This is a genomic window from Specibacter cremeus, from assembly GCF_003946885.1.
GTDB lineage: Bacteria > Actinomycetota > Actinomycetes > Actinomycetales > Micrococcaceae > Specibacter > Specibacter cremeus.
Map to the genome: position 1 here is coordinate 1 of NZ_RWKQ01000046.1, position 40,385 is coordinate 40,385.

At 65.9% G+C, this 40,385-nt stretch carries 35 protein-coding genes; 10 read left to right on the forward strand and 25 right to left on the reverse strand.

Features of this window, described 5'->3' with window-relative positions; all coding sequences use genetic code 11:
* Positions 1–163 precede the first annotated feature (163 nt).
* Positions 164–1,087 carry an Lrp/AsnC family transcriptional regulator gene (locus tag EJC77_RS16030; RefSeq protein ID WP_125614866.1) on the reverse strand — a complete coding sequence of 308 codons (924 nt, stop codon included), beginning with the start codon at positions 1,085–1,087 and terminating at the stop codon, positions 164–166.
* Between the two features lie 153 nt (positions 1,088–1,240).
* Between EJC77_RS16030 and EJC77_RS16035 the strand changes: the two genes are divergently transcribed.
* Both EJC77_RS16035 and EJC77_RS16040 read left to right on the forward strand, forming a co-directional pair.
* On the forward strand, positions 1,241–2,221 hold the full coding sequence (locus EJC77_RS16035) for a C-terminal binding protein (RefSeq protein ID WP_125614869.1): 981 nt from the start codon (positions 1,241–1,243) through the stop codon (positions 2,219–2,221).
* Positions 2,222–2,244: 23 nt separating this feature from the next.
* Positions 2,245–3,855 carry a thiamine pyrophosphate-binding protein gene (locus EJC77_RS16040; protein ID WP_125614872.1) on the forward strand — a complete coding sequence of 537 codons (1,611 nt, stop codon included), beginning with the start codon at positions 2,245–2,247 and terminating at the stop codon, positions 3,853–3,855.
* Between the two features lie 146 nt (positions 3,856–4,001).
* Here the strand turns inward: EJC77_RS16040 and EJC77_RS16045 are convergent, their stop codons facing one another.
* Complete coding sequence (locus tag EJC77_RS16045; RefSeq protein WP_125614875.1) at positions 4,002–5,678, reverse strand: amidohydrolase; 1,677 nt, start codon at positions 5,676–5,678, stop codon at positions 4,002–4,004.
* 221 nt (positions 5,679–5,899) lie between these two features.
* Positions 5,900–6,829 carry an Lrp/AsnC family transcriptional regulator gene (locus tag EJC77_RS16050; RefSeq protein ID WP_125614878.1) on the reverse strand — a complete coding sequence of 310 codons (930 nt, stop codon included), beginning with the start codon at positions 6,827–6,829 and terminating at the stop codon, positions 5,900–5,902.
* Between the two features lie 239 nt (positions 6,830–7,068).
* Between EJC77_RS16050 and EJC77_RS16055 the strand changes: the two genes are divergently transcribed.
* The 4 genes from EJC77_RS16055 to EJC77_RS16070 all read left to right on the forward strand — a co-directional run bounded on the left by EJC77_RS16055 (position 7,069) and on the right by EJC77_RS16070 (position 11,270).
* Entirely contained in the window at positions 7,069–7,920 is an 852-nt protein-coding gene (locus EJC77_RS16055) for a transporter substrate-binding domain-containing protein (RefSeq protein WP_125614881.1), read from the forward strand.
* A 63-nt stretch (positions 7,921–7,983) separates the two neighbouring features.
* Entirely contained in the window at positions 7,984–8,721 is a 738-nt protein-coding gene (locus tag EJC77_RS16060; protein WP_125614884.1) for an amino acid ABC transporter permease, read from the forward strand.
* Positions 8,722–8,753: 32 nt separating this feature from the next.
* A complete protein-coding gene (locus EJC77_RS16065) occupies positions 8,754–9,566 on the forward strand; it encodes an amino acid ABC transporter ATP-binding protein (protein ID WP_276309087.1) in 813 nt (270 codons plus the stop codon).
* 69 nt (positions 9,567–9,635) lie between these two features.
* A complete protein-coding gene (locus tag EJC77_RS16070; RefSeq protein ID WP_125614890.1) occupies positions 9,636–11,270 on the forward strand; it encodes a zinc-binding metallopeptidase family protein in 1,635 nt (544 codons plus the stop codon).
* A gap of 32 nt (positions 11,271–11,302) precedes the next feature.
* Here the strand turns inward: EJC77_RS16070 and EJC77_RS16075 are convergent, their stop codons facing one another.
* The 6 genes from EJC77_RS16075 to EJC77_RS16100 form a co-directional block, all read right to left on the reverse strand.
* On the reverse strand, positions 11,303–12,727 hold the full coding sequence (locus EJC77_RS16075) for an aspartate ammonia-lyase (protein ID WP_125614893.1): 1,425 nt from the start codon (positions 12,725–12,727) through the stop codon (positions 11,303–11,305).
* Positions 12,717–13,931, reverse strand: a complete 1,215-nt coding sequence (locus tag EJC77_RS16080; RefSeq protein ID WP_125614956.1) for a M20 family metallopeptidase — start codon at positions 13,929–13,931, stop codon at positions 12,717–12,719. Before EJC77_RS16080 ends, EJC77_RS16075 begins: the two co-directional genes overlap by 11 nt.
* A 5-nt stretch (positions 13,932–13,936) precedes the next feature.
* Complete coding sequence (locus EJC77_RS16085; RefSeq protein WP_125614896.1) at positions 13,937–14,611, reverse strand: DUF1028 domain-containing protein; 675 nt, start codon at positions 14,609–14,611, stop codon at positions 13,937–13,939.
* Between the two features lie 8 nt (positions 14,612–14,619).
* The gene (locus tag EJC77_RS16090) at positions 14,620–16,116 is read right to left on the reverse strand and encodes a 4-hydroxyphenylacetate 3-hydroxylase family protein (protein WP_125614899.1); all 1,497 of its coding nucleotides are present in this window, start codon (positions 16,114–16,116) and stop codon (positions 14,620–14,622) included.
* Entirely contained in the window at positions 16,113–16,733 is a 621-nt protein-coding gene (locus tag EJC77_RS16095) for a flavin reductase family protein (RefSeq protein ID WP_125614902.1), read from the reverse strand. The genes EJC77_RS16090 and EJC77_RS16095 overlap by 4 nt, the downstream gene beginning before the upstream one ends.
* 172 nt (positions 16,734–16,905) lie before the next feature.
* Complete coding sequence (locus EJC77_RS16100; RefSeq protein WP_125614905.1) at positions 16,906–17,823, reverse strand: LysR family transcriptional regulator; 918 nt, start codon at positions 17,821–17,823, stop codon at positions 16,906–16,908.
* Positions 17,824–17,930: 107 nt separating this feature from the next.
* Between EJC77_RS16100 and EJC77_RS16105 the strand changes: the two genes are divergently transcribed.
* The 3 genes from EJC77_RS16105 to EJC77_RS21625 are packed head-to-tail and all read left to right on the forward strand — an operon-like array spanning position 17,931 to position 21,531.
* Positions 17,931–19,076, forward strand: a complete 1,146-nt coding sequence (locus tag EJC77_RS16105; protein ID WP_125614907.1) for a M20 family metallopeptidase — start codon at positions 17,931–17,933, stop codon at positions 19,074–19,076.
* 29 nt (positions 19,077–19,105) lie between these two features.
* On the forward strand, positions 19,106–19,969 hold the full coding sequence (locus EJC77_RS16110; protein ID WP_125614910.1) for an ABC transporter substrate-binding protein: 864 nt from the start codon (positions 19,106–19,108) through the stop codon (positions 19,967–19,969).
* Positions 19,970–19,971: 2 nt separating this feature from the next.
* Positions 19,972–21,531: an amino acid ABC transporter permease/ATP-binding protein gene (locus tag EJC77_RS21625; RefSeq protein WP_125614913.1), complete on the forward strand. Its 1,560-nt coding sequence runs from the start codon at positions 19,972–19,974 to the stop codon at positions 21,529–21,531.
* 714 nt (positions 21,532–22,245) lie between these two features.
* On the opposite strand, the gene EJC77_RS16120 is transcribed toward EJC77_RS21625, so the two are convergent.
* The 16 genes from EJC77_RS16120 to EJC77_RS16195 form a co-directional block, all read right to left on the reverse strand.
* Positions 22,246–23,904 carry an FAD-dependent oxidoreductase gene (locus EJC77_RS16120; RefSeq protein WP_125614916.1) on the reverse strand — a complete coding sequence of 553 codons (1,659 nt, stop codon included), beginning with the start codon at positions 23,902–23,904 and terminating at the stop codon, positions 22,246–22,248.
* Positions 23,905–23,940: 36 nt separating this feature from the next.
* Positions 23,941–25,005 carry a flavin reductase gene (locus EJC77_RS16125; RefSeq protein WP_240630302.1) on the reverse strand — a complete coding sequence of 355 codons (1,065 nt, stop codon included), beginning with the start codon at positions 25,003–25,005 and terminating at the stop codon, positions 23,941–23,943.
* A complete protein-coding gene (locus EJC77_RS16130; protein WP_125614921.1) occupies positions 24,941–25,615 on the reverse strand; it encodes an RraA family protein in 675 nt (224 codons plus the stop codon). Before EJC77_RS16130 ends, EJC77_RS16125 begins: the two co-directional genes overlap by 65 nt.
* Positions 25,612–26,268 (reverse strand): RraA family protein, encoded by a 657-nt coding sequence (locus EJC77_RS16135; protein ID WP_125614924.1) that lies wholly within the window; start codon positions 26,266–26,268, stop codon positions 25,612–25,614. The genes EJC77_RS16130 and EJC77_RS16135 overlap by 4 nt, the downstream gene beginning before the upstream one ends.
* A 3-nt stretch (positions 26,269–26,271) precedes the next feature.
* On the reverse strand, positions 26,272–26,940 hold the full coding sequence (locus EJC77_RS16140) for an RraA family protein (protein ID WP_125614927.1): 669 nt from the start codon (positions 26,938–26,940) through the stop codon (positions 26,272–26,274).
* Between the two features lie 2 nt (positions 26,941–26,942).
* Positions 26,943–27,959 carry a DODA-type extradiol aromatic ring-opening family dioxygenase gene (locus EJC77_RS16145; protein WP_125614930.1) on the reverse strand — a complete coding sequence of 339 codons (1,017 nt, stop codon included), beginning with the start codon at positions 27,957–27,959 and terminating at the stop codon, positions 26,943–26,945.
* A gap of 24 nt (positions 27,960–27,983) precedes the next feature.
* Positions 27,984–28,985 (reverse strand): amidohydrolase family protein, encoded by a 1,002-nt coding sequence (locus EJC77_RS16150; protein WP_125614933.1) that lies wholly within the window; start codon positions 28,983–28,985, stop codon positions 27,984–27,986.
* A gap of 33 nt (positions 28,986–29,018) precedes the next feature.
* Positions 29,019–30,494: a 4-hydroxyphenylacetate 3-hydroxylase family protein gene (locus EJC77_RS16155; protein ID WP_125614936.1), complete on the reverse strand. Its 1,476-nt coding sequence runs from the start codon at positions 30,492–30,494 to the stop codon at positions 29,019–29,021.
* A gap of 253 nt (positions 30,495–30,747) precedes the next feature.
* A complete protein-coding gene (locus tag EJC77_RS16160; RefSeq protein WP_125614938.1) occupies positions 30,748–32,196 on the reverse strand; it encodes an aldehyde dehydrogenase family protein in 1,449 nt (482 codons plus the stop codon).
* Positions 32,197–32,266: 70 nt separating this feature from the next.
* Positions 32,267–32,650, reverse strand: coding sequence for a Rieske (2Fe-2S) protein (locus EJC77_RS16165; RefSeq protein WP_125614941.1), 384 nt, complete (start codon positions 32,648–32,650; stop codon positions 32,267–32,269).
* Positions 32,647–32,955: a hypothetical protein gene (locus EJC77_RS16170; RefSeq protein WP_125614944.1), complete on the reverse strand. Its 309-nt coding sequence runs from the start codon at positions 32,953–32,955 to the stop codon at positions 32,647–32,649. The genes EJC77_RS16165 and EJC77_RS16170 overlap by 4 nt, the downstream gene beginning before the upstream one ends.
* A gap of 1 nt (position 32,956) precedes the next feature.
* A complete protein-coding gene (locus EJC77_RS16175) occupies positions 32,957–34,222 on the reverse strand; it encodes an amidohydrolase family protein (protein WP_205787412.1) in 1,266 nt (421 codons plus the stop codon).
* A gap of 31 nt (positions 34,223–34,253) precedes the next feature.
* Positions 34,254–35,420, reverse strand: a complete 1,167-nt coding sequence (locus EJC77_RS16180; protein WP_125614947.1) for an ABC transporter ATP-binding protein — start codon at positions 35,418–35,420, stop codon at positions 34,254–34,256.
* A gap of 20 nt (positions 35,421–35,440) precedes the next feature.
* A complete protein-coding gene (locus EJC77_RS16185) occupies positions 35,441–36,565 on the reverse strand; it encodes an ABC transporter substrate-binding protein (protein ID WP_240630303.1) in 1,125 nt (374 codons plus the stop codon).
* Positions 36,566–36,586: 21 nt separating this feature from the next.
* Positions 36,587–38,350: an ABC transporter permease gene (locus EJC77_RS16190; protein ID WP_125614965.1), complete on the reverse strand. Its 1,764-nt coding sequence runs from the start codon at positions 38,348–38,350 to the stop codon at positions 36,587–36,589.
* Between the two features lie 171 nt (positions 38,351–38,521).
* On the reverse strand, positions 38,522–39,571 hold the full coding sequence (locus tag EJC77_RS16195) for an aminotransferase class I/II-fold pyridoxal phosphate-dependent enzyme (protein WP_125614950.1): 1,050 nt from the start codon (positions 39,569–39,571) through the stop codon (positions 38,522–38,524).
* A 332-nt stretch (positions 39,572–39,903) separates the two neighbouring features.
* Here EJC77_RS16195 and EJC77_RS21630 point away from each other — a divergent pair, with 332 nt between their 5' ends.
* Positions 39,904–40,329, forward strand: coding sequence for a transposase family protein (locus tag EJC77_RS21630; protein WP_125614953.1), 426 nt, complete (start codon positions 39,904–39,906; stop codon positions 40,327–40,329).
* Positions 40,330–40,385 lie beyond the last annotated feature (56 nt).

A 40,385-nucleotide genomic window follows, 5' to 3' on the forward strand; every position in this document is an offset into this window, starting at 1 on the left:
GGGGCAATGCGGGGGCGTGATTCGACATGACCCAAGCTTAACCCTCAAAACATGAACTATTTTGGAGACACGCCACTAGAATCGGACCGTTGACTGCCACACACCATGAAGCATCATTCGATCGTCTGTTACGATAGAAGTTATCGATTGTTCAATTGGCAGTTCAATCGGCGGGGTTCAGTGGACCGCTGTAGTTCTCCTTCACCACGGCATAGTGGATCCAGCTGTGAACACACCCCACCCCGGGCAGGGCCCGCAATTGGTCGGTGACGCGGGAGACGTGATGGAAGTCCGGCGCCTCGATGGTGCCGAACAGGTCCGCCCAGCCCAGCGCACTGGCCACGAAGCTGATCTCTGGCAAGTCCAGCACCCGCGCCACGTCAAAAAGCTCCTGGTCGGCGACGATCACGGCAAAGCCGCCCATCCTGGCCGTGGCGCGGATCCCCGGCGTGAGGGTGCGCACCGCGCAGGCCCCGCTGTCGATGAGCTTGAGCGTGCGGGCGCGCACGGCCGCAGGGGAGAGGCCCACGCCCTCGGCGAGCTCGGCGAAGGAAAGGCGGCCGTCACTCTGCAGGCGGGACATGATGGCCCGGTCATGGCGGTCGATGTCCACGGCCTCCAGGGGCTGCCAGCGGGAGTTCGGATCCCGGTGCACGCGCGAGTAGAGCGCCGTTCTGGCCCCCCGCACACCGGGCACCGCACGCAGCGCCCAGATGGCCTTCTCCAGGTCGCCGGGCGAACCGCAGCGCAGTTCCGCCACCACGGGAAACTCCCCCGTGGAGAGGGTGACGTAGACGGCCGCGCCGATCGTGGCGGCTATCCGCTCGGCCACCGGCCATGCCGGCCCATCAGTGTCGACGGACAACCTGGCCGCATGCGTCATGCCGAGCAGTTCCGGATGGACCACCCCGACGATCTTGATGATGCCCGCCTCGCTGAGCCGGCGCACGCGTGAACGGGCGGTGCTCTTGGAGATCCCCAGCTCGACGCCCAGGTGCTGGTAGGACGCCCTGCCATCCAGCTTCAGGAGTGCGATGATCCGCTCATCCACGTGGTCCGGCAGGTCACTGCCAACGCTCTCAGTCATGCACCGATCCTAGGCGCTGCACCGCGGCTCCCGGCCGGCCGAGCGACCGACATCACAGTAACAAGCGAAAGTGCAGTAATATAGCGCTCTAGACAATCATTCGATTGCATGGTTTTGTTGTTGTAGCCAAATGTGCTGAATCGAGGAGAATCCATGCTGGAAGACAAGCCGCGGGTCGTCATCACGGACGCCGATGACCTGGACTACACGATCGCCCTGGAGTTGCTGGCCGCCGCCGGCATCGAGGCGGCCTACCTGGACACCCGGGACCGGCAGGTCATTCTTGACGCCGGACGCCACTGCGACGGGATCATCGTCGGCTACGCCGCGCTGGATGCGGACATGATCGACCGGATGCCGAAGCTGCGCGCCATTGCCACCATGTCCGCCGGGTTCGACATGGTGGACGTGGCCGCGGCCGCGGCCCGCGACATCCCCGTGTGCACCGTGCCGTCGGTGGCCACGAAGGACGTCGCCACCCATGCGTTCGCCGGCCTGCTCTCGCTCATTCGTGAACTGCCGCGCAGCCACGCGGCCACGCTGCGCGGGGACTGGACCGGCGAGGGCCTGCCCGTGCCGCCGCGCGTGAGTGAACTGACCCTGGGCATCGTCGGGTTCGGGCGCATCGCCCAGTACCTGGCCGAAATCGCCCGGCCCGTGTTCGGTTCCGTCATCGCTTGCGACCCCTTCGTGGCGCCGGAAAACTGGCCGGACTGGGTCCGGCGCGGGGACCTGCCCGACGTCCTCGCCGCCGCCAACGTGCTGAGCCTGCACACGCCGCTGACTGACCAGACCCGGCACATCCTCGACGCCGAGGCGCTCGCGCTGCTGCCCGCCGGCGCCTACGTGGCGAACGTGGCCCGCGGCGCCCTCATCGACGAGGACGCGCTGCTCGACGCCCTGGCCACCGGCCGCGTCGCCGGAGCCATGCTGGATGTCCTCGAACAGGAGCCCGCCCCGGCCGACCATCCCCTGGTGAGCCACCCCCGCGTCATCGTCACACCGCACGCCGCCTACCGCAGCAATGTCTCGCTGCGCGAATACGTGGCCCTCCCGGCCCGCAACATCATCGCCTGCCTGCAGGGCCGTGAACCCGAAACCCCGCTCCGCCAGGCCCTGGCGGCCGCGAAGTGACCACCACCGACCAGGAAAGCGCCATGACCACCCACATCCCCACCGACAACGCCGGCCTGGCCGTCATGACGACGCTGCGCAACTACGGCATCGACGCCATCTTCGGCATTCCCGGCACGCACAACCTCGAGTTCTACCGGCATCTTGAACCGCTGGGCATCCGCGCCGTCACCACCCGGCACGAGCAGGGCGCCGGCTACGGAGCCGATGGCTGGGCACAGCAGACCGGCCTGCCCGGGGTCGTCATCACCACCTCCGGCCCCGGACTGCTCAACGCGCTCTCCGCCGCCGGGACCGCGTATTGCGAATCCCGCCCGCTGCTCATCCTCTCCCCGGGCGTGGCCCGCGGCATGGAGGGCACCGACATCGGCACGCTGCACGAGACGAAGGACCCCACCGGCGCCGTCGGCGCCATCGTCGAATGGAGCCGGCGCGCCACCTCCGCCGCGGACGCGGTAGAGCTGGTCCACGAGGCGTTTGAGCTCTTCCGCTACGGCCGGCCGCGCCCGGTCCACATCGAGGTGCCGCTGGACATCCTGGAGGCGGAGTCGGGCGTGGCGCCCGAGCTGCTGCAGGCACGGCCACGGCGCGCGCCGCAAAAGGCCGACGACGGCGCCCTCGACGCCGCCGTCAAGGTGCTCCTGGGTGCCACTCGCCCCGTGATCCTCGCCGGCGGCGGCTCGCTTCGACCCGGGACGCGGCTGCATGAACTCGCCGAGGCGTTGCAGGCCCCGGTGGTCACCACGATCAACGGCAAGGGGGCCATCCCGGAGAGCCACCCCCTGTCCGTCGGATCGGAGATCCGGCTGGCGCCGGCCCAGGAGCTGTGCAACAGCGCCGACGCGCTGCTGGTCATCGGCTCCAAGGTGGGCGAGTGCGAGCTCTGGGGCGGCACCATCGCCCCGACCGGTTCCTGCATCCGGATCGACATCACGGCCGCGCAGCTCAACACCAACGTCACGGCCGACATCGGGCTGGTAGGCGACGCATCCGCCGTCGTCCCCCAACTCCTGGACGCGCTGGCCGGGCACGCGACACCGGCGGCCCCTCACGTTGACATTGCCGCGCTGCGGCGGGCGTTGCGGGACGAGGCGCGGCGGTTCGCCCCGGATCTCGCGGCGATCTGCGAATCCATCGCCGGGGTGCTGCCGTCCGACACGATCGTCGGCGGGGATTCGTCCCAGGTCACCTACCTCGGGACCACCACGTTCATCCCGTCGGAACGGCCGCACCGCCTGCTGTACACGCCCGCCTACGCCACGCTCGGCTACGGGCTTCCCGCGTCCATCGGGGCCAAGATTGCCGCGCCGGACCAGCCCGTGGTCTGCGTCGTGGGCGACGGGGCGCTGATGTTCGCCATCCAGGAGCTGATCACGGCCGTGGAGCAGGGCGTCACCCTGGTGGTGGTGTGCGTGGACAATGGCGGTTACGGCGAGATCCGGCAGAACATGCGCGACCGCGACCTGGCCCCGGTGGGCGTCAACCTGACCCAGCCGGACTGGGTGCGCCTCGCCGAGGGGTTCGGCGCCACGGGACTGGCCGCGACGGAGGCGACCCTGCCGGCCGCGCTCGAGAAGGCGCTCTCCCTCTCCGGCCTGACCCTGGTGCACCTGAAACTCGGCGCCACCGCCTGACCTTGCGTTTGCCCCATAAAGCGTTTGCCCCGTAAGGCGACTGCCCCGTAAAGCGGCCCGGGGCCGGCCACCGGTACTTCCGGCGGCCGGCCCCGGGCTTTCATGTCCGGTCTGCTCTTTGGTTGGTCACCCGCGCGCCGCAAACACTATGCTGCGGCGTGGCGGCGCTCGCCACCGACCCAGGTCTCCACCACGTTCACCGCGGCGATGTCTTCGGGGGCCACGGTGAACGGGTCGGCGTCGAGGACGGCGAAGTCGGCGAACTTGCCCACGGACAGGCTGCCCAGTTCATCCTCGCGGCCCAGCACCCGCGCGCCGTTGATGGTGTGCGCGGCCAGCGCCTGCTCCACCGTCAGGCGCAGGTTGTCCGCCCCCAGCCGGTGGCCGTTGCGCGTCACCCGGGTGACGGCCGCCTGGATGGCCTCCAACGGCTTCGGCTCCGCGACCGGGGCGTCGGAGCTGATGGTGATGGGCAGCCCGGCCTCATGGAACTCGCCGAGCGGGTTGAAGCGCTCCCCCGGCGTTCCAATCGCGGCGGTGACGCCCTCACCCCAGTTGTAGTAGTGCTGTGGCTGGTTGACCGGGTAGACGCCCAGCCGGATCATCCGCTGGATCTGCTCCGCGGTGGGCAGGCCGCAGTGTTCGATCCTGTGCCGGGCATCCGTGTCCGGCCGTTCCGACTGGGCGGCCTCGATGGCGTCCAGGACCATGTCGATGGCGGTGGGCGATTGTGCGTGGGTGGCGGTCTGGAGCCCGACGGCGTGTGCCTTGCGGATGAGCGCGGCGTATTCGGCCGGCTCGTGGTAGAGCTGGCCGGTGCGGCAGGGATCCCCCACATACCCGTCGGGGAAGTAGGCCGTCCAGCCGCCCAAGGTGCCGTCGGCGTAGAGCTTGATGCCGCCGAAGGAGAGGTATGCGTTGCCGAACGCGCCCTGCATGCCGATCTCGATCGCCTGGTCGAGCAGGTGCGAGAGCAGGTACATGCTCACCCGCAAGCCCAGCCCGTCCTCGGCGGCCAGGCGCAGGTACATGTCGAATTCGCGGCGGGACACCTGGGCGTCGCCGATGCTCGTGACCCCGCCGGCCAGGAAGTTTTGTTGGGCCGCGCGCAGCTGGCGCAGATGTTCCTCCGGGGCGTCCTCCAGGTGGAAGTTGGGCCCGTGGTGGCCGATCTTCACGCCGTGCACGCCGGTGAGAATGTTGCAGGCGGCGTCGGAGAGCTCACCGGTCAGCTTGCCGTCGGCGTCGTGGAAGAACTCCCCACCCTCGGGGTTGGGGGTGTCGCGGGTGATGCCGTTGATTTCCAGCGTGTGGCTGTTCACCACACCGCCGTGGCCGCTGGCGTTCATCAGGTAGACCTCGCGCCCGGTCCCCACCTGGTCCAGCTCCTGGCGCATCGGGTGCCGGCCCTCGGCCAGGTTCTTGTGCTCGTAGCCGAAGCCGCGCACGGGGACGCCGGCGGGCAGCTGCGCGGCCGCCTGCTGCAGCAGCGTCACGATTTCGGGGATGCTCTTGGCCTTGTCAGGGCCGCAATCAACCCACGACATCATCTGCCCGTACATGAGCGGGTGGGCGTGCGCGTCGATGAACCCGGGGACGATCGTCTTGCCGGCCAGGTCGAGGACGGCGGGCTCGCCGGGCACCAGCGTTGCGGCCACCGTCCGGCACTGTGCCTCGGTGCCGAGCGCCGCGATCCGGGTCCCATGGACCAGGAACGCTTCCGGGCGTGCCTGGTCCGCATCAAGGCTGTGGATGGTGGCGCCGGTGACAACGGTGCAGGTGGCCCGAAGTGGCGAGGAGTCGAAGTGGTTGAGTTTGCGCATGGCAGGTCCTTACGGCGTGGGGGGCTCGGAAACGTCGCCTGGCAACGGCGTCCTCCGAGCGTACGATCCACCGCGCCTCCAGTCAACAGCAGTTTATTCTTCCTTGATACGATGGACAAACGATTTGTGGCAGATGGATCATTTTCCGTACATATCAGCGGCTGTTATGTCCACCAGACCGATGATGTGTCTCGCCAGGGGTTGACCGCGGTCGGAGGCGGTCAGGATCCGCTGGCGGCCGCCAGGTGTGCGGGCACCAGCTTGTCCAAGGTGTCCTCATAGCGCTCCAGCAGCACGCTGGTGTGCAGCCAGGTGTCGACCCGGAGCACGGAGGGCAGGGCCCGGATCGAGTGCACGATCCGGTTGTAGGCCGATTGGGAATCCACCCCGATGGTCACCACAAGCGAGTACCGGCCCACGGTGCGCGCCACGAATTCGACGCCGTCCACTCGCGAGAGCAGGTCCAGGATCTCCTCCGTGTCCCCACTGAGCGTCACCCCGGCCCCGAACACCACGGCCCCGTTCTGTTCACCGCGCCGGACAATCGCGCCGACCTGCATGACATTGGCGTCCACGAGCCGCAGCACGCGGGCCCGGCACGCGCTCATGGACAGGCCCACCGACGCGCCCAGCTCGGCGAATCCCACCCGGCCGTCGCGTTGCAGGATGGTCATGATGTCTATGTCCGTCCGATCCAGCACCATCCCCTCAAGGGCAGGCTCCTCGCCGAGGAACCAGCTGCGGATGACGTGTTCGTAGACCAGGACTTCGACCTCCAGGACTTCCGGCAGGGACCGGATGTGAGCCATCACGTCGTACAGCTCGCCCATCGTGGCCAGGTGTACCTCGAGGACGAGCTGGTAAGGCCCGGTGGTTTCGGCGATGTACACGGCCGCGTCCAGGTCCGCGATGCCCCGGAAGGCAGCCGAGCCGTCGTTGGCCACCTTGACGGCCATATGCGCCAAGACGAAGCGCCCCAAGACGCGCGGGTGGACCGCGGCGACCACCCGGACCTCCCCGGAACCCAGGAGCTGGTTCACGCGCGCCGCGACCGCCGTCCTGTTGCTGCCGACGGCTTTGGCCAGGTCGCTGAAGGACGCTCGGCCGTCCTTCTGGAGCTGGTGCACCAAGGACTTGTCCAACTCGTTCATTCGACCTTTATACCAGTCGAGCGGGATGAACCCGCCGATCCGATCGCGCACCGCCACAAGTTCCTTGAGGCCCAACGTTGACTGAAAATATGACTTCAGATTGCTTCAGGATCGTCCGTTTTTTGCTTCTAGTGAGGTTTCTACAGAAATTCTGTTGACAATGAGTGAACCGTGTCACACCATGGATTGAACCACCACGGCCAACCCGGGCCAGACACCCGTTTCGCAGGAGACCCCCCATGAAGACGTTCCTCAAGTTCGCAGCCATTGCATCCCTCGGCGCCCTGGCCCTTGCCGGTTGCTCGGCGGGCGGATCCTCCGGCGACAATGCCGCCCACGGCAACAGCAAGACGCCCAAGGATCTGGTCAACGCCGGCCAGGTGACTCTGTGCATCGACCCGGAGTACCCGCCGCTCGAGTACTACGCCAACGGCTCCGGCGGCGACATCATCGGCTTCGACGCGGATGCCGGCCGGGCCCTGGCCGACTACTGGGGTGTCAAGGTCAAATACGAGGTCACGTCCTTCGACGGGCTGATGCCCGGCCTGCAGAGCGGACGCTGCGACATGATCCTCGGCGGCCTGTACACCAGTCCGGCCCGCCTCCAGGTGGCCGATGCGGCACCCATCATGAACGCCGGCCCGGCCGCGATCGCCGCACCCGCACTGGCCCCGGACCTCAAGACGAAGCTTGACCTGTGCGGGCGCAAGGTGGTGGCGCAGGCGGCCTCCAGCAACGCCGCCTCGGTCAAGGCGCTGGGAGCGGAATGCGCCAAGGCGGGCAAGGCCGCGCCCATCCTCTCGGAGTACCCCAAGACCTCGGACACCGTCCTTGCGGTCCTCAACGGCAAGGCGGATGTCCTGGTGGAGACCAACGTCGCCGCCGCCTACATGGTTGCGCAAAACAAGGGCCGGCTGGCGGTCGCGAGCCAGGTCTTCGACCCGAACACCACGTTCGGCGTGTTCAGCAAGAAGGGCGGCCCCCTGACCCCGGCCATCGCCACGGCGTTCAAGGCCCTGCACGCCGACGGAACGCTCGGCAAGATCGCCTCCAAGAACAACCTGGACCCCGCCATCCTGGACGTTCGCTGATCCCATGCGACCCGTTGACACCCGTGGGCCGGTGCCCACCCCCGTTCCGAGAGTAGTGAGCTAATGCTTTTCGATCCGAATGTCTTCCTCCAACAACTCGTCAGCACCGACTACATGTTGGGTGCGGCACTCTCCGTTGCCGTCGCGGTCCTGTCGCTGGTCCTGGCCACCGTCATCGGGTTCTTCATGGCGATCGGCCGTACCGCCCGCCAGCCGTACTTGCAGGCGCCGGCCCACTTCTACGTGTGGTTCTTCCGCGCCATCCCGGCCCTGCTGGTCCTGCTGATCATGTGGAACGCCCTGCCCCAGCTCATCCCGGCATTGCGCGCCGACTGGTTCTCCCCCTTCCTGGCAGCCTCCGTGGGGCTCGGCCTGGTGGAGGCCGCGTTCATGTCCGAGATCATCCGCTCGGCCCTGTTGAGCGTTGACGACGGCCAGGCGCTTGCTGGCCGGGCGCTGGGCATGTCGCCCACCAAGGTCATGGTCAAGGTGGTGCTTCCGCAGGCGATCCGCATCGCCCTGCCGCCCACCGGCAACGAACTGATCGGCCTGGTCAAGTACTCGTCGCTCGCCTCGGTCATCTCCCTGCGCGAATTGCTCACGACCGCCCAGGTCGGCGTCAACATCACGTTCCGTTACGCCGAGTACTACGCCGCGGCGATCGTCTACTACCTGGTGATCGTCTCCGTGTTGTCCTTCCTGCAAAGCCGCGTCGAGAAGAGGTTCGCCTGGACCTCGCGCACCAAGACCACCAAGAATCTCACGGCCGCCATGGAGGCCAACACCGTGGGGATCTCATGAAAACCGCCGTCGAACCCGCCCAGGAGTCCACCGTGACCGACCCTTCCCCCAGGGAGCAGACCCTCCCCGCCCACGCGATCCCGGCCCAGCCCGTTCTCCAGGTCCGTGACCTGCACAAGACCTACAACGGCAACGCCGTCCTGAAAGGCGTCGAGTTTGATATCGCCCGGGGACAGGTGAAGGCGGTGTTGGGACCGTCCGGATCCGGGAAATCGACCATGCTGCGGCTCATGGCCCTCCTGGAAACGGCCGATGCCGGCGAAATCCTGCTCAACGGGACCCGCATCGGCGGCCGGACCCATCGGGGGCACAGCGTGCACCTGCCGGAGCGGCAACTGGCCATGCAACGCCAGGACATCGGCATGGTCTTCCAGCGCTTCAACCTGTTTCCACACCTGACCGCGGTCCGCAATGTGATGCTTGGGCTGACCAGCGTCAAGGGCATCTCGCACCATGATGCGCGGTCCCAGGCCATGGACATGCTGGCCAAGGTGGGCTTGGGAAACCGGGCCGACCACTTCCCGTCCGAACTCTCCGGCGGGCAGCAACAACGCGTCGCCATCGCCCGCGCACTGGTCCTGAACCCGTCCGTCATGCTTTTCGACGAGCCCACCTCCGCGCTGGATCCCGAGTTGGTCGGCGAGGTACTGGAGGTCATGGAGCGCCTGGCCGAAACCGGCATGACCATGATCGTGGTCACGCACGAGGTGCGCTTCGCCCGACGCGTGGCCAACGAAGTGACCCTGTTCGACGGCGGCGTGATCGTCGAACAGGCGGAGCCGGAACAATTCTTCACCAACCCCCAACATGAGCGCACCAGGAAATTCCTCAGCCACGTCCACTGAGGCTGCCATCGCGGCAGGCCCGCCCGGGCAGCCTTCGCACTCCAACCCGCACACGAACAAGGACAGCACATGAGCATCAGCACACCCGGGGCCACCCATGCGGTTCCCCCGGCCGGGGCCGCCTTGACGGCCGCCGCGAAGGCGACCGCGCAGGCGTGGATCGATGAGAACATGGACCGGCTCTCGGCCTGGCACCGGCACATCTGGGAACTGGCCGAGCCGGCGTGGCGCGAGTACCAATCGGCCAAATGGTATGTCAACCTGCTCCGGTCCGAGGGCTTCACCGTCGAGGCCGGCAGCGCCGGGATGCCCACCGCGTTCAGCGCCGAATGGTCGCTGGGCGCCGGCGGGCCGGTGCTGCTGACGTACGCCGAGTACGACGCCGTCCCGGGCAACTGCCAGGCCGCCGGCACGGCCCCGGCTCCCCGCGACGGGCTCAGTTCCCACGCCCCGGGCCACACGGATCCGCATTCGGCGCTGGGCGTCTCCACGCTGGCCGGGCTGTTGGGCACCAAGCATGCCATGAGCGTCCACGGCATCGCCGGTACGCTGAGGTACACGGGCGAGCCGGCCGAGAAGGTCCAGGGCTCCAAGGTCGTCCATGGACTGCGCGGCTACTACGACGGCGTGGACGCGATCGTCAGCTTCCACCCCTTCTACATGCTGCCGCTGTGCAACACGGCGCGGTGGGACACCCAGTGCGGCAGCTACTACTCCAAGGTGTACACGTTCACCTGCGACGAACCGGAAACCTGGCAGCTGGGTGCCAACCCGAACTCCCCCATCCCGGCGTCCCATTCGGCAGCCCGCGCCCCGGGCGCCAACGTGGCGTTGATGTCCATGTACACCGCGTCCCGGGTCATGCAGGACGCCATGCTGCCCAGCTTCGGCGGCTGGAGCCTCTCCGACGCCCTGTTCACCTACGGCCAGGCGACGGCGGACAACCTGCCGGCCCGGGTGGCGCAGATCCAGTATTCCTGGCGCTGCCCCACGCTGGAGATGGCGGAGCATGTGCTGGCCGTGCTGGATCGCAACGCCGAACACGCCGCCGCCGTCGCGCACTGCAAGGTCGAATCGACCTGGGTGGCCCGGAACCGGCCCGGCCGCACCAACCATGTGCTCGCCGCTGCGCTGTATGCGAATCTTGAATCCGTGGGGGCGCCGCGGTACGGGCCCCCGGCGATCGCGGCCGCACAGCACATCCAGCGGACGCTGGGCATGACGCCGATGGACCAACCATTCCTGGACGAATGCGAACGGTTGATCAGCCCGCAGGACGCCGAGGCCGCCCTGCGCGAGCACCTGGCCCCGTGGCAGAAGAACTGGACCAGCGACGACTACGTCGAGATGACGCACTACGCCCCCACCGTGCGCTTCTACATCTCCCGCCCCGCCCTCAAGCACGCCCCCGGCCAGGGCGCCTACCCGGGCTGGGTCATGAATGCCCTCGGCGGCATCGCCGAAACCATCGACCCCACCATCGAGGTGGCTGGCAAGACCATCGCCGGCACGTTCGTGGACCTGCTGACCACCCCCGAGATCCTGGCAGCGGCGAAGGCCGAGTTCGACTGCCGCGTCGCCGCAGACCCCATGCCCGCCCTCCTGCCGGCCGACTTCACCCCGCCCACCGAATTCGCCTGGCCCGACTACGCCACCACGGCCGACGGCGACCGCGCCTGGTACCCGAAGGACGGGGTGGGCTGACCTTGTCCCCGGGCCACTTGCCCTGACGGTAGTCAAGGTTGGTATGGTTTGGCCTGGTGTCCCGGCGCGGTGAGCAGCCGAGGCGAGCCCAGCACGTCGGCCAGCTCAGCCTCGCTCATCAGACCCTTTTCGCGGACCACGTCCACCACGCTGGAACCCGTGGCCATGGCCTGTTGGGCCACTTCCGTCGAGGTCTTGTAGCCCAGGTAGGGAACCAGGGCGGTGACCAGGCCGATGGACCACTCCACACTAGTCTGAAGCGCCACGGGGTCGGCGGTGATGCCGTCAACGCAGCGTTCGGCCAGCACTTTGCAGGCCGAGCGCAGCTCGCCCAGTGACGAGAACAGCGCGCGGGCCATCACCGGCTCAAAGGCGTTGAGCTGCAGCTGGCCTGATTCGGCCGCCATGGTAACAGTGACATCGTTGCCAACCACCGAGTAGGCCACCTGGTTCACCACCTCGGGGATCACCGGATTCACCTTGCCGGGCATGATCGAGGATCCCGCTTGGACGGCCGGTAGCTGGATTTCGCCAAGACCGGCGCGCGGGCCTGAGGAGAGCAGGCGCAAATCGTTGGCCACCTTGGACAGCTTCACGGCGATCCGCTTGAGGACGCTGTGCAGCTGGACCAGCCCTCCCACATCCTGTGTCGCCTCGATCAGATCCCCGGCCGGGACCACGCGCACGCCGCTGATCTCCGCCAGATGCCCGCAGGCCAGCCGGGCATAGTCGACGTGCGAGTTGAGCCCGGTGCCGATCGCAGTGCCGCCGAGGTTGACCTCTCGGATCAGGTCCATGGCCTCGCGCAGCCGCTGCTCGTCCTCCGACATCATCACGGCGAACGTGCGGAATTCCTGCCCCAGCGTCATGGGCACCGCGTCCTGGAGTTGGGTGCGCCCCATCTTCAGGTAGCCGGCAAATTCCTCCGCCTTGGCCTCGATGGATCGGCGAAGTCCGGCCATGGCGACCAGCAGGTCCTCGGCCGCGCGATGCAGCCCCACACGCAGCGCCGTCGGGTAGACGTCGTTGGTGCTCTGGCCCAGGTTGACGTGGTCCAGCGGATGCAGCAGCTCGTACTGGCCGCGTTCTGCGCCCATCAGTTCCAGCGCCCGGTTGGCGATCACCTCGTTCGCGTTCATGTTGGTGGAGGTCCCGGCCCCGCCCTGGACAACGTCGACAATGAACTGGTCGTGCAATTTGCCTGCGCGGATCTCGCGGCAGGCGGCCACAATCGCGTCGGTACGCGTCCCGTCCAGCAGCCCAAGGTCACGGTTGGTGGTGGCGGCCGCCTCCTTGACGGCGGCCAGCGCCACGACCAGATGCGTGTAAAGTCCGATCGAGACACCGGAAATGGGGAAGTTGAGGCTGGCCCGCACCGTGTGGACGCCGTAGTAGGCCTCCTGCGGCACGTCCAACCGGCCGATCAGGTCGTGTTCGGACCGGGTTTTAGCGGACATCGGCGGTCTCCATTTCAAGCGGCAGTCCGGTGCTCTCCGGCAGAATCCATGCGGCCCCGAGGCTGACCAGCCGTTCGCGTATTCGGGCGTCGACAGCCAAGTCGATGCAGGTGTGGGCCATGGCCTTGGCCGCATCGATGACGGCGCGGTCCGCGGCGGCCGTAATGCACGCGGCGGCGAATTCCATTTGGTGGTTGACCGCAGGCAAAGATCCAATGCCGATGTAGGGATGGATGGCCGGCAGCACCTGGGACACGTTGCCCATGTCCGTGGACGCGCGGTTCATCCGCATGTCGGGACCCGTGCTGGTGAACTCGCGGCCCAGCGCCGTGGCGTTGGCGACGTAGAGGTCCAGCATCACCTCGTCTGTGGAAAATTCGGCGTAGGGCTTGCTTTCCGCCTCGATCTCAAGCTCGCAACCGGTGGACAGTGCCCCGGCCTCGAAGCAACGGCGCACCTTGTCCTCCAGCACCGCCAACTCGGCCAGCGAGCCGGCCCGGACGTACCAGCGGCCCTCCGTCACCTCGGGGATGGCGTTGGGGGCTTCTCCCCCGCCGGTCACCACGCCATGGACCCGCACCCCGGATTCGAGCTGCTGGCGCAACAGCCCGATGGCCACCTGGGCGACAGTGAAGGCGTCCGCCGCGTTCACCCCACGCTCGGGGTAAGCCGCGGCGTGGCTCGCCTTGCCGCGGTAGCGGATCTTGCTGTGCGAGACGGCGTACGGCTCGGCCCGGGCAACATCCAGGGGACCGGGGTGGACCAGCATGGCCGCGTGCACGCCGTCGAACGCGCCGCCCTCCAGCAACTCAATCTTGCCGCCCCCGCCCTCCTCCGCCGGCGTGCCGAAGACGGTGAGCGTAATGCCCAGCGCGTCCACCACCGGGGCCAGCGCCGCCGCCGCGCCCACGGCGGACGCGGCAATGATGTTGTGCCCGCACGCGTGACCCAGGCCCGGCAGGGCGTCGTATTCGGCGCATATTCCCAGATGAAGGCTGCCACTGCCGATCGTGGCGGCAAACGCCGTCGGCAGTCCGCACAGGCCTTCCTGCACGCTGAAGCCCACGCCGGCAAGCTCGGCCGCCACCCAGGCGGAGGAGTTGACCTCCTCCCAGGCCACCTCCGGATGGGCGTGGATGCGGTGCGAGAGCGCCAAGAGCCGTCCCTCCAGGGCGTCTACCCGGGCGGCGACGATATCCTTCATCTTGTTCACAGGTCCCCCGGGACTCCGTAGCTTGGCGCGGTGTCTGGGCGGACGGCCCGGGTGTAATAGTCCAGCTTTTGCGGCTCCCACAGCTGCCAGATCTCCGCAAGCTTGGCAATCGGATCTTCGTCGTCCCAGTCCACGCGCAGGTCCGTCACCGGCCACGTAGCCTGGTCGACGACGACGAGACCTGCCGAGTGCTGTGGGCCCTCCTCGCCGCCGGCGTCGCGGCCGGCGGCCAGACCGGCAAGCAGCCGATCCTCAAAAGCCCCGGCCGTCGAGGTGTAGGCCGCCATGATCGCATCCACCACGTCCGGGGACGAGAGCAGATTTCCCGCGGCCACGGCGCCGTCGCCCTCCACCGTCCGATGCGTGCCCAGCGTCCCGGATCCGCTGAAGGCGGCGGTGCCGCCGCGGGCGTCGACCAGGCTCAGCTGGCGATAGTCGATGTTCGGCGTGCCAGCCACCAGCTTGGCCATCGCCTCGTCCGCCGGCGCACCGGACTCGAGCAGGTCCAGCAACTCCGCGCCCAACCCCGGATCGGTGATGTTCTGCGAGGAGGCGCCGCCCACGCCCTGGCGCAGGTGCACGCAGCGGGCGGCAACGGCGGGCGACGACGAGGTGACCACCATACCGAACGCGCCGGTCTCCGGATCGCGGGCCACAAGGGAAAACGTCATGGGAACTCCTATTTGTTGATGAGGGCGGCAGGGATGCCGGTGCTCGGGCGTTGCCCGCCGGTGACCTTGTCGGAGAGGTCCGCGGCCTGGCGGACCAGGTCCAGCGGGCCGTCGAAGTCGAAGTTGCGGTACACGGCGCCGAGCTGGGCGAAGGGCGGGGACTGGGCGAACAGCTGGAATGTCAGGCGGTGCCCGGCGTAGTCGGAGTTGAGCAGGTCGCGGGCGAAGGCCAGCAGCTTGCGCCGGTCATCGGCGACCCAGTTCTCGTTGACGTTGTAGTACTTCTCCAGCCAGGACTTCGTTTCCGGGTCCTCGAACGCGGCCGCGTCCGGGGTGATGCAGATCTGCCCGCCGCACAGCTCGCGGGCGGTGTGCATCATGGCCGGCAGCTGCGAGAGCGCGGTGACCCGGCCCGTGTACAGCAGCGACTGGTTCGGCATAAGCAGCCCGCCCGGGCTGGGCTCGGCCAGCGCGATCGAGGCGGTCAGGTGGGCGTTGATGGTTTCCCGGTAGACGGCCAGTTGGGCCAGTTTCTCCTGCACGGCCTGCTGCTTCTCCAGGCCGGTCTGCTTGACGTTCCACAGCGCCGCGCCGATCATCAGGTCGGCCAGGTGCTGGGTGCGCTGGACGAAAGGGAACGCCGAGTAGCGGTGCAGGGTGGAGCGGATGAACGCGGCGGCCCGGGTGTGCCGGTAGAACAGCACGTCCTGCCACGGGATCTCGACGTCGTCGAAGATCACCAGCGACTCCACCTCGTCCACGTGGTTGGAGAGCGGGTAGTCGCGTTCCGGGGCGCGGCCGGCGAACCCGGTGCGGGAGATGAACTTCAACCCCGGGCTGGAGAGGTCCGCGACGAATCCGACCGCGTAGTCGGAGAGTTCGCTGTTGCCCCAGTTGGCGATGGTCGGCTTCGTGAACGCCTGGTTGGCGTAGGCGGCCGCCGTCTCGTACTTGGCGCCGCGCACCACGATGCCGTTGTCGGTTTCGCGGACCACGTGCAGCAGCATGTCCGGGTCCTGGTCCTGCGGGGCCTTGGACCTATCGCCCTTGGGGTCGGTGTTCGCGGAGATGTGGAACGGGTCCATCTTGACGGCTTGGTCCAGATGGCGGCGGATGTTCGCGGCGAAGCGCGGGTCCACCTCGTTGAGCACGTCCTGGCCGTCGAACAGGCTCCACATCTCACCGATCGTCTCATCACCGACCCGGGTGATGACACCGCCGGCCTCACGCTGGACCAGGTCCACGGCGCGGCGCTTGTCCCACCAGTCCTCCTGCGTGCGCGGCAGCCGGTTGCCGATCGAGTTCAGCTCCCCGGTCTCCGGATCCGTGTACGTCATGGCGGCCTGCGTCGACTCCTCGTGCGCCAGGTCGTAGATCCGGGCCCGGCGGTCCACGATCGGCTTGAACATCGGGTGCGTGGTCACATCCGTGACCGTTTCGCCGTTGACATAGACCTTGCGGCCGTCGCGGATGGACTCGCGGTACTCATCGCCTGTGCGGATCATTTGGCGTTCTCCTTGGTGTTGGTGCCGTCAGTGTTCTTGCGGTATGTGGGGCCCGAGCCAGGGTAGTCATCGAAGACTGACGGCGGGACGGGGAGGGGCTTGGCGTAGGTTTGGGCGCTGTAGATCAGGGGCTCCCCGCCGTGTGTTTCAACGCTGGTGACAAGGCCGATATGGATCTGGTGGGTGCCGGCCTCCACCACTTGGTGGATGCTGCAGTCGAAGCTGGCCACGGCGTCGCGGATGCGTGGCGATCCGGAGGGGGCCTGTTCCCATTCCCCACAGGAGAAGTCCCACGGGTCCTTGCCGGGCCAGGGTCGTCCGGCGAACGTGTCGGCGACGTGGTCGTGCTGGCTTCCCAAGACATTCACGGTGAAGACCCCGTTGGTGCGGATGGCCTCGTTGATGGGGCTGCGGCTGTTGATGCAGACGAGGACCAGGCGGGGGTCGGCGGAGACGGAGCACATGGCGCTCACCGTCTGGGCAAACCGGCCTGTTTCACCATCCGTCGCCACCACTGTGACGCCGGTGGCCACCGCGCCCATTGCGGCAATGAACGGGTCGTACGGATGTGCGGCCGGCGGTGCGTCCGCAGAGGTCGTTTCGGCTGAAACAGTCATCGTGTGCTCCTTTTGTCCTGTTGCGGAGTTGGTCTGCAATCAGTATTGGGAGCGGCGTCGATATGTGTCCAACATAACTTTCAGACCATTGCCTTCGGTTTTTTAGAAACCATGGGGCGGGCGTGGATACGTTGGCGCATGGAAACCAAGGCTGGTTCTGAGCCGATGCCTGCTATCCGCCGGTGCGCAGCGATATCCGGCACTGGTCGATGAAGGCGGTGGCCCGCCGGGTCAGCCGGACGCCACTGAGGTGCACGGCGCCCACATTGAGCCCAGGCAGGGCACCGGTCAGGGGCCGGGTGACGAATCCCCGTCCCTCGTAACTCATGTTGATGTTGGTCCGCTGGCTCAGGATGGAGTAGCCCAGGCCCCGCGCGACCAGGGCGCGGACCATCTCAAAGCTGGTGGTGCGGTAACGGATGTTGGGGGTCAGGTTCTCGTCCGCAAAGAAGGACAGGAAATAGTCGCCTCCCGGGGGCAGGTCGAACAGGATTAGCGGCCGTGCTGCCAGCTCCGTGAGCGAAAGTCTCTCACGGTTGGCCAGCTCATCGTGCTCCGGCAGGATGACGTATGGAGGCGTGGAGACCACCACGTTGACCGCCAGGTCCTTGGGCAATTGGCTCCTGCCGATGTCGTATTCGTACATGATGGCCAGGTCCAGCGAGCCGTCGCGCAGCCGCTCCTCCATCTGGGTGTGCGATCCCTCGATGAAGCTCAGGTCCACCGCCGGATGGTTTTCGGTGAAGTCCGCGATGATGCCCGGGAGCAGGATGGGCGCCAGCGTGCTGTAACAGCCCACCACCAGCTTTCCGGAGAGGGACTCACTGGATTCCCGGGCAGAGTTGCGCAGATCCTCGACGCCGGCCACCAGCCTGCGGGCATCCGTCAGCACCTGCTGGCCCACATTGGTCAGCGAGAGTCCGCGGGGATGCCGGATGAAAATCTGCACGCCAAGCGCCTCTTCCAGGTCCGTCAATGCCGTCGACACGGCCGATTGGGAAAGGTAGACGCGTGCGGCGGCGGCCGTTACACTTCCGGTTTCTGCCGCCGCGATCAGGTACTCGAGTTGGCGCAAGCTGACGTTAGACATCGATTTAACCGAAACCCTTCTTCGAATACATCTGTTTTACACGGTGTGTGATCCGCTGCATAGTCGTTCTCAGCACCGACGTAGGCGCCAGACCCAAGGAGAAGACCATGACCGATCCAGATCTTCAGCTGTTGCTCGACACCCTCGCCATCGATTCGACGTGGGGGCGCGAACGTGAGCTGGCCGAGTTCATGGCTGAGCAGCTGCGCGGTTGGGGTGTGGACGACGTCGAACTTGTCGAGTCCATGCCCGGCCGGCCCAGTGTTGGCGGCCGGATCCGTGGCACGGGAGGCGGAAAATCGCTGATTCTCAACGGGCACCTGGACATCTACGAGACGTCGCCGGACTGGACCAAGGATCCGTTTGGCCCCGTGGTGGAGAACGGCCGGGTCTATGGGGCCGGCATTGCAGACATGAAAGCGGCGACGACGGCGGCGCTGGCCGTCATGCGGCGCATCGCCACCTCCGGCGAGCGCCCGCGCGGCGACGTCATATTCCAGGGCGTGTCATGTCATTTTGAGGGCGGCGTGGGAACCCGCTCACTGCTCGAGGCCGGTTTCAACGCCGACGCCGCCATCTGCGGCGAGCCCACCGACAACACCATCGGCACCGTGCACAGGGGCGCCGCGTACCTGAAGATCACCACCTTCGGCAGGCAGGCACACACCTCCGCCAAGGAGCTGGGCCTGAACGCCATCGAAACCATGGAACCGATCCTCGCCGCCATGCGGGAGTTGGAAGGCGTCATGCCCTACACCCCCCACCCGGACCTCCCGGGCGGCCCCAACCTGAACATCGGCACCATCCACGGCGGCACCAAGCACAACCAGGTGCCGGACCGCTGCGAAATGACCTGCGACATCCGCCTGCTCCCGTCACAGGACCCCTACGACGTCAAACTCCAGGTGGAACAGATGATCAGCAACCTCAAGGCCACCGATCCCCGCATCCAAGCGACGGTGGAATTCAGCGACCACTGGCTCAGCGGACCCCGCCTCCCCTATGAAATCGACCGCTCCTCCGACATTTCCACCACCGTCGCGGCCGCCGTCGCCGCCACGGACACAGACCCCGTATATCAGGGCATCCAGTTCTGGACCGACATGGTGCCGCTGAAACAGTTCGGCGTCCCCGCCGTCAACATCGGCCCCGGCACCCCGCCATACAGCTGGGCCGACGAATGGGTCGAACTCGGCAAGTACCGGCAGATCATTGACGTCTACGCCAACGCCGTCGGCCTCTGGTGCAAGTAAGCGCCCTCCGCGAAAGGAACATTGCTCCCATGAAAAACCTCAACAGAATCGCCGCCCTCATAGGCGCGGCCATGGCGGCCACGCTCGCCCTCTCCGCCTGCGGGGGTGCGGCACCCGCCGCCGACGCCGGCAAGTCCCCCACCGTGACCACCAAAACCTCCGGCATCCTGAGCATCGGCAGCGACCTCACCTACCCGCCGTACGACATGCTGACCAACGGCAAGCCCGCCGGATTCGACGTCGACGTCATGAGCGCCATTTCAGCCGACCTTGGGCTCAAGCCACAGTTTGCCGACACCCGGTTTGCCCAGATCGTCGCCGGCATCAAGGCCGACCGCTACGACGTCATCGCCTCCACCCTGTACGTCTCCGCCGCGCGAAGCAAGGAAGTGGACTTCGTCCCCTACTTCCAGACCGGCAACTCGATCGTGGTCCCCAAGGACGCCACACCACTGACCAATGCCCAGGACCTGTGCGGCAAGAAGGTCTCGGTAGTCACCGCCACGGTGATCGCCAAGCTCCTGCCCACCACGGAGAGCGAGAAGTGCAAGGCCAACGGCAAACAGCCCATCACCGTCCAGGAATTTCCCACCGATCCTGAGGCCACCCAGGCCCTGCTCTCCGGACAGGTGGACGCGCAGATGACCGACGCCGCGGTCGCCAAGACCGTCGTGGACAAGTCGAACGGACGCGTGAAGATCAGCTCCGATGCCCTGATCTACCCGGTCGCCGTCGGCCTGGCCGTGAAGAAGGGCAATGCGGCCCTTCAGGACGCCCTGACCAAGAGCATCGATAACTTGAAGACCTCCGGCGCGTATACAAAGCTCCTGAAGCAGTACAACCTGGAGCCCGTCAACCCCGCCGTCCTGGCCGAATCTCTGAAGCAGGGCTAGCCATGACCTTCGACTGGGCTTACATGTTCTCCCTCTTCGGAGATCCCGACCTCTGGAAGGCCGCCGGCGTCGTCGTCGCACTTAGTGTTCTCGCCTGGGTCATTGCGAACATCGCGGGAATCCTTCTGGCCCTGATGAAGGAATCGCGGTCCAAGCTGCTCTCCAGGGTTGCCGGCGTCTACGTCTGGCTCTTCCGGTCGCTGCCGCTACTGGTGCTGCTGGTCTTCGCGTACAACATTCCGCAGGTCTTCCCGGCCACCCAGGTGATCCTGGGCTCCTCGTTCAACGCCGCGCTCATTGCACTGGTCCTCAGCGAGGCCGCCTACATGGCCGAAATCCACCGCGGCGGCCTGCTCGCCGTCTCCATCGACCAGCGCGAGGCGGCACGCGCACTGGGCTTGCCGTACGGACACGTCCAGCGCCACGTGGTCATTCCCCAGGCCTTCCGGATTGCGCTCCCCGCACTGGGCAACGAGTTCATCTCCATCCTGAAGCTGACGTCGCTGGCCAGCGTGATCTCACTGCAGGAGATCCTGTTGGTGGGCCAGCGCCTGTACACGCAGAACTTCCTGGTACTGGAAACGCTGCTGGCCGTCGCCGTCTTCTACGTCCTGCTGGTGACGGTGTTCGACCAACTCCGTGCCCTGTTGGAGCGCAAGCTCGACGTCAACAGACGGCGCCCGGCCCTGCAGACCGAGCCGGACTGCGCCGCCGATTGCCGGGTGGCCCGCGGCCGCGAACGCCGCACCCATGACGGCGAGAAGCTGGTCCATGCGCGGGGCGTGACCAAGTCCTTCCACGGCAACCAGGTGCTCAAGGGCGTCGACGTCGATGTCCATGCCGGCGAGGTGGTGGTGGTGATCGGCCCGTCAGGCTCCGGCAAGACCACGCTGGTGCGCACGCTGAACCATCTGGAACCGGCCGACGGCGGCGTGATCGAGGTCAACGGCCAGCTGCTTGGCAACAAGCGTGGCCCGCAGGGGCGGATTGTTGCCCTGTCCGACAAGGACATCGCGCTCCAGCGGCGCAATGTGGGCATGGTGTTCCAACGGTTCAACCTCTTCCCGCACAAGACCGTGCTGGAAAACGTGACACTGGCACCCGTCCAGCTACGGCAAATGTCCGGAGCCGAGGCCGAGGCCTTCGGCATGGAGCTGCTCGGCAAGGTGGGCATGGCCGCCCATGCCAAGAAGTACCCGCACCAGCTCTCCGGTGGCCAGCAGCAGCGCGTGGCCATCGCCCGGGCGTTGGCGATGAAGCCGTCCGTCATGCTCTTCGACGAACCCACGTCAGCGCTGGATCCGGAGCTCGTCCAGGAGGTGCTCGCGGTCATCGCCGACCTGGCGCAGGAGGGCATCACCATGGTGATCGTCACCCACGAAATGAAGCTGGCCCGCGACGTGGCGGACTGGGTGGTCTTCATGGAGGACGGGGCCGTGGGTCAACAGGGTCCGCCGGAATCGGTCTTTGGACCCAACGCCGACCCGCGCATCAAGCGGTTTGTGCAGACCGTCTCCGATGTCCCCCTGACCGCAGCGTCCCCCGTCGTCGCAGCACTGTAGACGAAAGAATCCCCGCCATGGCGGGGATTCTTTCGTCTTTGCAGGGCGTGGCTTCTGGATATTTGCCTTCGAGGAAGGTGGCATCGTCTCCACACAGGCCGGGAACGGACGACCGCATACCAGGCGTCGTACACGCTCGGCTCCGGATCCGCGTGAATGGACCTCTACTACCTTCGAAGGTCAGGGCGACCACCTTCGACAAAGATTCGACAAAGAATGGAGTCTGTCCATGCCACATAGCGGTAGCGGGCGTGGATGCGGATTGCAGGCTTCAGGCGTGTAAGCAGAAGGCCTCACAAGAGATCCGTGCACCAGGCGGAGAGGTAAGATCCGGCGGGCGCTGGACGGACCCGGCATGCCGAACGACGACGACGCTGAGCTGATTGCCTACCTCAAGTTCGTCTCCGTGCGGGATCACCTCCTCGCCGACATCCCCGGTCTCGACGAGCCTATGTCCGACCTGCTCCGGGGCCAGACGAAGTCACCACGCTGGGCCCGCGTCGATCGGGTCGAGCAAGTGCTCCCCCCCTCTACGCTCGAACCGACCGGCAGGACCTCGAAGCCGACCCGGCCTACCGCCTGGCCCAACTCACGGACCGGCTCGTTGGCGCCGGCCTCGTCTCCGACTGGGCCATGAACAAGCAGACCTCCCACCAGCCGCGGTACACGCGCAGACCGGGAATCGCAGGGATGGACCCGGTGCGATAGTCCCCCTTACTTCGCCATGACGCGGTGGGCCCCACGCAGGCAGGCCAAGAGCGTCGTCGCGTCGGCAGGCACCTCGGTGCCGCGCCAGACAACGTGCTGGTCCTGCCGCACGAGCGTGAGCGGATAGCGGTATTCCTCGGGCAGCAGCTCGGGAGCCACCTCGATGACGGTGAACGGCACGCCGTTGGCATGTGCCTCTTCGACGAGCTGAGAGGTATCGCTCCCGCGCACCGCAATGAGGCTGTACCCCTGCGAGAAGTGGTCATACAGGGAGCTGCCGTCCTCGAGCCAGAAGTGCGGCGCCCGGCAACCCGGCACCGTCGAGGCGGTGAAGCTGCCCATCGTGTAGTCTGGGGCGCTCTCGTCGTCGTACGAGATGATCGGCGAACCGTCGTAGACATAGCCGTAGTTCAACCCTGCGGCGGCGAACTGCTGTGTATTGAGTTCGGTGACGGCCTGGCCGAACCGCCGGCGCGAGGCCTCCCCCTCGGGGCCGTCCTCCTCGAGGTCCACCGGCATGTTCGGCCGCGCCAGCTTCTGCTGGTGGCTCATCGCAAAGCGCGAGACCTGGTCTGTAATCGGCTGGCGCTCGGCCTCGTAGGCATCGAGGATTCCCTCTTCCGCCCAGCCGTTCAGGTGTGCGCCGAGCAACCAGGTGAGGTTCAGGACGTCGGCGATGCCGGCGTTCATCCCGAATCCGGCGAACGGCACCCACAGGTGGCTCGCATCCCCGGCAATGAAGACCCGCCCATCGCGGAAGCTGTCAGCGAGCAGCCGGCGCGCGATCCAGTCCTCCTCCGAGATGACATCGTATTCGAAGTCAGCATCCACGCCCAGGATCGCGCGGATGGCCGACTCCCGGTCGACCGACCTGTCCGCCACCTCCTCCGCCGTCAGGTAGGTGTGCACGAGGAACGTCTCATGCCCGTCGATGGAGTACACGTGCCCGGAGCGCCGGTTGTTGAACGTGTAGTAGCCCCAGGCCCGCGGTTCCTCGGCGCCCATCAGCCCGTAGAGCTTATCGGTGCGGATGCAGGTGGACTGCACGTGCGCCAGCACCGGGTCGCCACCCAATGTCAGCCCCAGCTGCTTGCGCACCTTGGAGCTTCCGCCGTCGGCACCTATCACGTAGCCTCCGCGCAGGGTGCGCGGGTTGCCCCCGTCCAGGTCAGTGATCTCGACCGAAACCGAGGCCTCGTCCTGCGCCAGCGAGACGAACAGCGTGCTGTTAAGCAGTGTCACGCCCGGGGCCTGGGCAACGTGCTGGGTGAGGATCGGCTCGAGGAAGGTCTGATTGATGCGGTGTGGCGGTTCGGGTGTGCGCCACGAGGTGTCCGGCCCGGTGGTGGAGGTGTACCGATCCCCGCTCGCGGGAATCGGAATCCGCCCGAACTCGAGGCCGGTCAGGGACGTGCGGAACGCGACGTCCTGCGGGTGGTCGGTCGGCAGGCCCGAACGGCGCACTTCCGCGGCGATGCCGAGCCTGCGGAAGCTCTCCATCGTGCGTGAGGCTACGTGGTTGCACTTCACGTTCGGTGGCTCGAGAAACTCGCGCTTCTCGACAACGATGCTGCTGATCCCGCGGGAACTCAGGTCGAGTGCCGCGACGAGCCCCACGGGGCCCGCCCCGATGATGATGACTTCTGCATCCAGTGATTCTGACATTTCACTCCATGTGTCTCTGAGGCGGTGCCTCGTGATTCAGTGCAGGATGCCCACGGCGACTGTGCCCAGGTGCTCCGACATCAGGCGGCGGGCGGCGTCCTCGTCACGGGCCTCGATCGCCTCGAGGATCCACCGGTGGGCACCTGCTGCACGGCTGGCCCGCTCCGAGGTGGTGTCCGCCGCGTAACGGCTCTCGCGCGGGCGGTTAAGTGCCGAAACGGCGGCAGCGATCGCAGGGTTTCCGCTCAACAGCCCGAGCCGGTCGTGAAATTCCAGCGACAGCGGGTTGAAGCATGCAGCATCGCCGGTGTGCAGCTCGGCCTCCTCGACCAGGGCACGCAACTGGGCGATCTGCTCGTCGTTCGCATCGCGTGCGGCAAGGGCGGCGGCCTCCGGTTCGACGGCTTGCTGGGCCTCGATCAGCTGGGCGGTGCTCATCCCATGCATGTGCAGCTGCACCGAGAGGGAATCGGCGATCCGGTGGATGTCATCGGTGAGCGCGTTTTCCTCGGCCGCGTTCTGCTCTTCCTGCCCGAGCTCGCGGTAGTTCCCCGACCAGTACAGCAGCGGCTCGCCCGTGCCGCCGCCGGCGGCCTTCACCTCTCCCACCAAGATCGTGTGGTCCCCGCCGTCGAGCATGGTGTGCACCGTGCAGTCGAACCAGCTGAGCGCGCCGGTGACCACCGGGGCACCTGTCGTCTCGACGTGCGCCTCGACCTCGTCGAAGGCGCCCTTGCTCCGGCCGCGGCCGCGGCGGGCGAAGTACGAGGAAACGTGCTGTTGGTCGTTGGCGAGCACGTTGATCGCGAACACCCCACTGCCGCGGATCTCGTCGAGCATCGGGCTGTTCACGTTGATCGACACCGTCACCAGCAACGGGTTCAGTGACAACGACACGAATGACGTTGCAGTGATGCCGTAGACGTGGTCGTCGTAGGCCGTTGTCACGACGGTGACGCCCGAGGCGAACCTGCCTGCCGCCTGGCGGAAGCTGTCGAGTCGGTGCTGCTGTTCTTCATCGGTGGACATGGCTACCTCACAGGTGGTTTGGTGCTGTTTGTTTGGTATCTGAAACGGGTGATCCCAGGGGGCGGAGGCCATACAGGTCAAGCGTCGTCTCCCCCGCACGCAGGCGTTCCATGATGCGCTCCTCCTTGGCCGCGCGGCCCCGGGCCGCGTCGAGGATCGCTACGTAGCGCCCGGCGGGAAGGATGGCCACCCCGTCGCGGTCTGCCACCACCACGTCGCCTCGGCGGATAACACGCCCACGCAGCGTCACAGGTGAACCGAGCACGCCCGGCCACTGCTTGATCGTTCCACGGATGGAGATCGAGGTGCTGAAGGCCGGGAAGCCCAACTGCGCAAGCCGCGCCGTGTCGCGGACGCCTCCGTCGATCACTAGCCCGCGGATGCCGCGGTTCAGCGCAGCAACTGCCATGACCTCGCCCCAGTAGCCGAACCGTGCCCCGCCGCCATCGACGACGAGCACGTCCCCGTCCCCGGCCTCCTCGATGCCGTGGTGCAGGGCGAGGTTGTCCCCAGCCTGCGCGCTCAGCGGCAGCGCCCGGCCGACGAACTCGGCCCCGTCCCAGGCCGGCCGGAAGTCGGCATCCAGGAAGCAGTCGCTGCCCGATGCCTCATACAGGGTCGCCGACCCGAGCCGCAGCAATTCGGCGCTGTCGGCATCGAGGTCGGCCTCGAACTCGCTCATGATGCGCCCTTCCGCTGCAGGTTGTGGTAGCCGAACCGGGCACGGGCCTCGGCAATAGTGGCCCCGGCCAGCGCCGCGGCCAGGATCGACTCCTCGCGCTCCCCGATCGACTCGGCGATCTCCAGGACCTCTTCCTCGCAGTCACGGGGAATCGCGACGACGCCGTCCGAGTCGCCCAGCAGGATGTCACCGGGGCGGACTGTGACGCCGCCGATGGTGACCGGGCCCTGTTCCTCAGCCACCTCGACCCGGTCCTTGCCGGTGCGCATGAAGCGGCCGCGGCTGAAGATCGGGTAGTTGATCGACAGGGCCCGGTACGTGTCGCGGCAGACCCCCTCGATCACAGTGCCGGAGATGCCGCGGTGGCTGGCGACTGCTGTGAGGATGTCCCCCCAGACTGTGCAGTCAACGCGCCCGTCGTTATCCAGCACCACGACCTGGCCCGGCTCGACCTGGTCGATGAAATCGCCAACCGTGCCGGCCGGGGTCTGTGCGCTGACATACCGCACTGTGAAGGCGCGACCGATCATGTGCTGGTTATCTGCCAGCGGCGCCATGCCCAGCATGCTGCCGGGCCGGCCTAGCTTGTCCAGCGCGTCAGAGACGGTGGCGGTGCCGAGCTTGGCGAAACGGGTGATGATTGGTTCTGTCATGGTTTACTCCGCTGTGACAGTGGGGAACTGGGAATCATGCATGACCTCGCTGACGTCGCGGCCGGCGCGTACCGCCTCGGCCATGCGGGCCTCGCGCTCGACGATCCGCTGGGCGAGCCCGACGACGCGCTCAGCGTGCTCAGCAGCGACGAATACGACGCCGTTGACATCGGCAATGACGTAGTCATGCGGGGCGACTGCGACGCCGGCGACCTGGATGCGCTCGTCCATGGCCTGCTGGACGATGCGGCCGCGGGCGCTGACCGATACGGCGTTCCGGGCGTAGAGGCCCAGTCCGAGCGCAGCGCTTTCCTGGACGTCGCGGCAGGCGCCGTCAACGATGACCCCGGCGATGCCGCGCTGCACAGCCGCCTCGGCGAGCAGTCCTCCCCAGCAGGAAACGTCTCTCCGGCCATGGTTATCGATCACCACTACGTCATCGGGATCGGCGCCGGCCACGAGCGAGGTGGCAATGTGGGTTGCTGGCCCCGCACTGGACTTGGGCGCCGCGCTCACTGTACGCACACGTCCGGCAGTCACGCTGCCCGAGGGCCACATCGGTGCAAGGCCCATCACGGCACCGGGCAGCCCGAGGGTGTCGAGCGCATCCGAGACGGCACAGCTGTCGAGCCCGCGCAGTGCGGCAATGGTTTCAGCAGGTGTCTGTCCCATTCCTAGCCACGCTCCCAGACGACGAAGCCCATGGCGTTGCCGGTGCCCGCCTCGGTGCGGTAGGCCGGCTCGTAGTCGACCTTGGTGACGGAGAGGCCCACCTCGTCGGTGATGCCGGCCACGGCGATCCAGTTGCGCAGTTCAGAGGCACCGGACATCATCTCGGAGGCCGGAACGCTGGAGAGGTACTCCGCGTCGTGGTTCCGCATTGCCTCGCAGAACTCGTTGTCGAGCTTCTCATCGATGACGAAGTGGCTGAGCCCACCGGAGGCGACGACGCCGACGCGCAGGTCACCCGGGAAGGACTGGATCGCCCGTCCCAGCGCACGGCCGAAGTCGTAGCAGCGTTTGGCCGTCGGCGGGTTCGGCTCCCAGAAGGTGTTGATGAACACCGGGACCATCGGGACCATCGAGTCCTCCCCCATGAACCGCTGATAGATGAAGCCGAAGCCATGCGGAATGGTGTGGTTCCCGTAGCGCCCAGCCGGTAGCACCTCGGACGCCGAGACGTCGAAGTCCTCCTGCTGCACGGACTGGATCAGGTGCCGTCCCAGGGCCCGGTGCGTGGGGCGTTCGATCGGGTGGTCCGGAACGTCGCCCGTGGCCGCCTCGGCCAGGCCCGGCGCCATCGCGTCGAGCTGTTCCTGCGTGTAAGGCACGTGCTGCACCGAGTCGCCCCAATAGATGGCGAAGGGTGAGAGCAGCTCGTCGCCGTACGTTTCCTTGTGGTCGCTCGAGACGATCACCAGGACGTCGACGTCCTGTTCCTTGATGAATGCGGACAATTTGTCCATCGAACCCTGGCAGCTGTCCCAGCGGCGCTGCATCACCTCGTGGGTGATCTCGTGCGAGAAGTCCTCACGTATTTCGCGCAGTTCTTCGTAGGAGTAGGTGCCTCCGCGGAATTTCAGGTTCTTGCTCTTGCGGTCCGCGACACCACGAGTCTCCCAGGCCGCGGGCGGTGCTGCCTTGAGTTGTGGGCCGTGCGAGGTGCCGATGCCGGCAACGATCTCGGTCATGGATGATCCTTTCTGGTCTCTGGGCTACAGTCGGAACAGCTTGCGGGCGTTACCTTCGAAGACGGCCTCGCGGCCCTCCGTCTCAAGCCAGTCGATGTCGTTGATGAGCAGGTGGATGTCGTCGAACCAGCGGCCGGTCTCGGGATCGATCTGCGAACCGGTGCCCGGCTTCTCCGAGCCGAACAGCACGCGGTCGGTGCCGACGACCTTCATCAGCAGTTCGAGGCTGTCCTGGGTGTACAGGCAGGAGTCGAAGTACAGGCTGCGCAGCTTGTCGAGGTAGGAGACGCCGGTGCGCACCACAGAGGGGAGGAAGCGGCCGACCTGATACGGGATGGCACCGCCGCCGTGCGAGACGATGACCTTCAGGTCCGGGAAGTCCTTGAGCACGTTTGAGTTGATCAGGCTCCAGATGCCGACAGTCTCCTCCTGGATGAAATGCAGGCTGTACGGTTCGCGTGCCGGTGGCTTGCATCCGGCGGCGTGGATCAGCACCGGGACGTCCAGTGCACAGAGTTCCTCGTACACCGGGTACCAGTACTCGTCGCCGAGCGCCGGCGGGGCCTGCATACCCTCGTGCGGGTCCGGGTTCAGCATGGCGCCGACAAAACCCAGCTCGGTGACGGTGCGGCGCAGTTCCCTGGTCCACTGTGCCGGGGTGAAGTCCGGGCTCTGCGGCAGTCCGGCGACGCCCTTGAAGCGGCCCGGGAAGAGTTCGGTGGTGCGGTAGATCAGGTTGTTCGTCTCTTCGGTGAACCAGTCAACAAGCTTGGCCGGGCGCTCGCTGTGCATCATCTGGAACGGGCGCGGCGAGATCAGCTGCAGGTCGATGCCGGCCTTGTCGATGTGCTCCATGTGCGAGATGTTCCCGAAGCTGGGGTGCGGCTCATGGTACGAGGCGATGAGCGCATCGTCGCTGATGACCGGCGGCTTTCCGCCGTGGGCGCCGCGGTGCGAGAGCAGCGAGGCCTTCCAGGCGTAGTAGTCGTTCGGGGCTGACATGTGTCCGTGGACGTCGATGATCATGAGTTCCTAATCCTTCTGTGGTTTCGGGGATGCTCAGGCGCCGGCGAGGGCCGGGTCATTCAGCGGGGCGCTGATCAGCTTCTCAACGCGAGCGTCGATGGCCGACGTGTCGTAGGTGCGCAGCAGTCGAGTGCGGCCGGCTCCCGGATCCCCTCGGTGCAGGTATTCGTAGAGTTCCTGGCGCATGCCGAAACCGGAACCGGCGAGTTCCCAGCCGAGTCGGAACAGGCGGGCCTTCTCGGCGGCACCGATGTCGTGTCCGCGCATGTAGAGGTCGAGGAATGGGCGCAGCTCGGGGCTGGCCAGGTCCGCCTCGGTCGGCTGCATGATCAGGCCCGAGGCGGCGATCTGGCGCATGATCTGGACCATGCGCGCTGAAATGTCGGCTGACCAGAAGCCCAGTCCGTTGCTGTGCGCGGGGACCAGGTGTCCCGCCGGGCTGAAGCCGGAGTCTGCCTCCGCGCCCTTGATGCCGAGCTCGAGCGTCTGGGCGTAGGAGACGAGCTCGCCGAGCTGCTCCTGAATGCCGCGGAAGGTGTCAACGCCGATGGCGTGGGCGAGCTTCTTGGCGACCGAGGTGAAGAACTTCATGCGGGCCAGGAAGCGGATGTGGGTGCTTTGCAGGCTCCAGGCGTTGATCCGGCCCAGGCCTTTGAGGGCGCGCAGGCTGTCCCCGAGCAGGAAGATGCGTTCGCGCGGCAGAAAGACGTCGTCGAAGAACAGCATTGCGTCCTGCTCGTCGTACTTGTTGCTCAGCGGGTGGCTGTGGCCGCTTTCCGGGTTCCCGAGCGGTTCGCGCAACAGGATCTTCAGTCCGGGTGCGTTCATCGGCAGCGCGAACCAGATGACGAAGTCCTCGGCGCCGCGGGCGGCCGTCACCCCGTTGAGGTAGACGAGCACCTCGTTGGAGAACGGGGCAAGAGTCGCCAGCTGCTTCGCGCCGCGCAGCACCACGCCGTCCTCGCGTTCCTCGACGACGCGCAGCGCCAGGTCGGGATCGTCGAGCGGGCTGGCGCCGCGATCGATCTGCGGGTCACCGAGCGCGTGCGTGAGCACGAGGTCGTTCTCCATCGCATAGCGGTGGTAGTTGCGTGCGTTCCGACCGAAACCCGGGCGGTTCCCCTCGAGCTCGTCCGCGTAGTCGACGAGGCCGGCGACGACGTTGGACATGAAGTCGGGCGAGCGGCCGAGCTGGCCGAGGCTCTCGTTCATCCACCACTCCGAGGCGGCGAACTTCGCGCGCAGCTCCTGCTTCGTCTTCGGAAGCGAGAATGCGCAGCTGACCTGGTTGCCGGTCTCCGCCGACTCGAAGAGCGTGGTGGCCCGCGTTTCGGCCGTCTCGAAACGCAGGTCCAGCAGGCGGGCGAATTCGTCGACTGTTGGCTTGAGGGCGGGATGTTCGGCAACGTTGTCGATGCGCTTCCCATCCAGCCACACATCGCGGCCGTCGTTCAGGCTCCGTTTGAATTGTTCGCCGGTCATAGCACCCGTCGAGCCGGAAATATCCATCGTCTGACTCCTTACTTCTGCCGCTCGACTCCCGCGTCGGGCAGACCAATAATCTGTAATTCGACAGTATGTGAACCCGTCTTGCAGAAGATCAGCTGGCTGCGGGAATCTCGCGCTGCCCGTTCCGACACGGTGTCGGAACGGGCAGCGCTCACCTGTTTTCGGGCCCTCCCTGGCACGCAAAAGGCGGGGCCGGGCTGCCAAAACAGCCCGCCTCCGCCTCCCCCGTGCGGGCCCTCGAGCGCGGGGCGAATCACCCCGCGCTCGAGGGCACCGTCACCCACTGCCAGAACGTGAACTCGTCAAGGTTCCAGTGCCCGCCGTGCCGGCCGCCGTTGCCCGAAGCCCCCAGGCCGCCCATCGGGATGTGGGCCGCGTCGTAGATCGTCTGGCCGTTGAGCGCGACCATGCCAGCGCGCAGCCTGGAAGCGAACCCCAGTGCCCGGGAGATGTCCCGGCTGTGGATCGACGCCGAGAGCCCGTATGCGCTCTCGTGTGCGAGCTCGAGCGCCTCTTCTTCCGTGGCAAAGCGGGTCACCGGTGCCACCGGGCCAAAGATCTCCTGCTGGAATGCCACATTGCCGGCGTCGACGCCTTCGAGCACGGTTGGCTGGTAGAACGCGCCATCGTGCGTGCCGCCCTGCACGATCCGCGCCCCGCCGGCCACCGCGTCATCGACAATGCGTTGCACACGCTCCGCCTGCGTCTGGTTGATAAGCGGGCCAAGGGTGACGCCCTCGCCGAGCGGGTCGCCGACACGCATCTTAGCGGCGGCCGCACCGAGTCGCGCCACGTACTCATCGGCGACGCTCTCGTGCACAAGGTGGCGGCCGGTGGCCATGCAGATCTGCCCCTGGTGCCGGAAGCTGCCGGCAACCCCGTTCGCCACAGCAACGTCTAGGTCTGCATCACGCATCACGATCGCCGCGTTGTTGCCGCCGAGTTCCAGGATCACGCGTTTCATCAGGCCTCCGGCGACCTCACCCACGCGCTTGCCGGCCACAGTGGAGCCAGTGAAGGCGATGACGCTCGTGTGCGGGGAGCTGACAAGCGCTTCCCCCGTGTCCGGCCCGCCCGGAAGGATGTGCAGGAGGTCCCGCGGAAGTCCTGCCCGCTCGAAAATTTCCGCGATGACGGCGCCGCCGGAGAATGCCGTTTTCACATCCGGTTTCACGATTACCGCGTTGCCCAGGGCAATGGCCGGGGCCACCGAGCGCATGGCGAGCATGAGCGGTGCATTCCATGGGGCAATGACACCGACGACGCCCACCGGGACGCGACGGGCCAGGCCCAGCACGCTCGGGTCCTCCACCGGGAGGATGTCGCCCTGCGACAGGGTGACAAGGCTCGCCGCCGCGATGAGTTCGTCGATGGCCTTGTCCACCTCGTGGGCTGCCTTGGTCGGGAGCGAACCGCTTTCGCGCACGAGCACGAGCTCGAGATCGGCCCGCGTCTCGCGCAGGACAGCAGCGGCTCGGGTCAGCACATCGGCGCGTTCGCGGTACGGGGCCCTGCCCCAAACCACTTGTGCCTCGGCGGCGAGAGCACCGGCACGTTCCACATCATGCCCATCGGCGATGCCGATCCGTCCGATGGTGCCGCCGTCGCCCGGCGAGGTCACCTCAAGCACTCCGCCGCCGCCCTCGCGCCAGCCGCCCGAGTAGATGCGGCCCTCGGCTTCGCCCAGATCCCAACGATTCATGATTGTCCTTCACGCTTATAAAAGGATGCGGGCGACTGTTTGTCGCCCGCATCGCCTTGGAGGGGTGTTGCTAGATGGAAATGATGACTTCGCCGTCCTCCACGCGAACGGGAACCGACCGAAGCCCCACCCGCTGGTCCGCCGGATGCTTGCCGGTGAGCACGTCGAACTCAAATCCGTGCCACGGGCAAACGATGTTGCGGTCGGTGGGGTGGAAACCCGGGCCGCCGCTCTTGCGGTCGCCCACCACCAGCTGCACGGTGCGTGGCATCATCTTGCCCTGGCATACCGGTCCGCCCGAGTGCGGGCAGACGTTGGACCAGGCGCGGACCTTGTCGGCGTAGAAGTACAGGCCGACCTCGGTGCCGTCCGCGTCAACGACGATGCGCTCGCGCTCCTTGAGATCCTCAAGCTGCGCGACGACGAAGTCGCGCTTCTGTTTGGTCGCGCTCATTCCGCCCTCCTGAACCAGATCGCCATGTCAAAGAGATTGATGTCGGCCGCGTCGAGCAGGGCCGTCACCAGGACAACCGTCTCGGTGGCGTTCAGGGCGTCCGGCGTGATCGGCCAGGCGAGCTTGCCCACGCGGTCGGTCTTGGCGGAGAAGAGCCGCGCCGCTGCGTAGAGCACGTCGGCAATCTGCTTATCCGACACGTCGGCGGCGAGCTGCTGCTCGGTGACCTGGCGTGTCAGTTCGGTCAGTCGCTCAACCGTCTCGGAGAGTTCGGTCAAGGTGTCTTTGGTGGTCACAGTAGTCATGTCAGGAGATCCCGGGTCGTTCCTGGAGCACTTGCTCCGCTGATGGCTTCATTCGGTCGGTGGGGAGGTTGAACACCCGTGCGGCATTGAGCCCCAGGATGTTGCGCTTGGCCTGTTCGGAGAGGAACGGCAGGTCCGTAATGGTTGACGGGGAATCCCAGTCCCAGTGCGGCCAGTCGGAGGAGTAAAGCAGCTGGGTCTCGGCATTGAAGGCCTTCATCGTCGCCTCGAGCAGCTCCATGTTGTTGCGCTCCATCGGCTGGGTCGAGTAGTACATTTCCTTCATGTACTCGCTCGGAAGCTTGGTGAGCCCCGGCGCCTCACTCGGACGCATCAGCACCTCGTGGTCCAGGCGCTGCATCAGGAACGGAATCCAGGCAAGGCCGCTCTCAACCCAGATCATCTTGATCTTCGGGAAGCGTTCGGGCATTGCGTTGATGATCCAGTTGGTCACGTGGATCTGGTTGTAGTGCGTGAAGGAAAGCGCGTGCATCGACAGGAACCGGTTCAGCTGCGCGAACGACGGGTCGCCCCAGTGGTATCCCGAGTGGAATGCCAAGGGCTTGCCGCTCTCCTCTATCAGCGAGTACAGGCGGGTGTAGACATCGGAGTGCACGGGGTTGTTGCGCGTGGAGCACACGGTGTACCCGATGATTCCGGGGTGGTCCGCGTACTTCTCGACGAGCTCTTCACAAACCTCGGGGGTGTTGTACGGCAGGTACAGCATGCCCTTCAGCCGCGGGTTCTTCGGCAGGATGACCTCGGTAAGCCAACGGTTGAAGGCGCGTCCCAGGACAACTTCGATCTCCTCCTGGGGGTGCATGCCCAGCAGCAGCATCGCGCTGGGGAAGACCACCTGGTAGTCAAGGCCCATGGCGTCCATGCCGCGCTTGGCGGCGGTGACGAACGGGTGGCCTTCGGTGCCCTCGACGGGTTCCTTGCGGCCCTGGTGCCCGATACGGCCGCCTACACTCTGGTGGGACAAACCCGGGGAGATGTTCAGCAGGGCGTTGTTGCCTGCGAACTTGTCAAATTGGTCCATGCCGATTTGCTTCCACACATCGTTGTCAATGAGCTCGAGCACCTCGCCCCAGAACTGGTCTTCTGAGACGTGGGCGTCAATGTCGACAATGAAGTAGTCGTCGAACTTCTCCTTCGCCTGCTTTGTCGCGTGCGCCAGGACATCTCGCGTGTCCGTGCGCCCACTGATTTCCGCAAGCTCGCGAACGAGGCCCTCGTCGGACTTGAGGCCGGTCATTTGACTCATGTGGTTTCCTTTCTATGAATCTTGGTGCGCGTCAGCGGGGTGCAACAAGTGCACTGGTCTTCGTTGTCAGGAATTCGTCGCTCTGCGGCTCTTCACGCTGGATCACATCAATCACCACGGCGCGTGCCGGATTCACCGAGAAGCCGAGTCGGTCGCCGACGGCCGGCATTTCGTCGATGCGTAGATCTGACGTTTCAAGTCGTACGCGCAGCGGAAGTCCATCCGCGCGGATCAGCAGGTTCGTGGCGTTGCCCAAGTACGTGGTGCGCTCGACGATGCCTTCGAATCGGCCGGGGTCGCTCGTCGCATCCGCATGCACGCGAATGTGCGCGGCGCGGAAAGCGACGTTGACCCGGTCCCCGAGGGTCGCCCGGGTGGTTGTCGTGCCGCTGACTACCAGTGACGTCTCGTCGATCTTGACATCTGCAATGCCGTTGTCCACGCCAACGACTTCTCCGGGGAGAATGTTTTGGAATCCCATGAAGTCGGCCACGTAGGCCGAGTTCGGTCTGTCGAACAGTTCGGCAGGCGAGCCGTCTTGCATGATCTCGCCCTCGTTCATCACGACGATCCGGTCCGAAAGCGTGATCGCTTCCTCCTGGTCATGGGTGACGTATACGGAAGTCGTCTCGAATTGGTCGTGCAACGAGCGGACCTGCTGGCCCAGCTGGTAGCGCAACTTGGAATCGAGGTTGGAGAGGGGTTCGTCGTAGAAGATGATGCCCGGCCGGGCGGCCAGGGCGCGAGCGAGAGCCACGCGCTGCTGTTGGCCACCCGACAGGGCGGTCACCTGACGCTTTTCGTAGCCGGCCAGGCCGACTGCGTCGAGCATCTCGTGAACCCGCTGCTGACGGTCCTGGCTTCCGAGTCGTGCGACCTTGAGGGGGTACGCGACGTTTTCGGAAACGCTCATGTGAGGCCACAGCGCGTAACTCTGGAAGACCATGCCAACCTTCCGCTTGTCCGCGGGCACGAAGACCCCGCGTTCGGTGTCGACCACGGCCCGACCACCCATGGTGATCGTGCCGGTGGTTGGTCGCTCGAGGCCGGCAAGGCAGCGCAGCGTTGTCGTCTTGCCGCAGCCCGAGGGGCCGAGAAGCGTGACAAATTCTCCGGGTGCGATCTGCAAGTCGAGCCCGTGGAGGGCCAGCTTGCTGCCGTACCGTTTGGTCAACCCAGAAACCAGGACTTCAGTCATTTCTGATCGATACTCTCTTCTCAGGACTTCTTGAACAGCTTGGTGATGTAATCGAAGTACGGCGCGTTGAATTTCGGGTCCGGGTTCGCGAACGGGAGGTGCTTGAGCTCAGCGAGCGGCGGCGCTCCGGCCGGGCCAGGTGCCGTGGGAAGCACCCCGTAGGACTGGTTTTTCTCGCCAAGCGCGTCCTGGCCCTCCTGGGTGAACAACCAGTTCAGGTAGAGCGAAGTGGCGTCAGGGTGCGGCCCATCCTTAATCTGGCACAGACCCGAGCGCGACAGGAAGTTCCCGCCGTCATCAAGCGGGAAGACCATGTTGAGCGGCGCGCCCTTGCTCTTCTGGCCATCATAGAAGCCCGAGTAAACACCGATGCCGATTGGGAATCGACCGCTTGCCACATCAGAGGGCACGGTCGGCTCGGACTGGCTGAAGTTCAGATCCTGCTTGGCCAGCTGCTCCATGAACGGCTTGCCCCACTTCGCCTCGGTTTCTGGGAGCATCATCGAGGTGACGATGTATTGCATACCGCCGGGCACCGTCGGGTCGCCGATGAGAATCTTTCCCTTCCACTTGGGATCGAGCAGATCGTGCCAGGACTTCGGGGCTTCCTCCTTCGTCACCATGTTGGTGTTGTAGACGAAACCAAAGTATCGGTAGGCGAAGAGCAGCAGCTTTCCGTCGTTTTGGGCGGGAACCTTGAAACCAGCGGGGGTGGTTTGGATATCGACAGGCGTGCAGATGTTGTCCTTTGCCGCGGCCTGGGGCGATTCACCACCAATATAGAGGTCCGCGATGCGGTTCCCGCTCGCGGCCTCAACATCGAGCTTGGTCAGGGTCTGCGCGTCCGCCTGATCCTGCGGCACGATCTTAATGCCCGGGAAGCGGTCAAGGAACACCTGGTTCAGGGCCTTGTTTGCGCTCGGGGAGGGCCCGTACATGACGATATCCGTCTTGCCGGAGGACAGCGCTTCCTGATAGAGCTTGTTCATGAACTCGTTTGCCTTAGCCGAGGCGCCGGGCACTTCAACCGGGGCGCCGCCCGCCTTGACTTCGGGTGCCCCGGATGAACATGCGGTGAATGCGAGCGAGCCAACCAGGGCGAACCCGAAGGCCGTCATCAATTTATTGCGGTAGAACATCGTCATTCTTCCTCTCGGTTGTGTGTATTAGGACGCAATGTGGGTCAGGGACGATACACCAGTCGGTGCCTTGCCGGCGCGGCGCTGGATACGGTTTGCGAAGTACATCGACAGGCCGGAAAGTACGGCGACGGCGGCGGCCGCAATCAGGATGACCATGAACAACGCCGCACCGCCGGACATGTCTCCCACCAGGAACATCTGGAATGCGGTCTGCGAGACGGGCTGCAGGCCGGGAGGTGCAAGCAGCATCGGGATGGCAAGGTTGCCGGATATAAACAGCATGGACAAGAACCAGCCGGCTAGGAAGCTCGGCACCACCAGGCGCAGCACAATGGTCACTAGGACGCGCAGGGCGTTCGCGCCGGAGGTGCGGCCGGCTTCCTCCAGTTCCGGGGAAAGCTGTGCCAGTGCGCCTTCGGCGATCCTGCTCGAGAGCGGGATGGTGCCGACGACGAGGACCAGGATCATCAGCGTCGCTGTGCCATACAGCCCGCGCGTTGCCGGGATCGAGAGCACGGCGAAGAGGTAGGCAAGGGCCAGTACGATGCCGGGCAGTGCCCAGGGAATCCAAACGGCAAGCGAGGTGTACGACTTGATGAACCCGCGGCGGCGAAGCACCACATAGCTTGTCACCAGGGCAGCGCACATCGAGAGGAGCCCGCCCAGGATCGACATCCAAGCGGTCAGCGTCAAGCTCGAGCTGAGCTGGGGGTCGGTGAGCACACGCACATAGTTATCAAGCGTGAGCCCGGTGCTCATCACGCCGAAAATCGGCTGGAGGCTGCCCAGCACCATGGCGAACAGCGGCAGCAGGAAGTTCAGCACCATGAACAGCACGATGACGATGGAGAAGACCCAGCGGACCGGGCCAAGCTCTTGCGGTTCGCGTCGCGAGGTCTTGCCCGTGAGCGTGGTGAAGTTGCGTCCGCGGAGCATCCATCGCTGCAACAGGAAGAGCAGGATCACCAGGACGATCAGCACCAGTGACAGCGCAAACCCGGCCGTGTATTTGCCGGGCGTCTCATCACGAATGTAATGATAGATCTGCGTCGAGAAGACGTAGATGCCTGCCTGCCGCCCAATCAGCTGCGGGGCATCGAATGCCTGGAAAACCAGCACCATGATGAGAATCGCGGCGCCGGATATTGCTGGGCCGATCGATGGAACCGTAATCGTGAAAAAGGTTCGCAGCGTCCCCGCTCCACTGATCTGCGCGGCCTCGTCGAGTGACTGATCGCGATTCTTGAACGCACCAAGCATGAGCAAGTAGGCAAACGGCATGTAGCCCAGCGACATGAGTAGACAGAGGCCGCCCCAGGACTGGATATTCATGATCGATCCCTCGATCCCCAGGGTCCGCGCGAACTGATTGAGCAACCCGTTCTGCTGGTTTCCGAGCATCAGCCATCCGAAGGTGTTAAACAGCGGTGGCACAAAGAGGTTGATGACCATCAGCGGAGTCAAGAGACGCCGGCCCGGCACGTTGGTGCTGGCGGCGATCCATGCGAAAAACCCGCCGCCCACCGTCGCGATTGTGCCGCAGACGAGCACCAGAATTATCGAGTTGCTCAGCGTGGTCCACGTATCCTCAGAGGTGACGGCCTGGACGAGGCCTTCCATGGTGAACGGCATCTTCTGCGAGGGAAGGCCGTCACGGAATGCGCCGATGACGATCATCAGCACGGGATAGACGAAGATCACCGTGAGTGCCATGAGGAAAACACTCCACATGGCACCGCTCGTGATGGAGCGCCGTGCTGAGGCCCGCCGGTCAGCGAGCAGGTCCATATCAGGCACTGTTAAATCCCTTCATGCAAACGGATGGGGGCACGGAAACCGGCCGATATGCGACGTTGTCCGCTGCGTACCTCAGCGTATGAGTGCGTGGTGATCTGGGTCATCATGCAGCCTTCCGAAGAGCGGCCCGCTGATATCGACACGGTGTCGGGCAGCGACTGTTCAGCCGAAGACGGCAAGTGCTGCGTCATTCTCGGCGGGTGCCCCAATGGTGATGCGGACGCCGCCGGCATGCGGGAAGGGGCGCGACATGACGCCCCGGGCCTCGAAACTCCGGGTCAGGTCGGCCACGTCGCCGTGGATGAACACGAAGTTCGACTGGGTCGGCAGGTGGGAGACGCCCGCGGTGCGCAGCGCAGCAAGGAATCGCTCACGCTCCGCGACGATCTCCCCGACACGCGCCTCGGCGATCGCCAGTCCCGCCGGGCTGAATGCTGCAATGATGGCGGCTTCTGCCACCGAGTTCAGGGCGAATCCGACGGAGCTGCGGCGAAGCCCGAGCGCGATCGGTTCCTGGGCGATGACGTAGCCCGCACGGACCCCGGCGAGCCCAAAGGATTTGGACAACGTCCGCACGATGGCGAGGTTCCCGAACTCGCGCACGAGGGCAATGGTTTCCGAGGCCGACTCGGCCGTGACGAACTCGCGGTAGGCCTCGTCCAAGACAACCAGGATGTTTTCGGGAACGCTGTCCATGAAGTCCCGGAGTTCGTCGATGCCAATGAAGCCGCCGGTGGGGTTGTTGGGGTTGCACACGTGCACCAGCCGGGTCGACTCGTCGATCGAGGCACGCAGCGCCGCGAGATCCATGGCACCCTCGGCGTTGAGGTCGGTCGGCGAGGGGGTGCCGCCGGCGAGGGAGACGGAGGCGGGGTAGGCCTCGAAGGACGGCCACCCGTAGACGGCATTCTTGCCCGGTTCGATGACGAGCCGGGCCAGTCCATGTAGCAACGATCCCGAACCGTTATCCACTGCCACCCATTCGGCCGGGACTCCCGCTGCATCGGCGACTGCGGCGCGGGCCGCAGTGCGATGGTAGTCGGGGTAGCGGTTGACCGTCTGGAGCGCTTCGATCATGGCGTTGAGCACCAGCTCAGGGGGGCCCCACGGCAGCTCGTTCTGGGACAGTCGGATCGGCGTGGGTGCGTTGCGCTTGGGCCGATCCGGGGTGGCCGTCATCTTGTCAATCACACTGCGGAATTCAAGCGTCATGCGGCTCTCCTCGTGAAGGCTAAACATTAATAATGAATATAAACATTATTTCTGCATGCATCAGCCCGTGTCAAGGGTCACAATTGGACATGAAAACACTACCTTGCGGCCAGGGCCTGTTCAAAGTCGAGTTGTCGGCGTGGCGGGGTGACAACACGCCGGGGAGGGTGTATAAACGGCACGGGCACGGCGCCCGGTCGGATCGTGGGAGGTGTTCAAAGCCATTCACGAGTCCTGGAGGCTGCCGTGCTGTTGTGCGCACCCGTATCATCGGTCGTCCGCGCCCCCGATGGCCAATCAGACTTGCCTGACTCGCAGGGGCGCATCGAGTTGTGGCAGGTCCTCTCCTTTCGCTGCCGGACCCGCGCAAACCGCAGGGTGTGCGCCCTGCGCTGGCGACCGTGCTGACGCTGGCCCTGGCGGCGATGGCCGCCGGTGCCCGGTCCCTGTCCTCGATCGCCCGTTGGGCGGAGGACGTGCCGGCCGTCTTCCGGGCCCGGTTGGGCGTCGGTCGGGCCGTTCCCGGACTCTCGACGTTCCGGCGGGTGCTGGGAGCGGTGGACCCGGATGTGCTGGATGCGGTGCTGCACGCCTGGCTCGCCGCATGGTCTGCCCCCCACGGTGCGGGCGGTGGCGGTGGACGGCAAGAGCGCCCGCGGCGCCCACCAACCGGACGGCTCCCGCACCCACCTGTTCTCCACGGTCGTTTCATGCCACCGGCGTCCCGGCCGCTTAGGGTTTGCGAAATTATGACTTAGGATTTTGGTTCGTGTCCCCTTAAACTCGTGCCATGGCCGACCTCTCCCAGCATGCC

Coding starts and splice junctions, on each gene's coding strand:
- EJC77_RS16030 (WP_125614866.1), bottom strand. CDS start 1,087: ATGACTGAGAGCGTTGGCAGTGACCTGCCGGACCACGTGGATGAGCGG.
- EJC77_RS16035 (WP_125614869.1), top strand. CDS start 1,241: ATGCTGGAAGACAAGCCGCGGGTCGTCATCACGGACGCCGATGACCTG.
- EJC77_RS16040 (WP_125614872.1), top strand. CDS start 2,245: ATGACCACCCACATCCCCACCGACAACGCCGGCCTGGCCGTCATGACG.
- EJC77_RS16045 (WP_125614875.1), bottom strand. CDS start 5,678: ATGCGCAAACTCAACCACTTCGACTCCTCGCCACTTCGGGCCACCTGC.
- EJC77_RS16050 (WP_125614878.1), bottom strand. CDS start 6,829: ATGAACGAGTTGGACAAGTCCTTGGTGCACCAGCTCCAGAAGGACGGC.
- EJC77_RS16055 (WP_125614881.1), top strand. CDS start 7,069: ATGAAGACGTTCCTCAAGTTCGCAGCCATTGCATCCCTCGGCGCCCTG.
- EJC77_RS16060 (WP_125614884.1), top strand. CDS start 7,984: ATGCTTTTCGATCCGAATGTCTTCCTCCAACAACTCGTCAGCACCGAC.
- EJC77_RS16070 (WP_125614890.1), top strand. CDS start 9,636: ATGAGCATCAGCACACCCGGGGCCACCCATGCGGTTCCCCCGGCCGGG.
- EJC77_RS16075 (WP_125614893.1), bottom strand. CDS start 12,727: ATGTCCGCTAAAACCCGGTCCGAACACGACCTGATCGGCCGGTTGGAC.
- EJC77_RS16080 (WP_125614956.1), bottom strand. CDS start 13,931: ATGAAGGATATCGTCGCCGCCCGGGTAGACGCCCTGGAGGGACGGCTC.
- EJC77_RS16085 (WP_125614896.1), bottom strand. CDS start 14,611: ATGACGTTTTCCCTTGTGGCCCGCGATCCGGAGACCGGCGCGTTCGGT.
- EJC77_RS16090 (WP_125614899.1), bottom strand. CDS start 16,116: ATGATCCGCACAGGCGATGAGTACCGCGAGTCCATCCGCGACGGCCGC.
- EJC77_RS16095 (WP_125614902.1), bottom strand. CDS start 16,733: ATGACTGTTTCAGCCGAAACGACCTCTGCGGACGCACCGCCGGCCGCA.
- EJC77_RS16100 (WP_125614905.1), bottom strand. CDS start 17,823: ATGTCTAACGTCAGCTTGCGCCAACTCGAGTACCTGATCGCGGCGGCA.
- EJC77_RS16105 (WP_125614907.1), top strand. CDS start 17,931: ATGACCGATCCAGATCTTCAGCTGTTGCTCGACACCCTCGCCATCGAT.
- EJC77_RS16110 (WP_125614910.1), top strand. CDS start 19,106: ATGAAAAACCTCAACAGAATCGCCGCCCTCATAGGCGCGGCCATGGCG.
- EJC77_RS21625 (WP_125614913.1), top strand. CDS start 19,972: ATGACCTTCGACTGGGCTTACATGTTCTCCCTCTTCGGAGATCCCGAC.
- EJC77_RS16120 (WP_125614916.1), bottom strand. CDS start 23,904: ATGTCAGAATCACTGGATGCAGAAGTCATCATCATCGGGGCGGGCCCC.
- EJC77_RS16125 (WP_240630302.1), bottom strand. CDS start 25,005: ATGGCCTCCGCCCCCTGGGATCACCCGTTTCAGATACCAAACAAACAG.
- EJC77_RS16130 (WP_125614921.1), bottom strand. CDS start 25,615: ATGAGCGAGTTCGAGGCCGACCTCGATGCCGACAGCGCCGAATTGCTG.
- EJC77_RS16135 (WP_125614924.1), bottom strand. CDS start 26,268: ATGACAGAACCAATCATCACCCGTTTCGCCAAGCTCGGCACCGCCACC.
- EJC77_RS16140 (WP_125614927.1), bottom strand. CDS start 26,940: ATGGGACAGACACCTGCTGAAACCATTGCCGCACTGCGCGGGCTCGAC.
- EJC77_RS16145 (WP_125614930.1), bottom strand. CDS start 27,959: ATGACCGAGATCGTTGCCGGCATCGGCACCTCGCACGGCCCACAACTC.
- EJC77_RS16150 (WP_125614933.1), bottom strand. CDS start 28,985: ATGATCATCGACGTCCACGGACACATGTCAGCCCCGAACGACTACTAC.
- EJC77_RS16155 (WP_125614936.1), bottom strand. CDS start 30,494: ATGGATATTTCCGGCTCGACGGGTGCTATGACCGGCGAACAATTCAAA.
- EJC77_RS16160 (WP_125614938.1), bottom strand. CDS start 32,196: ATGAATCGTTGGGATCTGGGCGAAGCCGAGGGCCGCATCTACTCGGGC.
- EJC77_RS16165 (WP_125614941.1), bottom strand. CDS start 32,650: ATGAGCGCGACCAAACAGAAGCGCGACTTCGTCGTCGCGCAGCTTGAG.
- EJC77_RS16170 (WP_125614944.1), bottom strand. CDS start 32,955: ATGACTACTGTGACCACCAAAGACACCTTGACCGAACTCTCCGAGACG.
- EJC77_RS16175 (WP_205787412.1), bottom strand. CDS start 34,222: ATGAGTCAAATGACCGGCCTCAAGTCCGACGAGGGCCTCGTTCGCGAG.
- EJC77_RS16180 (WP_125614947.1), bottom strand. CDS start 35,420: ATGACTGAAGTCCTGGTTTCTGGGTTGACCAAACGGTACGGCAGCAAG.
- EJC77_RS16185 (WP_240630303.1), bottom strand. CDS start 36,565: ATGACGATGTTCTACCGCAATAAATTGATGACGGCCTTCGGGTTCGCC.
- EJC77_RS16190 (WP_125614965.1), bottom strand. CDS start 38,350: ATGGACCTGCTCGCTGACCGGCGGGCCTCAGCACGGCGCTCCATCACG.
- EJC77_RS16195 (WP_125614950.1), bottom strand. CDS start 39,571: ATGACGCTTGAATTCCGCAGTGTGATTGACAAGATGACGGCCACCCCG.